This is a genomic window from Nocardiopsis sp. LOL_012 (assembly GCF_048060475.1).
In the GTDB taxonomy this organism is placed as follows: Bacteria; Actinomycetota; Actinomycetes; order Streptosporangiales; family Streptosporangiaceae; genus Nocardiopsis.
In genome coordinates this window covers 1-53,688 of sequence record NZ_JBHMIV010000037.1, presented here as the reverse complement: position 1 = coordinate 53,688, position 53,688 = coordinate 1, and the positions used below count along the sequence as shown (strand labels likewise).

Below are 53,688 nucleotides of genomic sequence, written 5' to 3'. Positions count from 1 at the left end.
GTTCCAGGGTGGTGCCGAGGTCGAGTCGGGCTTGACGTAGCGGGCTCGGGTGGGTGGTGGGTGGCCTCAACGCACCACGTCCTCGGAAAGGGGGGTTAGGGGGCGGGTGGGGGGTCGATGGTGGTCTCTCGGACGAGCGGGGTCGACACCAGCTTGTCGCACACCGCCCTCCAGCCGGGGTGGCGGTCCACGAGCGTGTACCCCTGGGGTGGGTGGAACCCATCCAGCATCCCGTCCAGGTCCTGGGCGGTGAACCCCGCGTACTCACGTACCCGTCGGATCGGCATCGCATACCCCACCTGTTTGCCGTCACGGGCCAGGTAGGGCTCCACGGTCGCGCCGTTGCCGGGCCGCATCCGCTCGGCGATCTGCGCAATCCGCTCGGGGGTGTCCTCGATGGCCGGGGCCAATTCGATGACGGCGCACAACCGGGAGACGGGGGCGGTGAGGTAGACGAACCACTGGGTGGGGGCTCCGGTGAGGAACCGCCGCCGGAACTCGTGGGTCTTCTCTCCTCGCCACATGAGTTCGTACCACTGGGCGTCCAGAGCCATCACCACCGGCACCGGGTCAGGTTCGGGTGCGGTGACGTCGAACAGCGGCTCGTCCACAGGGGGCTCCTCACTTCACGGGGGCGTGTGGGGCCACAGTAACCACCCCAGGAGTGGGGCGCAGGCACTTGCTGAACTCGCCGCCGAGTTGTTCACCTCGCCCCGACAAGGCGTGGACAGGTGATGAACAAGAAGGCGGACAACCGATGATCTGGCCCAAACCCGGCTCGGGAGTGACCCTGAAACCACCTGCCGTCACCGGTTGGAGGTCACCGTGCACCACCACCCTTCCACGATCGGATTCCCCCGAGAAACTGGCTCCCGTGAGCGTCGAACCCTGCTCACACCCCACCTGGCCCACGCCCTGACCGACGCCGGGTTCCGCCTCGTCGCCGAGCCCGGAATCGGCGACGGGATCGGTGTGAACGACGCCGACCTGCCCGGGGTGGAGTTCCGCCCGGCCGACCGGGTGTGGACTGCGCCGCTGGTGCTGCGCTACAAGCCCGGCCCGCCCACCGACCTTGCCCACCTCCACCGTGGGCAGGCCGTGGGGGCGATCTTCCACGCCGAAGGCGACCCGGACATGATCACCGCGTTGGCCCAAAGCGAAGTGAAGGCGTTCAGCTACGAATTCCTCCACGAACACGGACGCTTCCCGCTGGCAATGGCGGGCGGGCAGATCGCCGGGGTCCAAGCCGTGCACCTTGGAACCCACGCCCTCCAACACCCGCAAGGGCGCGGGGTTCTCCTGGGCGGTGTGGACGGCGCTGAACCGGCCCGCGTGGTGGTCATCGGGAACGGAAACGTCGGCACCGCCGCTGCCGCCACCGCCGCCCGACTGGGAGCCGATGTCACGATCCTGACCCGCACCAGCCGTACCGCCGCCACCTACGAACGCCAGGCCCCTCCCGGGGTGCACGTGGCGGTCAACACCCCCGACCGGCTTACCGAACTCCTGGCCAACGCAGATCTGGTCATCGGCGCCATCCTCATCTCCACCCACACCACCCCACCGATGATCACCCGCGCCCATCTGGCCACCATGCGGCCGGGCGCGGTGATCGTGGACGCCACCTGCGGGTACGGGGACGGCTACTTGCCCACCGCCGGCCCCGTCCAGAACTCGGGGGACCCGCCGCGTGTGGTGGACGGCATCGTGCACGTCAAGGTCGACGTGCTACCCCGCTTGGTGCCGATGACCGCTTCGCACGCTTACACCCGGGCCGCGGCCCCCTACCTGGTGCGCCTGGCCCGCCACGTTCTCCATGGCGTGAAGGACCCTGGGGCCGAGAGCGCGCTGATCGCCGACAAAGGGGCGTTGGTGCACCCGGTGGTGCGCGAGCACGCCGACCGGTACCAGGCGGGAGCGGCAGCATGAGCGCCCAGGCCGAGCGGGTGGTGGACTCCTACCGGCACCGGGCCGCCTGGATGCGTGCCGAAGCCCGCCCGACCAACCCGCACCTGCTGTCGAAGGCGTTGGACGGGGCCACGCACGTGACCGAGTTCCCGTGCGGGGCGGGCCACTTCCTGGACGCCTACGCAGCTGCGGGGGTGCGGGTGCGGTTGGTCGACGCCAGTTGGCCGATGCTCACCGTTGCCACACACCACGCCCGCGAGGCCGGTGTGGTCGAACTCGCCCTGGGGTGCCACTTCCTCCACCAACTCCCGAACGTGAGCGATGAGGACCTGGTGGTGGTGCCCAACGCGGCCCTGAACCAGCTCGTAGCCCAGACACCGTTGCCAAACGTGTTCACCTTCCTGCGCCAAGCGGTCCAGCCTGGTACTCGCCTGCTCCTGCAACACCTGGCTGTCGACACGCCGGGGTGCGGCTTCTACACCCCCACCCTGGTCGACGGCCACCAGGTCCGCGACCACCGTTTCCGTGCGCTCGACGGCCAGGAAGTGACCCGCTACCGGCGTCAACACCACACCCAAGACCGCAGCCGGGTACGGATCGAGTTCACCTACACCAGCCCCGGGCAGGTGGACCACACCACCCGCGTTGATCTCGCTCTCCCGTCCGCGGACAAGATCGAGGCCGTGCTCACAGACACCGGATGGGACACCACCCACGCCCACACCCGATCCGGGTTCTGTGAAGTCCTCGCCACCGCAGGAGGCAGCCGATGAACCGGCCGCGCACGGTACTGGACGCCAACGCCTACTGGAACACCTACTACGCCGACACCTTCCGCTTCGGACAGGGCACCGAACACATCCTCGACCTGCTCCTGAACGTTCCGCCCGTGCGCACCTGGACCGACCTGGGCGCCGGTTCCGAGAGCCTGCTGTGGGCCGCTGCCCTGGACGCCCACCACCTGACAGCGGTCGACGCCGACCTGGAGCGGTTGGCCACCCTGTCCGCGTTCGCTCGCACCGGCCGCCCCCGGGGCGTCCACGAGGTGGCGCTGGCCCTGTGCGACCGCGACGTCGACACCTTCGCTCACCGGTGCCGGTCCCTGACCAGCACCCTGGTCGCCGACTGCCTGACCGGTGACCGGCTTCCGCCCCGGGTACTCGGCGCGGACCTGCTCACCCAGTTCGGACTTTTGGGCCTGAGCCGCGACAGCCGTCACTTCACTGACGCCTTCAGGCGACTTCACCAGCATCTGCCCGGAGACGGCTGGGCGGCCGGAGCCAACTGGGTCCCCGCCCAGCCCAAAGACCGCGTGCATCTCACCCGCGACCTCTACCAGAACGCGGCCCACACCGCTGACCTTGACCTGCTGCACCTCGAACGCGTCCCCAGCACTGACTCCCAGTTCCCTTTCGTCTGGATCTACCTCGCCCGGAGGATGCCATGATGAACCGCCCCCCGACCCCCGGCCTGTACTTCGCACCGGTCGGGATCGCGCACCTGACCGACTCCAACACCGACCTGATCCGTGCCGCCGCACAAGGCCGCACTCAGCTGCGGGTCACCACCGCAGCCCAGCTCAACGGCCACCCGCACCTCGGTACGGTCACCACGATCATGGCCGTGTTCGCCCTGACCGCCCACATGGCCGACGAACTCGGCCTGCCCGCCACGATCATCTTCGACAGCCTGGAAAACGCCCCCGCCGAGCACGTCACCATCGACGGTCGCCACTACACCCGCAACGTGCAGGACCTCATCGACGGCGGTGTCCTCGACGGCGTTGAGCGCTCTTCCGGGTTCAGGCGTCTGCTGGCCTGGGCGTCGGCACGTAGCACCATCGGCTGGCAGGAACGCCCCTATGCCACCTACCAGGAACTCGCCCCTGTTCGGGCGTGCCTGCACACCATCGCCACCCGCCAGAACGAGTTCGCGCCCGTCCTGGCCCCCGCAGATGGGCGTATCCGTATCCGGCCTCGCTGCCCCCAGTGCCGCCTGATGGACAAGGACGCCCACCACCTAACCATCCGTGCGGGAGCCGGGATGGTGTTGCTGGACTCGGCCTGTCCTCACCACGGCCCCTACCAGGAAGTCATCCCGGTAGCGGGCCGCGGCGGCTGGTACGACGCCAACACCCCCGTCCGGTCGGTGCAGAAGGTCGCCCTACTGGCGGCCGAACGGGAACTGTACGACGCCTGCTCGGTGAGCATCGACGGCCCCGACTGGGGTGGGGCGTGGTTCGCGCACGTCATCGCCCCCGCGTTGGCCGTGTTGGGGGTGCCGGTGGCCGACTGGCCAGTGAGCGTGTTCACGCCGATGGTGCTCGACCGTACCGGCGGCAAGCTCTCCAAGTCGCTGTACGTCCGGTACGGGCGCGAGTACGCCGACCTGCCCCCGGCCTTCCTCGACCTGGACCTGCTGTTGGACACCTACGGCGAGGACGCTCTGGAAGCGCTGTGGCAGGAAGCGGTGCGGTGGGCGGCCGAACCGCGCCGATTGCACCGCTCCTACACCGTCGACCACCTGGCCGCTCTGATCCCCGGTGCTCGGATGGGAGAGGTCGCATGATCTGCGCCGCCTTCGATCTGCTCGACTGCGCCCACCCTGATCCCACACCCGACGACCTCGTGGCCGCCATGCGCGCGAGTGTCGACCTGCTGGGGGTGCACGCCTTGGCGGAGCTGTCGGTGCCGTTCGTCCCGCATGGGCACACGGTGGTGATGGTGTTGGCCGAGTCGCACCTGACGGTGTCCACGTGGCCGGAGTACCGAACGGTGCAGGTGGACCTGGTGACCTGCCGTGCCGACACCGACCCGCAGAAGGCGCTGCGGCCTGTGGTGGAGCTTCTGGGCGCCGGGGACGTTCGCGTGCAGCGAGTCCAGCGGGTGGACCCCCGACAGGGAAACAGGAACACGAGCGACCGGCTGACGACACCCCTGACCGTGCCTGGCTCCGGGTGTGCCCCGCCCTGGGTTTGAGAGACCGGAACTGGCCGAACGTGTGATCCACACCACCCGAATTGTTACCGTTAGCGTCCGCGCGAACACGATGACGAAGGAGTCGATGTGCCCCGTCCCGAACCCGCCGCCCTGCGTGAAGCCATGGTGGATGCGATCGCGGCCAAACGCGCCCTGATCGACATGCCGCCCCTGCCGCCCCAGGTGGAAAAGGCCCTGCGGACGGTGCCGCGCCACCCCTTCCTGCCCGGCCTGGACCTGGGCGAGGCATACGCCGACCAGGCGGTGGTGACCAGCCGCGACGACGACAAAGGGGTGGCGCTCAGCTCGGTGTCGGCACCCAGCATCGTCGCCACGATGCTGGACCGCGCCGACCTGGCCCCCGGTATGCGGGTGTTGGAGGTCGGCTCGGGTGGCTACAACGCCGCGCTGATCTCCCATCTCGTCGGCCCCGCCGGAGAGGTCACCTCGCTGGACATCGACCCCGAGGTGATCGACCGGGCCAGGGCCTGCCTGGAACAGAACGGCACGCCGGGGGTGCGCCTGGTCGTGGGCGACGGCGAGCACGCCTTCCCCGAACGTGCCCCCTACGACCGCATCATCGTGACCGCCGGGGCATGGGACGTGCCCCCCGCGTGGGGTTCACAGCTCGCTGACGGCGGCCGACTGGTCATCCCCGTGCGCATCCGGGGCCTGACCCGCCTGCTCACCCTCCAACCCGCACCCGGTGGCCGGTGGAAGTCGGTGGCGCTGGACATGTGCGGGTTCGTGCGGATGCAGGGCGCGGGCGAGCACTGGGAACCCATGGTCACCCTCCACGACGCCGACGGCGCCCAGGCCGGGTTGCGCCTGGAGGACGGGCCGCACGCGGACGCCGAGGCGTTGCGCGCCGCGTTGGCCGCCCCCGGCGTCGAAGCCTGGTCCGGGGTGCACGTGGGAGCCCAGGAACCCACCGACGCCAAGGACCTGTGGATCGCCTCAGCGGCCGACGGGTGGGCGCAGCTGACCGCCCAGCGCGGCGCCGTCAAGAACAAGGTGGTGCGCCCCATGGTGCTGATGGGCACCCCGGCCCTGGTCAGTGAGGAGGGGACCAGCTTCGCCTACCGGCTGCTGCGCCCCCACCCCGAACTCGAGAACCGGTGGGAGTTCGGCGCCCTCGGGCACGGCCCCCAGGGGGCGGCCACCGCCGAACGCCTGTGCGCGCTCATCGCCCAGTGGGACGCAGAGCACCGGGGCGGCCCCGGCCCGCGCATCACCCTGTACCCCGCATCCACACCGGCCCGCGACCTTCCCCCGGGACGTGTCGTGACCAAGCGGCACGTCCACATGGTCCTGGACTGGACCACCGCACCCCACAAGTAGAGGAGAGCCCCGTGGCCACACTCACCGTGGCCCCACCCCTGACGGGTTAGTGCCCGTCAGCCGCAACCACACGGCCACTCACGGCGACCCGTTCGACCTGGACCTGATCGTGAACGTGCCGGTGGTCGATGACCTAACACGGTCCGCCACTCACGACGACCCGGACTGCGGGTTGCTGGAAGGCGCGGCGGGAACCGTCTTGGCGCTGACCACGGCGGCCTTCGGCCCCGCCCTTTCGCGTTGGGACGGGTGCCTGGCGATCTGAGAGCAGTGGCTGAGAGGTGATGGCTGAGGCCGCAGATCGGTGGTGTGCTCCCGTGACGGGCCGCTGCCCCTGCCCGTGTTCGGTCACGGCTTCCGCGTCCGGGCGCGGTTACGCTGGAAGGCGTCGCAATGGAACCGGCCCCTGCCAGTACGGGTGGCAGGGGCCGGTTCGCTTCTTCAGCGGCTGGTGCGCACCGAGGTCAGGAGCGCGGTCCACTCAAGGGCGGGCACGTCGAGGTGCCCCAGCTCGCGGTTCTGGGTGTCGCGCACAGCGGTGGTGGCACCTTCAGCGACCTCCACACAGTGTCCTGTGTTGCCGCTGTAGCTGGACTTGTGCCAGTCCTTCACGTTCTTCTCCTCACAGCGATGCGATGAAGTCGAGGCTTTCAGCCGGTGAGAGGGCCAGGCTGCGCAACGCCCCGAACTGCTGGTGGCAGTCTGCCACGATCCGGGCGTCTGTGATCACCTGCCCCGATCCCGGGGTCTCCGCGTACACAAGAGACTCCGCGTGAGTCATGGTCAGTAGCACCAGCGATCCTTCCATCGCCGCGTGAGCACCACGGTCGAATGGCAGTACCTGGATCTGCACGAACGGCCATTCAGCCGCCTCGATGAGGGCCTTGTACTGCTCCCTCATCACGGACTTTCCGCCTGCGGTCCTTCGCAGAGCTCCTTCGTCCACCACGAAGAGCGCGAGCGGTGGCCGGTCACGTCTCAAGATCTTCTGCCGGTCCAGACGGGCCTTCAAAAGATCTTCGATGCTGCGGCGGGACGGAGGAGGGAAGGCTGCCCCCATGACAGCTTTCGCGTAGCCCTCAGTTTGGAGAAGCCCGGGGATCGCTTGGGCCTGAAACTCGTTGATGACCTGGGCTTTCGCTTCGAGTTCAACGAACTTCTCCAGCCACCACGGTTGGGCTTGTTTCGCTCCGGGCCACAGGTTCAGTAGCGCGTTGTGGGCTTCCAGGGCCTTATCGGCCAGCTCGGCGAACTGTTTGGAGGGTCTGCGATCGCCTCGCTCAATGGCGCCGACCTGCTGTTTTGATGTTCCTGTCGCTTGACCCAGGTCTTTTTGCGACATATCGGACAAATTTCTCAGGCGTCGGAGTTCATTCCCAAACTGAGCGATGGCCGCGCTCTCGGGTAGGGAAGTGCGACTTGGCATGACCCCAGGGAACCACAAAAAACCACAACTGGATACGTCTTGGCGAACCTGGGATTCAGAACCTGGCTACATCTAGAGAAGGTATTTCCTGTTCAGGCAGGGTGGACTTCAGGAACCAAGAGAGCAAGAACTCCGAACTTTCGAGTAGTGCGGATGCCCTGTTCCTTGGGGGCTGTCAGAGCAGCCGATCACCAAAGAAGAAGAGGGACGGGACAACCCCCGCCAAGAAGAACGCCCCGAACCCGAGGCACCGGGTTTCAGGGCGTGTATGTCCCACCCGTAACCAGGTTGAGGTGAGACCCCATGCAGTCTACGGCCCCACACACCGGGCTTCCACGCCGGTTGTGCGCAACCCCCACCACGTCGGGCCTCCTGCTCGGCCCCGACCCGCACCACATCGGGGCGGCCCGACGCTGGGCGGTGCAGGCCACCCGCACCCGGCCGGGCCTGGCCGAGGATGTACGGATCGTCGTGTCGGAGCTGGTCACCAATGCGTTGCGGCACAGCGCCTCGGGCCTGCCCGGCGGCCATGTGCTCGTCGAACTCGAACGCACCCACCACTTGGAGCTGCGGGTGACCGACGACGGCCCCCGCCCCGGCACGGCCGCCACAGTCCCGACCGTGCCCGACCAGGACCCGCTGCGGCCGGGAGGGCTCGGACTGCGCCTGGTCGAGGCCGTGTGCACCCGCTGGGACTGGACACAGACCCCCGACGGCCGCACCACTGTCCGAGCGGTCTTCCACCGATGACCACCCGACCGGGGCGGACCCGGTGACAGCAGCCGGATGTCCGCCCCCCTCACAGACACACCGCCGAACGAGAAGGGACACCGGCCGTGACGGTCCTGTTGTGCGGGCACTGTGGCAGCCCCCGCCACAGCGGAGCCCCCGCCTACCGCTGCACCTGCATCCCCGCCCACGTATGGCAGGCCCCGGAAGCGGCCCGCGCGGTGCGCGCCCTGAACCTGTCCCAGGTCATCCAGTACCTGCGCCGCCACCCCGACACCCGCCACCTCTCCCAATCAGCGCTGGCCCAGATGTGCGGCCTGTCGCGGGCCGCGGTCTCCCGGCTGGAGAACGGCGCCACCGCCACCCGCATCGACCGCGCCGTCACCGCCCTGGCCGGGCTCGGAGCACCCGGCGTCCCCGGCGAGATCCACCAGCCGCACCTGGACGAGGACCCGCCGCCCCCGGCCGGCCCCCGCGACGACCACGGTGTGCCGTGCGTGGTCCTCACCAGCCCCGCCCCCATCCGCGTCCACGTCCGCGACCCCGACCAGGACCCGCCCGGTCCGAACGACGGACCTGTCGGCAGCGTCGTCCTCGTCGCCCACCCCGACGACCCCTGCCTGGTCGTCGACCACGGCACCGCTTGGGGCGTCACCAACACCGGCCACGGGGCGACCGCCTGGTTCGCCCTGCCCACCCACTGGACCCAAACGCCACACCCCCCAGATGACGCCCCCGAGCAGCCCTCCGAGCCTCCCGATCCGTCCCGGAACCAGCACCGAACGCCTGCCCTGCCGCCCGGGGCCACCTGAACCGGTGCGGCGGGGACGCACCCGCCCGCCCGGGTTTCCCCCGCCGCACCACACCCCGGGCCTTGTCAGCTCAGCAAAGCCCGAGACCCCTGTCCGCGTGGAGGAGCACCGTGACCGCCACCCGCACCGCACTCCAGAGACGACACCGCACCCCCACCCGGTGCCCCCGCTCGTGCACCGAATACCTGAACGCCCGGTACGGCATCAGACCCCCACGGCCCGGCGCGCTGTTCCAGGATGGCCCGGTGAAGGCCGCGGAGACCACCCTGCAAGAACACGGCATCCCGTTACACGGCCCACCTGACCGCGAGTTCCGCGAACTCGCCTTCCTGGTCCGGGTCTACCTCACCCAACAGCCGAACTGATGGGCAAACCCGCACGCCCAGAGCACACCATGGCCGCAGCCGACAAGATTCGGAACCACAGGTCCACCAAACGATGAACCACGAGACCACAACCCCTTCCCCGGCCGCTCTCCACCGAGCGTTCACGGCCCGGCTCGCCGACAAGGGCGCCATCCGCAGCCCCCGGGTGCATGCCGCGTTCGAGCACGTGCCCCGCCACCTGTTCCTGCCCGACCATCCTGTGGAGGAGGCCTACACCAACCAGTACGTCGTCACCCACCACGACGAGGACGGGACAGCGATCAGCTCCGCCTCCCAGCCGTCCGTGGTCGCGATGATGCTCGAACAACTCGACGTCCAGCCCGGCATGCGGGTGCTGGAGATCGGCGCCGGAACGGGGTACAACGCAGCCCTGCTGGACGAACTCGTCGGCCCCACCGGAACCGTGGCGACCATCGACATCGAACCCGACGTCACCACGGCCGCCCGCGAGCACCTGGCCGCCACCGGCCACACCAGCGTGCACGTCCTCACCGGGGACGGCACCGCCGGCGCTCCCGGACAAGGGCCCTTCGACCGGATCATCGCCACCACCGGGGTGTGGGACATCCCCCCTGCCTGGTGGGAGCAGCTCACCGAGGGCGGGCGGATGGTGGTGCCGCTGCGGTGGCGGGGCCTGACCCGCTCCCTGGCGTTGGACGAGGTCGGCGGGTGTCTGGTGAGCCGCCAGGCGCGGTTGTGCGGGTTCATCCCCATGCAGGGTCAGACCGGGGAGCGCACGGTCGCCCTGGCCGAAGGGGTGAGCCTGCACTTCGACGAGGACACCCCGGCCGCTGAGGGGTTGAGGGGTGTGCTGGACCGGCCCCGGGCGGAGGCGTGGTCCGGTGTGGAGATCGATGGGCAGACCCCGCTGCAAGGGATGTGGATGCGTCTGGCCTGCACCGAACCGGGCACCGGCCGGATGGTCACCAAACCCCCGGCTCTGGGTAGCGGCCTGGTGTTCCCGGCGATCCCGCCGCTGGACCCGGTCCTGGTGCACGGGGAGTCCCTGGCCTACCTGAGTGTTCGCCCTCTGGGCGCGGACCGGCCCGGGTCGGAGCTGGGCGCGGTCGGCCACGGCCCCGAGGGCGAGGCGCTGGCCCGGCGGGTGTGTGTGCAGGCGCAGGCGTGGAACTTCAACCGGAACCCGGCCCCTCAGGTCACCATCTACCGTGCGGGAACCCCTGGTGTGGCCTCCAACGGAGGAGTGGTGATCGACAAGCCGCATACGAGGGTGCTGGTGACCGCGCAGTAGATGGGGCCGCCGTTTCGGATCTGGTATCGCAAGGGGTGGTTCGGGGTGTTCGTGGGATGTCGGGGAGGGGCCGCCCGAGGTGGCTGCGGCGGCCCCGGAACCGCGTTCTACCTGGGCGGCGGGACGGACACCAGAACCGCTGGGGTGTCGTTCCCGCCACCGCCCAGGCGGCGCCAGGCCGTCAGCCACCGCTGCCAGTCCTCTTCCGAGCCGCCGCAGGCGACCACGAAGGCGTTCAGCAGGGTGTAGCGGGGGCGCCGGTCGCTCTTGAGCGCGTCGCAGAACGTGGCCGCCGAGTACAGGCCGCCGCGTTCGGCCATCTGCCGGTACGAGGGGGAGCCCGCCCATTCGCGGTAGCGGCGCATCACCTCCACGAACTCGGCGGGGGTGGTGGCGGTCATCGGGTCGGGTTTCATGTCGTATCCCGGCAGGTCTGGGACCACGGTGTGCGGTGTGGTGGGCGCGGTAGGCGATGGGGGTGGAGGCTGGTCGTTGACCAGGACGATGGCCCGGTGGGGTGCGGTGCGGTTGTCCCGGGCGGGCACCGGCGTGACCGGCACCTCCCCCCACAGGACGCCGTCAGCGTCTTTGCGGACTCGGCGCGGCAGCGCGTCGGGGACCGGCCGGTATCCGGAGGCGGGCCGGTAGTGGATGAGTGACTGGTGGGGTCCGGAGTCGGCGCTCATCGGCTGCCCCCGGTGCGGAGGGTGCGGTGGGCGGTGTCGGCGGTGAGCCCTGTCGCGGCTGCGGCGATCAGGAGCGCGGTGGCCAGGTCGTGGCCGGTGGCCTGCACGAACACAGCGAAGACCAGGATGAGGATCATCACCAGGACTCGTCCTGCTTGCGGGGTGAAAGAGATGGACATGCTGTCCTTCCGGGAGGGTTCATATTCGTCGGCTGGACGGTTACGTGTCGACCTTTGTACGGGTGCGGCTGTGTTTGGAGACGCCGACCCGGTGAGACACGTAACGAGAAGGCCGTGCGGGGAAACTACCCGACCTTCGTGTCAATCCGCACAGGGTTGCGTCGTGTTATGTCCGGGTAGAGGAAGTTTCATCAGCAAAGTGGCATAAGAAGAGTTCTGGTGTGCGCTGAGCTGGGCGGGGTTCGGTTCTGTTCAGGATCGTTCAGGACCGTTCGAGATTGGGCTGTTAACATCTGGAAGGTTTTGGTGCGGGGGGTTTCAGGAAATGAGTGAACTGTCAGACGCTCATGCTCGAACCGAGTATCGTCTGACGTGAACTCCGGTTACGGTCATCCCGTAATCGGTGTGGGGCTGTCGACTGGACAACGGCCGGATGGGGATTGGAGACCTCTACCCGGTTGTGGGAAGGCTGCCCGTGGGGTGTTCCCGGCTGCTTCCGGGAGCACCCCCCACTCAACTGGGCACACAAAACCCTCCAGGCACGACGAAAAGGCCCCCGCAGCCCAGGGAAGGGCTGCGAGGGCCACAACAGTCACAGACGCATACCGAGCACGAGCCGACGACGATGCTCCTCCTGCACCAGCACGGGCTCCGCCGGGCCGATCCACTCCCCCGCCCCGGCCGCCAGGTGCGACAGCCACAGCGGCTCCACGGTTCGGCCCAACGCCAGATCTATCGCCGCGCGGGTCTCCGGACCGGCGATACCGTCCACAGGGGTGAGCCCCTGGTCCTGTTGGAACGCGACAACGGCGTCGTAGGTGAGGTCACCGTAGTCGCCGTCCGCGCCCCAGGTGCCGAGGTTGTAGCCCAGGTCGATCAGCTCGTCCTGGAGGGCTGCCACTGGGGAGCCCTGGTCTCCCCGGTACAGGGTGGTGCGGTGCCGGAACCGGAAGCCGGTGAACTGCACGACCCCGCCCGGCAGGGTGGTGTCCGGCCAGGTGTACATCCGCGGCCCGGTAGTGGAATGCCCGGGGTAGATGCGCATGAGGGTGTCGGCGCCGTCTGAGACGAGTTCGCACCGTACCCACTGGCCAGGCGATATCGGTTCACCCGCTGTCTCGGGCGCGGCCGACGCTGCGGCCAAATCCTGAGGCTGGATACGGACGGTGATGTCGTTGTTCGCTGTCTCGTGGAAGGTGAGACCCATATGGTCGAAGGCCACCGCCCACCGGCTTTCCTCCAACCCGAACCCGGCATCGCGTAGCGGCGGCAGCCACATGTACCAGCGCATCGACCACGGCACGTCCGGCAGGACGGTTTCCACCGCTGGAGTGTCTTGACGGTGGCTGCCGGTGTCGACCCGTAGCGTGGGCAGGCTATGCACCGTGCGGGTGTCGGAGTAGACCGCCCCACCGGTAGCGGCCGTGACCGTGCCCGACACAGCCGACACCGCCAGAGACGTATCCGACGCCTCCACCCCAGGGCTGCCGTTGAGCGGGTTGTCCACCACCGTCCGGTAGGACACCTCCACCCGGTGCCAGTCGATGTGCGGGCTGGTGTTGGTGTTGTTCGCGAACGCCGACACCATCACCCCCATATCCCCCGTGGGGACAGGGTCGGTGGTGACGGTCTCGTCCACATCCCACACGGCGGGTTCGCTGTCGCCTACCGGCCACACTCGGGCACGCGCCCGGTGGCCGTCCACCCGGGCGCGCACCCACAGCCGGAACCCCGGCGTGTAGGTGATCGCGGTGTCCGCCCGCGACCCCACCAGGGCGGTGCCTCGGGTGATGTCCACGGACACGGTGCTGTCGGTGCCGAACAGCAGCCGCGCCCGGTAGAAGATGCCGCTCGCCGCGCGACGGAACACGACCCCGGCGAGCAGCGCCTCCGTCTCCGACACCTGTCCGGCCGACACCTGCGCCAGCACCTCGCCGTCACCCCACGGCCGGTCCAGGTGGTGGATACGAAGCTCGCCCGGGTTCTCCGACAGGGTGACCCGGCCCGCGCCGCCTGCTACGACCCGTTCGCTGGCGGCGCCACCGGACAGGTGCCAGGAGTGCCCGGTGGGGGTGGTGCCCCACCCTCCGGTGGCTTGTCGGGCGAACCCGTCAACGATCGTGGTCATCGCACCATCACCTGCACGGTCATATCGAACACCTGGTCAGCGTCTGACCCCAGCTCGACGGCGACGGTCAGCCCGGTGCTCTCCGACAGGGCCGTGTCCGGGGCGGACACCGATATCTGTGTGGTGGTGTCCAGCAGGGCCGCGGCGACCACCGTGGTGGCCTGGGTGTCGGGGTCGATGGTGAGGACGTGCACGGCCACGCTCCCGGAGGTGACGGTGGCCTGCGCACGCATATGGGTGATGGTTTGGGTTTTTCCTTCGAGGTTCCAGTACGAGGTCGCTGACGTGTGGGTTTCTGCTTGCCCGTCCAGGGACCACACCAGAGGGTGTGCGGAGCCGACGACGGTGTCTTCCCCGGTGTCGCTGTTGGCGCCCTCCTCCAAAGCGGTGACCCTGTTGCCGATCCCGTCGACGACGGTGGGCCAGTCGGTGGAGGTGATGGTCCACATGGCGGGGGTTTGTTGAGTGCTGTCACCCTCCTCCTGGTCGGCGGGTTCAGGGCCGATCAGGAGACGACGGACCTGGTCGGGGCCTCGGAACCGGGGGATCGCCCCGTATTCGTCAGCGACCAGGCTGTCCACGAGCGTTCCGCCTGCGTCGAGCAGGTCAGTGGTGCGTTCCCCGGTGGTGTAGTCGTACAGCCATAGTCGGGCTCCGGGGACGAGCACTGTCTGGTAGCCGATCACTTCGTTGGTGATCTGAACCTGTTGGCCGGGGCTGATGACGTAGTCGGAGGGTGTGCCGCCGAACCAGTACCTCACAGGCCCCTCCTCGCTGTGTTGGGTTGTGTGGGGGGTGTGGGTGCCGGTCAGGCCCCAGCCTGCGGGTTGCGGGCGTTGTCGACAGCGGGGATGTAGACGGGGGTTTGTCCGGTGGTGCCCAGCGTCAGCAGGAACCGGCCGATCTTCGCGACGGTGCGTCCGGCGCTGGTTTCGAGGAAACGGCCGACCAGGTAGTAGCCGCCGCCCACAGCGAAGGCCACGAGCGGTTCGAGGACGGGTTCGATGATCGCGGCGAGCGCGGTTTCGGGAAGGGTGATGTTGTATTTCGCTGCGAGGGCGGCAAGCGCTCCGACAAGGTAGGGCAGGAGGGTGCGGACGATGCTTGCGGGCTGGATTCGGGACATGTGTTCTCTTTCTTTTTAATAGGGTGACGGGGAACCGGAATCAGATGTTTAGAGTTCCAGGACGCTACCCGCCATTTCTTCCGAGCACGGTTGTCGTACAGCCAGATCGGCCGTTAAACGAAGCTCTGCCCAGCGATGAACCCGGCCACTGCTGCTGAAAGCCGCGGCCGGGTCCCACAAACAGCAGGTCAGGTGACCGGCGCGGTCCACGACTTGGACCACGTGCGGGAGCCGACCACACCATCGACCGCCAGACGCTTCTCCTTCTGGAATCGGCGGCACACCCGCTCCGACCTGGGGCCGAACCTGCCGTCCACCCTGATCCGCCACCCCCGGTCCTTCATGCGCTGCTGCCAGACGCGCACCGAACCGTGGGCGGTGTAGTCCTTCAGGTAGACGCCCGGCCATGCGGGCACACCCGAGTCGGGTGCAGGCTCCACCTCGTCCAGGCCGAGACTGGTGAGGGTTTCCGGCCCGGCGATCCCGTCCACCTCCAGGCCGTGGCTGTCCTGGTAGCCGCGGACCGCAGCACGGGTGTCCGGCCCGAAGAAACCGTCCACGGTGACACCGAGAGCGCCCTGGAGGGGTTCGATGGCGTCCCCGTACTCGTACAGCATGTACAGGCCGTCGCCGTTCTCGGGCCGGTACTCGCCCGAACCGCCGCTGCTGGTGGGTGTGCCGTTGCCGGGCCGACCGAACACGCCTTCCTGCACCAGCGGGTACAGCACATCTCCGGGGCAGGACGTGGACACAAAGTCGCGGTGTCCGAACATTTTGTTGGAGTTGCCGCGAGCCGCCAGGTAGGCGCGCAGGTCACACACCGCCTGGATCTGTTCGGGGGTGGGCTCCTCACCGGCGCCGATCATCAGGCTGACCGAGTACCAGCCGGTATTGCCGCTGGTGGTGCCCTGCGCAGCCTGGTACCTGTTCAGGCCACGGCCGGTGAACACCTCACCGTGTCGGCACACCCCCCACGAATAGCCGAGGTCCGCCCACCTGTTGTTGTTCATGTGGTCGCGGCGGACGCTCTTCCAGTAGGTGATGCAGTCGTTGTGCGAACGGATGCGGGTAGGGCCGCCGTTGTAGTGGATGACGAGGCCCCGGGTGGGGTTGGCGTAGTCCGCGCCGGAAGGCCCCCACCCGAAGTAGGAACGGGACCGCAGAATCATGTTTTGCCTTTCTGTGGGCATAGGAAAAGCCCTGACCCGGGTCGGGTTCAGGGCTCAAAGGAGAAGAAAGAGCGGGGGGCTAGTTTTCGGTCCGGTGTGCGAGTTCGTCGACGCGGCGGGCGAGACGTTCCACGGCTTCCTCGGTGCGTTTCTGGCTGTCCTTCATGGAAGAGCCGTCATTGTGCTGCACCTCGTGTTCGACCTTGCCGAGGCGGGTTTCGATACCGGAAAGGCGAGAGATGACCCCCGGCCGTGATTCCACGCCGGGCCGTTCGGGTTCGCCTGCCCAGTCATCCAAAAAGTGGCCGACTCTGCGCAGCATCGCAAGAACCTTACGTACACCCACCGTGACGACGGTGATGGCGGTAACCACGGCAGCGAACCCGCCCACCCACACACCCGCCGTCGCCAACCAGTCAGGGAGCTGTTCAGACAACGAACGTCACCCCACTCAAATCAATCCAGGTCGGGTCATACGGCGTGTACACCACCAGACGGCCCGCACCGGCACGGTCACGGTCCAAGATCTCCAAACGCGACATGGCGCCCCGCTCATCCGGGGTGGAACCGCGTCGGCTGGTGGAGGCGACCGCGAACGCTTGCAGTTCTCGGGGACGGGCTTGGGAAGGGAGCCGGGCGACGTATTCACCGTTGCTGATAGATCCGCGGAGGTTGCCGACACGGCCTTGGAGCCGCACCAGGCCGGGGGCGTCCCACCTCCACTGGGGTGAGTGTCCATGTCCGGGGTACCCGTAGCCGACACGGTGAAGGATCGGCATCCAGATGGACGGGTACGCCGTTTCGGATACTCGCCGCCACGTTCCGCCCGACCAGGTGAGGACACGGTGTGTGTCGGTCTCGTAGATGAGCATCCCCTGCTGGGGGGTGGCGGGCCGGTGGGTGGAGCGGCACGAGACCGCTCCAGCCGAAGCGGTGTATTCGCGGGGGCGGGTGTCAACGCCTGCGGGGACGACCACAGCAGAGTTCCCCGCGACGGTGACGACGGCCAGAACCACATCCCACACTCCGGCGCCTTCACGGGCGGGTGATGGTGGGGTGCCCGCTCCGGGGGTTCCCGGGAGGATGAGGACGGATGCGGCTCCTGCCTGCGGGTCGGCGCGCACCACCACCAGGTCGTGGCGTTCCTGCCCGGAAGCGTTGGCGGCGACAGGCCGGGTGATGGGGGTGGTGGCTTGGTACCAGTAGCCGCCGACCAGCGCGTATCCGGTGCCGATGGTGATGATCCCGGTTCCGTCAGCGGTGACCTCCAGTTCGTCTCCGGGGTCGGTCGGGTCGGACACCCCGGCTCCGGCGGGGACAACGCCGGAGGGGGCGAACTGGCGGAACAGTCGGGCGAGGGTTTCGGCGGTGTCCAGTGGGGAGTCAGCGAACACGCCGGACAGTTCTGCCACCAGATACCTCCCTTTCACGGTCGGAGGGCCTGCACCAGGTGCGGTGGCAGGCCCGAAACGGGTGGAGGAAGTGGTCAGGTGGCGGCAAGCCGGTCCACGTCGCGGCGTAGCCGCCGTAGTGCCCGGTAGGTGCGGGGCATGTGCACGCTGTCGCCGACGATGGGGGTGATGGTCTGGCCGCCTGTGGGGGTGCGCTGGTAGACGACTTCGCGGATCAGGTCGGTGACCGCCCCTCGGGGGGTGGTGAAGTTGACCCGGTCGCCCAAATCGACGTCGGTCCCCCACACCAGCCCCTCGACGGGGAGGAGGTCGAACGCGACGGTCTGGGTGGCGGCGGCCTCGGCGAACCGTTCCTGCGCTTGTTGGGCTGCGGCGACGGCCGGGTCAACCCAGTCGTCGTCTTCTTCGCTGTCCGGGGTCTGCTTGAGGTTGCGGGAGTCCTTGAACTCCTCGATGTGCAGGCCGGGCCACAGCGGGGAGGGTTGGGCGAACTCGAACAGCAGCCGATCCGCGCCTTCCCCGCCGGCTCCGATGATGAGGTGGGTGACCTCGGGCGGGGTGAGTTGGTAGGTGTAGGAGGCGACGTTGCCCAGCTCCACGGAGAACCCCATCTGGTTGGTGAGGTCGCGGGGCTCGTAGACGCCGAACGACAGGTCCGCGCCGTGTTGGAGGACCCGCCATCCCAGCCCGGCTCCTGCTGCGAGGGAGAACGCGGTCTCGTGCAGGTCGGTGAACCGTTCGGCGCTGGTGATGGTCAGGCCGCGCCCTTGGCTGGTGGGGATGATCAGGCCGGGGTGTTGCCGTTCTGGGAGCGCGGCCGGTCCGGCGTGTTGGTCGATGAGGTGGCCGATGACGGTTTCGGCGGGGCCGGTGAGGGTCACCCGGTCGTTGGGGTGTTTGACCCCGGTGGTGGTGACCGCCGTGGTGGGGTCGGGGTAGATGATGCGGCGGAACGCCGAGGTGTCGGAGATGCCGGTGGCGGTGACGGTTTCCGCGCCTTCGGGCCGGTTTGTTCCGGCGTTGTCGGTGGTGGTTTCGGCAACGAAGCGGGTGGTGGGGCCGGAGAACACGGTCCGGCCGCCTGTCTCGAACACGATGCCGTGGCCTTCTTCGAGGAGGGCGGCGGATTCGGTGCCGGAGTCCATGACGAGTTTCCACGCCCCGTGGCCGAGGTGCCGATCACGGATCTCTAGTTCTTGTTCGTCGTCGATCTCGCCGATCATGTTCCGGTTGGCGTCTCGGACGCGGAGGACCCATTCGTCCACGGCCACCTCCTTGGAGTTCGTCGTGGCAGACGGTTTAGGCGGTGGGGGTGAGCGGTGTGTATCGCAAGACCAGTCGGGAGTCTTCCGCCAGCCCAGACGCGGACACGTCCACCGTGTTGTCCCCCGGCGGGAGCGGCCACAGGCTGGACCCCGGATGCTTCAAGTGCTGGTAAGCACGCTCCCCGTTCAACCAGACCGACTTGCGTCGGGGTCGGGCGTCGATGACCATCTCATCCCCCACCCCCAACCCGACCGTCACCTCCAACCAGCGGCCCGTACTCACGTTGGCCAACCGGGCGCCCGGAGCGATCGGGCCTTTCAGGGTCCACACCGGCCACGTCTGCACCGACCCGGCGACACGGACACCCATACCGGGACCGATCGGTGTGGAACGGCGCACCCGCAGCGGCGGCACCGGCAGCCACGTCCGGCCGTCGCTCGCGGGGCCACGGTAGACGACCTCCACCGGCTCCAGCTCCCAGAACGGCTGTTCAGCGCGGAACGTCAACCCGAACGCCACCCACAGCAGCCCTTCCGTGTCACGGCTCATCTCCCCCTCGGCGCCGGACTCGTAGTGGGCGGTGATCGACCTGTGGGTGCCATCGAACTCCTGCACCGTCAACCGGCCGCGCCCACCACCGTTGACTTCCATCGGGTCCAAATCGGCGGCCAGACGTCGGCGCCGGTTGAGGATGTCGGCCCGATCCTGGCCGTGGATCTTGATGGGCAGGAAGATCTCTCTGGGCGCCGCCCGTACCCCGGCGACCTGGTCGCCGTCCAACACCCCCGACACCTGCCGGTAGTAGTCGTATTCGGGCATCCCCAACCCTCGGGCACCGTCGAGGAGGGTCCACCCGTCCGCCCAGTCGGTCAGTACTGTCGTCCGGCCGTTGGCGGAGGTCCAGGTGATGCGGGTGGTGTGGTCGGGCTGTCGGGGAGGGAGCCCGATACCGGTTCTGCCGGGTGGTTCGGGTGGCAGGTAGACGATGGGCATCGGGCGCCCTCCCCTTCTCCTTTTTCGTGGTGGTGGGTTACGCCCAGGACGGGTGGAGCGCGTCGGCGTCCGCCTGGGCTTTCATGACCTCGCGGGCCGTCGACCGCGCCTTGTGGGTCTCCGTGATGTTGAACGTCTGGTGTGGGCGCTCTCTCCGCTGCTGGTCGCGTGCTGTGCGCAAGTCAGCCCACTGCCGGTCGGTGAGCACCGGTTCGGGCCGACCCGTCCGGTTGGCGACCAGCTGCACCCCGGGCATCAGCCACCCGCCGGAGTCGTACAGCAGTGGGCTGTCCAACGCTTGGAGGAGACGGGTGAGGGGCGGTGTCGTGGCGGGGGTGTTGAACGCCTGGTCCTGCCCCCAGATGCCGCCCGTGGCCATCGTGGTCGGTCGCATGAACTTCGCCGCCCTGGCCGAGTAGCCAGTGGAGAACTTCACGCTGTTGGACTCGTTGCCGCCCACGGTGGAGCCGTCGCTGTCCACGACGATGTTGATGTGCCCCCACCCGCTGGGGCCTTGCCCCCGATACACCGCCAGATCTCCGGGCCTGCTGTTAGCGGCCCCGTACACCGACGTCAGCGACGAGTTCGCGAACGAGGCGACCGCCGGTGAGCGGACCTGGTGGTAGGCGTCCTGCGCTCCAGCTTGGCGGATCATCTCCGAGGCGAACATGGCGCACCACGGCTGGCCGGGCATACCGAACGCTGCGGTGAACCGGTTGGGGTTGCCGCTGATACCGAGGTGGTTGCGGGCGGCTTCAGCGACGGCTTTGCCGCTGCCGCCCATGAGCGGGCCGACGATGCTGCGCAGCCAGCCGCTGAGGCGGGACATCATCGTCTCGGGGACGCCGACCATCGCATCGACCCACCGGCCGCCCGTGAATCGGCCGCGCATGGTGTCCAGGAGCGGATCGACGACGGCCCCGAACGCTGTTTGGAGCCCATCGCCGTCGAAGATGCCGCCGATCGTGCTGGTGAAGTCGGTGAGGCGTTGGAACAGGCCGCCTTCAGAGAACGCTTGGACCGGCCCGGGGTAGATACCGCCGTTGGCGAACCCGAGCGCGGACTGGACGCCTCCGATGCCGCCTGTACGGGCGGCGGTGTTGATGGCGTGCACCCACCCGGAGCCGACCACTCGGGTGAACTCGGGGCGCATGATCGCTTCCCCGCCGGACAGTTCGAGGCGCCCTCCGGTGGGTGAAACGAACTTGTGCGGGTCTCTCCCCGGCGTGTATCCGGGAAGGACACCGCCGGTAGCGAAACCGTAGATGCGGGGCAGGGTGTCCATGTTGACAAGCCCTGCCACCTTGTTCCAGGTCGCTCGAATACCGTCGTTGTAGACCGTGTTGACAATAAACTCGATGGGTTCCCGGGTGATCTGTTCGAGTTTCTGCCACGCTGTTTCGATTCCGGACTTAGCGGTTTTGAAAGCACCAACGGCTTTATCTTGGAAATCGTCCAGGACACCCACAGCCCGGTCACGCAGACCAGCGACCCGCTCCACCACCCAGTCACGGGCGTTACCGGCCAGTCCGGTCACACGGTCACGCAGGCCACGCACCGCGCTGACGCCACGGTCTCGGGCAGAGACCAGGAAGCCCACGGCCCGGTCACGCAACCCCAGGACCGCGCCGACAGCCCGATCCCGGGCGTTCACGAAGAACCCGACCACACGGTCACGCAGTTCAAGCGTTCGCGCAACCGCGAGGTCCCGGATTTCGCGGAATCTGCTACCGACCGCTGACACTTTTGCGGATACAGCTGAAGCAGCCGACTCCATCAGGCCGGTAAACTTTTCCCAAATCCATTTTCCGAGTTCAACGACGATCACGCCGAGAACAAACAGGATGGCAGCGCCGACAGCCAAGAAAAGCGCGGGAATGGCGAGCACCACCACCAGAATGGCGGCAGCCAAACCAGCGAGGATTTTCGGACCCCACTCGACAAACCAGTCTTTGACCTTCGCGGCGTTGTCGATCCAGCCGCGGATCTTGCCGGGCAGGGACTTCGCCCACTCCATCACCGAGTCGGCGGCCTCACCCAGCCGCTTGACGGCCCGGTCTTTCATGGTGGACAGCCACGCCACGGTGGCGTCGATGTCCACCCAGTCACGGATGCGTCCCGGGAGTTCACGCAGCCACCCGGCGATGTCCTCGCCCACGCCCTGGAGCCGCTCCACGATCTTCGGGCCGACCTGGGACGCCCAGCCGGACACCCGCCCGGCCAGATCGGACACTTTGGCCTCGACCCGGCCCGGGAGGTTGCGCGCCCAGTCGACGACCGCTGTCACAGCCGTCTCCAGGTGGGGGCGGAGTTTGCTCGGAAGTTCGCGGGCCTGGCCGAGCAGCCAGTCCAGGCCGCCGGTGATGTGCCCGGCGATGTCCTGGCCGATCCCGGTGAGGGTCGCAGGGTCAAGCAGTTGTTGGAGGAGCCCCAGGAAGGAGACGCCGAGCCCGGTGCCGCCCTCCCAGATCCGTTCCGGCAGGCCCTTCACCCAGTCGAGGACGTCCCGGCCGCGCTCTTGCAGCCAGCCCGTAACCACGGCCGTGTTACGCGACAGGGCGGCGGTGATGTCTGCGAAGTCGACGTCACCTGCAAACAGGCCGGTGAGCAGCCGCCACGCTGTTTGGGCTTTGCCCAGCGCCTCGTCGAACACCTCACCGATGCGCTGCACTTTGGGTTGCAGGGTGGAGGTCCAAAATCCGGACAGCCACTCGAACGCGGGCTGAAGCCATCTCCACGCTGCCCTCCCGGCGGCCCGCAGCCCCAGGAACGCGCCGATGAGGGGGGCTAGCGCGATACCGAGGGTGGTCTTGCCGATGTTGAGCAGGACCGGCACCAGCGGTTCGAGGTGGGCGAACAGCTCCTTGGCGCTGGACCACAAGCCGTCCACGAACCCGCGGAACGTCTCCGAGTGCTTGTAGGCGAGGATGAAGCCGCCCACGAGCGCGGCGACCGCGATCACGACAAGCCCGATGGGGTTGGCGTTCAGGGCGGCGTTGAGCAGCCACTGCGCTCCGGTCCACAACGCGGTCGCACCGCGCACGATCTTCGCCCACGTGTTGTGGAGGATCATCGCGGCCGTGGATCGGCCTGTCGCCGCAGCCTGCAACCGCACCGCGAGATAGCTGACACGGACCGCCCCAGCCAGTCGGGTGACCAGCGGGGTGCCGGCCGCCCACACGGTCCCGGCACGCTGCCAGCCGTCCACCGCCAGGCGAAGAAACCGGGCCGACCCCGACACGGCTGAGGTGAGTGTGCCGACCGTTGAGGCGACTCGGCCGCCAACCCACACGATGGGGCCGAGCGCAGCCACCAGCCCAGCCACGGTGGTGGCGGTGCGCAGCAGCTCGGGGTTGGTGTCGGACAGGTCCTTGACGGCTCCGGTCAGGGCTTCGACCCGGCCGGTGACCTCCTCCAGCAGACCCGAGTCGGCGACCGCGAGCAGCAGCTCCTCGAACGCCGACTTGAGTTCTCTCAGGGACCCGTTCAAGCCCTCCATCTGGATGTCGGCGATGGTTTGGGCGGTGCCGCCAGCGTTCTCAAGCTCGGCCGTGAAACCCTGCAACGTGTCGGCGCCCTGGTCGAGGAGCGCCATCATGCCCGGACCGGCTTCGACACCGAAGATCTTGATCATGTCCGAGGTGGTGGCCCCGGCCGCTTCGAGCTGGCTGAAGATGTCGGCGAGGCCGAGCATCTGCCCTGACGAGTCGTGGACGGACACCCCAAGGTCGTTGAGGGTTTCCGACACCGCCCCGGTGGGTTTGAGGAGGCGGCTGATCGCGCCGCGCAGCGCGGTTCCGGCCTGTTCGCCTTGGATACCGGCGTTGCCGAGCAGACCGATAGCGGCGGCCACTTCCTCGAACTGCAACCCGGCGCTGGAGGCGATCGGGGCGATGTACCGGAAGCTGTAGCCGAGCATCGTCATGTTGACGTTGCTGTTGGTGAAGGTTTCTGCGAGGACGTCGTTGACCCGCGCGAGTTCGGACGCGTCGAACCCGTAGCCGGTCAGGATGTTGGACGCGATGTCGGCGGCTTCGCCGAGTTCGATCGCTCCGGCGGCGGCCAGGTCCAGGGTGCCGGGTAGTGCCGCCATCATCTGGTCGGTGTCGAATCCGGCCATCGCCAGGAAGCCGAGCGCGTCAGCGGCTTCGGTCGCCGAGTACTGGGTGGTGGAGCCCAGTTCACGGGCGAGCCCGGCCAGGTTGTCGAACTCGTCTCCGGTCGCCCCGGACACGGCGCGGACCCGGTTCATGGCCTGCTCGTAGTCCCCGGCGGTGGACAGGGTGACCGCACCCAATGCGGCGACCGGCGCGGTCAACGCCATGGTGGTGTGCTGGCCTGCCGCGGCCATGCTGTCCCCGGCGCGCTGCCAGGCGGCTCCGGCTTGGGCGACGCCTTCGCGGGAGGCGACGGCGATCGCTCCGCCCACAGCCCCGGACAGGGTGGAGGTGAGGGCAGGCCCCGCCGCTGTGATGGTGGAGCCCAGCGCGGACATGGCCGACGAACCCGCCTGGCGGGCAGCCGTGGCCGCACCGGCCACCCACCCGCCGAACCCGTGGGAGGGTGGCTGGTAGGAGGCGGCCATCGCCCTGGACATGGCGGCCCCGGCGCGTTCCCCTGCACGCCCGGCTTGGGCGGACATCGCTGTGGGGAGGGTGCGGGCGGTGGTTTTGGTGACCGCGTCGACTGTGTCGTTGGTGGCTCGGGTCATCGAGTTGGTGAGCGCCCGACCTGCTGCGTCTCCGGCCTTGCCGAGTTCGCGGGGCAGTCGTTTGGTGGCGGCCCTCGATACCTCGTCGGCGACCTTCTCCCCAGTTTGGCGGGCCGTCTTCGCGGAGGTGTGTTTTATCTGGTTGGATGCTTCGTCGACCAGGTCCGCGCCGAGCCTGCGGCCTGAAGATTCTGCGGCTTTCGCGGCGGCGTCGGTGGCCTGTCCGGTGAGTTTGCGTGTGAAGTCGCGCATCGACGGGAGGACGTTGAGCCAGACAGCGCCAACGGTGGTGGCCACAGCAATCCCCTTCTTCGTTTAGAGCCCATCTCGTGGGGATTTTCGGTAGCCTGATCGGGTGTCGATGGTTGAATGTCCGGTGCCGAGCAGAATGAGGCGCTCGCTCGCCCCCAGGGCAAGTGATGCAGGAACGGCCGCGATCGGATGCGCTTGGACCCAAGTACCGTCTGGACCTGGGGGCGGCAGCCACGTGCAGGGGCACACCACGGCTACTGCCCTAACCTGGGCTGCGGTGCAATCGACACAAGATTCCGCCTGAATGGAATCTTTGATTGCCGATGACGAATGAGCAATTAGACATCCCCACCGGAGAGCCACATGGGCGCCTTCACAGTATGGCTTATCGCACTAGGTTTCACTTTCGCTGTTCTCGCGATCTCCTACTTTTTCATCAGGTCAAAAAAACCTGACTGGCTGCGAGAAATCCCCAAGCTGGCCATTGTTGTGACAGTTGCAATATTGTTTGCAACTCTCACGCTTGCGTTCCCCACCGAAGCCCTATACAGCTCAATCATTAACCAATCAGACCCGGTTAGTGGCCAAACGATCGAGTCAACAGAGAACCCAGTCGCGGAAACCTCCGATCCTCCTCCAAGTCCTGATGAGTCCGGATCTCCCAACCCAACCAAATCCCCCTCCCCCGAAACCGAAGGCATTGAATCACCGCCAGAAGAAAACACAGAGGGAAGCAGCCTCGAACCTGGTGAACAGGATTCCAGCACAGACCCACAGATAGGAACGTCAGGCGGGAGAAACGCCAACACCCCCATGACCGTTCAAATCGAAATTGACGATAATTCGCAGATTGGCCTGGACACCTGGCGTGCCGTACACACCCTACGGACCTGGGTGAACATCTTCGATCAGTACGGAGACATCGAAAACGACTGCTACGCCAGCATCAAGGTAACTAGAGCCGGAGAATCCCTACACTCAAGCCAGGCAAGTTGCGTAGCACGTTTTGGCCTCGACACCCGACAGTACGGCTCCGGAGATATCACCATCAGATTCGACATAGAAACCGAATGGGGAGCCACGGGAAGCGCCGAAAAGACCATCACCATCGTCACTGACTGACCAACAAGCCGACCCTCGTTTCACCCGACCCGGGTGTGGAACCCCACCCCCCGAGAAGAGGACGATCCCCTCGAAACACAAGTATCGGACGGCGAACCCAGCACAAAAGACCTAGAACAGGTGCTGGAAATCGGGAGTGAGACGGCCGACCATACCCCGGAACGCCGCACTGTTCGCCTCGGCCTGCCGGACTTTGCGGGCTTCCTCAGCATGGTCGGTGGGACGCGGCAACGGTTCGGGGCGCTTCACCGAACGCGGATTCTTGGAGTTGACCGCAACCGTGTAGGTGGCGTGCTCGCGCACCGCGTCACCGATCGCAGCAAGCAGGAACGTGTCGTCAGTCCAGGTGTGGCCGCGGGCCTGCCGGTGCACAGCAGAAGTGGACGGCAGATGTTCAACCAGCACCCGGAGCTGGCGGAGAGTGACCTTCCCTCCGGTCGGCAGGTTACTGCCGGTGAGGTCGCTGTGGAGAGTGGCCATGTAGTCGCCGAGCCAATCCCGGCCCCCGTACTCAGCGATCAGGGCGGCCTCGACCGCTTCGACCTGTTCGGGCTCATCCCCGAGCAGGTCTAGGACCGTGTAGGCCCCCCGTCCGTGAGCTGACCCTGGGTGGCCTGGTTGATCTCCAAGAACATCAGCATGATGTCGGCATCCCGGTGGTCGGGGTGGGCGCGGAACTTCTCGTACTGGTCGTCGCCGAGGATGGCGCGCGCCTTGCCGGCGGTGGTGTCGGCCGCGTCGACCTGTTCGGACCAGGCATCGTCCGCGAACAGCGGGTGCGGGATGGTGTACTCGTCTCCGTCTTCGCCGTCGAAGGTGACGACGGGGTTGTCCGCCGACTCCAGGTCCAGCTTCTCGGCGTACTTGCGGCGTACAGCGCCCAGGGTGCGGCGGGTCTTACGGTTCTTGTCGACCATGGTGGGTTGTTTCTCCTGGTAGAGGCGTCAGAGATGAGGGGGCGGAGAGCTTCGGGTGCGGTGGTGGGGGTTACATGCTGGTGACGGTCACCTCGCAGGTTCCGGACAAGCCTGTGTGGGTGGCAGTGACCGTGGCTGTCCCGGCCCCCACACCGGTCACCTCACCGGCCGACACCAACGCCACCGTTTCGTCAGAGGACGACCATGCGGCAGCGGACGTCACATCGGTGGTGGAGGTGTCGGTGTAGGTGAGCGTGGCCGACAGCTGGGTGGTGGCTGCCTCTGCCACAGAAACCGTGGCGGGGGCGACCGTGACCGAGGTGGCGGCCGGGGTGGCGAGTTCCCTCCATCCGGGGCCGTCCATCCAGTGCAGGACGTCGGTGCCAGCCTGCACGTCCTTGTACGCCTTGACGGTGCACTCGTAGCCTTTCGCGTCGGACCGGTTCTCGGTTTCGTCGCCGATCTCGGTGACCGCGCCGCTGGGGTAGAGGCGGGCGCGGATCTTCTCCGCTCCGGTCGTCTTCGAGTAGTCCACGGCCACGAACAGGAACCGGCGGTTGATGACCTTCGGCACGGCCGGTTTGGCCCACGACAGGGGGGTGCCGAGCTGCGTTCCGAGCTGGGTGAATAGCAGCCCCTCGTAGAGGGCGATCGCGACTGGGCTGGTTTCGAGCATGACGATCTGGGAGGTGGACGTGTCGGCCTGCACGTCGTCGCGGATGGACGCCGCTTCTTGGGCGGCCATCGTCTCGGCGATGTCGCGCTCGCGGGAGTGGGTCATGCCGTCCTCGGTCAGGTAGCCGACCGGGTACCAGCCAGGGGGCAGCGTGTTGAGGTTGCCGTCCGCGTCGAACAGTTCGGTGGGGAGGGCGGCGGTGGCGTCAGCGACGAACACCGCCACGAACAGGCCCTTGAACACCGCGCTTTTGGTGACGGTGTACTGGGATTCAACGGTGGCCAACGGTGGCCTCCAATCGGGCATGGTGAAGCACCCCTGCTCTTGTCGGCCGTAGGGCGCAGAACGAGAGGAGGGGTGGCTGGACAGAAGGTAGAGGGCAGCCGGAGGGGCGGGGGGTTAGGAGCGCGACGTCACCCGGAACGCCCCGTAGAACCGCAGGATGCGGGGGTCCTCATATTTGGCGGCGCCCGGCGCGAGGTGCACGGCACAGTCGTCGACCAGCACCCCGGCGTGGAAGCGGGCAGAAAGGTCTTCCAGCGCGGCCACGGACGTTCTCACCGCAGCCAGCAGCACATCCAGGTCGGTGTCGAACCAGTCGGCATCCAAGAGCATCGTGGTGTCCCCAGCCCAGGTGTGGGTGCCGCCGGGCTGCGGGCAGACCCTGACCAGCGGCACCGCCTCCACCACACCGGCCGCGGGAAGGGCGGTGACCGCCCGTATCTCCGGAACCTGCCGGGTGTGCCAGGAGATGATCGTGGCGAGCAGGTTCGGGGCGTCGGGGTCCAGGCTCACAGCACCCTCCCCGCAGCTTGAAGCAGCGACAGCAGATGGGCGCGCTCGCCCGGGTCGAAGGGTTCAGCGCGCACCTGCGCTTCGGGGCGGCCTTTGCCTTTGCGTCGGCGACGGGTGTTCTCCTGCACGGTGAAGGTGGCGTCGACACCAGCCCCTCGGGCGAGCGCGGTCGCGTTCGACGCGATGTCGCGGGCACGCCGGGCGGCGGCTTCCCGCACACCGTCCTCACGCATAGCCTCACCCACCCCCGTGTAGAAGACACGGACGACTTCGCCGCGACGTTGCGGACCCATCAAGCCTCACCTCACCCTTCGACACGTCGCAGGCGGACAGCGGTGTGGTCCAGCAGCCCGGACGCCGACCGGTGGTAGGAGGCGGGGCCGTGCACCTCGGCGCGCACCCCGCCGCACTCGAAAGCGTCAACGGCGTCCACATCCCTTTCCACGCCGGGCAGGTACAGGTCGTAGTGCATGACGGTCTGGTCGCGGGTCTGGTCGTGGCGTTCCGCGGAGTCGAGGGGCTGCCACGAACAACGACTGATCGTCTCGCGGGTTTCCTCGTGGACGTCGTTGCCGTACCGGTCGCGGCCTACCACTTGACGGCGGACCAGAACCACGCTGTCCGACCAGATCCCGCCGGTCATGGTTTCGGCCCCAGCCAGTAGCGGGACAGAGCTGAACGGTCGAACTCCGACAGCTCGACAGCGGCACGGAATCGGACCGTCCTGCGGTCCACCGTCTCCGACGACACCGCGACAGGAATGTTCGCGCCCCGAGCCGCCACCTCCACACACAACTGGACGAGGTTGGGCGGTATCGGGTCGAACCCGGCCGTGTAGTCCACCTCGACCCGCCCGAACCCGGCAGGCCACCGGTCTCCGACCCGTTCGAGTTGCCCGTAGCGGCGGGAAACCCGGTAGCCGCCGGGGGTGAGGGGTAGCCCGTCCACACGTACTGCGGCCACGTCGGCCAGGTGCATGGTGTGCAGGGTCAGTACGTCTCCGCCCGGCCCGTCGTACTCCTCCCCCATCACGGTGTGTCGGGCGATGTGCCATCCGCACCAGTCTTGGATGTTGGCGGAGGCGGCAGCGAGCAGGTGTTCGGCGTGGTCGGGCTGGATGGCTGCGGTGAAGCGCGGCCAGTCGTCGACGGTGGCGAGCACCGGCCAAGAAGGGTCCACTATGTGTCGCCTTCCTTCTTCTTCGTGGTTGTGCGGGTGCGGCGGCTGGTCGGCTTGTCGTTGTCGGTGGGGATGAGGCCGCGTCGGCGGGCTTCGGCTTCGGTGAGCTGGAGTTTCGTGTCGAAACCGTTCACCTTTACGGCGTAGGAATGGAGTTCTCCGTTGGGCATGTGGGTCACCTCCTCCCTGTTGTGGGTCACGGTGGGTGCCTGGCCCGGTGTACCGCAGGACGCCTGGTCTGCGCCGCACACCGGGCACAGGCCCCTCTTCCGGCGGGTGAACACTGGCTACTCCTGGGTGATGAGCCCGGCCGTGCGCAGCGACGCGAGGAGTTCGTTGATCTTGATGGCGGTGTCCTCGACGGTGGCGGTCGCGGGGTCGGGAAGGTCAGCGACCGCCGGTCCGGAGAGTAGGCCAGCGGCGTCGGTGGGGGTCTTCGCGGACCGGAAGGCGCCCTGGAACTCGGACTGGTACGGCATGGGGGCTCCTTATGCGGCGAGTTCGACGCGCACGAACGCGCTGGGCTGGAGAACAGCGAGAGCCACTCGGCATTCACCGAGAACGGCAACCATATTGCGTACAAAAAAGTCGCTGTGACTGTCCGTGACGGTGATGCTCGCCTCTTCGCGGTCGTAAAGGACGGCCTTCGACCAGTCACCCACGAACAGTTGCCCCTGCGGGACCGCTTCGTTCTCCACGACCGGCAGGTTCCACAAGGTGCCGCTACCCCCGGCCGCCACAGGGCCGCCGAGGATGTAGCGGCCCTCGTTGTCCTTGATCAGGTCCATGTTCTCCAGGTCGAGCGGGTTGACCGCAGCGCCGTTGGACATGGCTCGCGCACCGATGCGGGTCATGGTTTTTGCGCGGCGGACCGCTTCGATGTTCGCGCGGATCGGGTCGCCGCCGTTCGGGTCGACGGACAGGACCTGCACGCCGGGGGTGTTGGCGATACCGCGCAGCGAGTCGGAGGTGGAGCCGTCGCCGTTGATGATCTCCCGGTCGATCCGCTCCTCCAGGCCGTAGCGCAGAAGAGCGTCCACGAGGGAGCGGACCTGCGCCACGTCGGAGAGAGCGCGGCGAGTCATCGCGAACCAGTGCGCGATCTGCTTGACGCCGGTCTGCTCCTGGCGGGTGGTGAACCCGGACAGGGGCTTCACTCCGTTGGCGGGGGTCTGCCCGGCCGGGGTGTCGACGGTGGTGGACTCCGCAACGAACTCGGCGTTGTTCGTGACGGTGTCGATGTAGGTGTACTCGATGGTGTCGGAGGTGGTGGTCGCGCCGGTCACCAGGTCCCGCATGGTGAGCGGGCGCATGAACGGGTCCAGACCGACCTGGAGACCCCGGTAGTCGGGGCGGACCAGACCACCCGCTGAGGTGCGGTCGCCGCCGGTCAGCAGATCCTTGTAAGCGACCGGGCGGGAGTTGATGCGCTGGTTGGAGGAGAAGTGCTCTCCAGTGCGCTGGTCGAGCAGGCTTTTGAACTCGGCCGAGTCGGTGAAGTGCGCGCCGAGGGACTTGCCGTCCAGGCCGTTCGTGCCGTGGGGTTCCTGCCGGTTGCCGCCGGTCGGGTCATGGCCGATGCCCTCGATGTCAGCGAGAGCGTCACGGAGAGCGTTGTCGCCCTGCCGGGCCTTGATCTGTGTGACCAGGCTGGTGGCGGCTTCGACGTGCTTTTGGACGGCGTCCCGCTCGTCCTCGCTCATGTCGCGGGCGGCGTCTTCGGCCGTCTTCGCGATGGTGTTCGCGGCCTCAGCTTCGTGCTTGAGCTGCGCCTTGAGCTGGTCCAGGGTCTTCCGGGACATAGGGGTGTTTCCTCGTTCCAAGAATTGGAGCGAGGCGGCACCTATGGCCGGGCGCACCCAGAGGGGTGGCGGGGCTGGTGTGGCCTGCTGAAAGAGACGGGTTAGAGAGCGGCCAGGTGGGCGGTCAGCCCGGCGAGCTGGGCGCGCAGCGGGTCCGATGCTGGGGCTGGGGCCGACTTGCCTTCGAGGTCGTCGTCGACGGCAGCGGGGACCGGGGTGGGCTGTTGGGCGAGCTGGTCGGTGAGCTGCTTGACCTGGTCGGTGAGCGCCGTGATGGCGGTGTTGGTGGCCTCCCAGTCGGGGGCAGGCCGGAGGGTGTCGGCTGCGGCGGGCGCGGGCTGGGGTTCCGGGGTGCTGTCCTTTCCGGCCAGAGCCTCCCAGACGATCTCCCGAACCCGTGTCTCCGTCAGCCCGGGGCCGGTCTTCACCGTGCCGAGGCTGGTGTGCTGGTTCGCGCCGACCAGGCACGGGCCGACCTCGAACAGCTTGATCTCGTTGAGGGCGTAGTGGCCCGGCTCGTCGTCGGACTTGCCGTCGACCCATTCGCCGCCGCCCGGCGGGACTTCGTAGCCAAAGCTGAATTGGGTGACTCTGCGGCCCTTCAACAGCCGGTACACCTTCGCAGCGCGGGGTTCGTCCAGGTCCAGGCGGGCCTTCACCCACAGGCCGTCGTCGGTCTCCTCAATGTCCTCGACCACGCCGATGTGCGAATCGGGGTCCACCCAGTTGTGCGACCAGATGACCGGGATCGGGTCGCCTTTGACGGTCCACTCGGCGATGGTTTTGGTGAAAGCGCCGGGAGAGATCTTGTCCCCGACGCTGTCGACGTTGTAGGCGGCGACGATCGCCTCGAACACACCGTCCTCGGTGCCTTCGTGCTCGCCCGCGGCCTTGATTCTCACGGGCACGGACTTCGTGCGCATCATGTGCGGGTCACTCCTGGTCCGGCAGGCTGCCGGTGATTGAGAGGTGGCATTTGCATTTCGCGGATTCGCGGGCGGGCAGCAGAGAGTCGCCGGGCCACCGGCCACCGTTGCTGAACTTCGCGCCGATCGGCACGGTTTGGCCGTTCAGGCGGGCGTGGGAGGCGCGGGAGTTGCGTGCGGTGGCCCGCCACGTTTTGCGAGCGGTGTCGCCGAACACCCGGCGGGCTTCCTTCACAGACGTGTAACCGGCGACGTGCAACGTTTGGCGGGCCGCCAACTCTGCTGCTCGGGACGCCGCCCACGTTGAGAACAGCGTCTTCAACGCCTCCGGCGGGTCGTCATCGCTGAGGGCGTCGTCCACCTGCTCCCGGGATGTGGCGGTGGTGGCTTCGGCTTGGCCTTGGGCGTTGGCCATCAGCCACTCGGCGGTGGTCTCCGGGTCGTAGCTGTCGGGGTCGACGCCCATCTCCTCCAAGGCGGCGCGCGCCGACGCGGCAGCGGTCGCCATGTTGACCTGCGACAACACCAACGCCAGTTCGGTTTCCCACCGGTCCCAGTTCACGAGGTCGACGGTGCTCTTGGCGGGCACGGTGCGGGTTTTCGCCGCGCCCAGCAGGCTCGACAGGGAGCGGGCCTGCCGGTCGAAGAACCGGGACAGCTCCCGCTCCGCGGACTCCACAGACCGTGCAGGCGGGCTGGTCTTCACCTGGAGGGCCGCCTGTTTCGCTCCCGGCGGGCGGGTCTTGCCGCTGTCGGCGGGGGGCGGGGCGGAGTCGCGCGGTGAAGCTTGACCGCCCTTGACGACGTTGAGCGGGGTGATCAGCTCGTCCCCGCCGTCGATGAAAGGCAAATTGTCCAGAGCGCGCTGCTCGTTGACGGTCATCCACGGCCCACCCACCGCTGTAGACCCGGCTGCGGCGCGCTCCTCGAAGCTGCCCTGAAGCTTCTCACGGATGTCGAACTCCAGATACACCACATCGGGGTCCGCCAACTCGGGTACGAGCTGGTTCTCAAACGACTCGTCCAAGTCGACCAGCCACGGACCCAACGTGTCCTGGTAGAGCTGTTTGTGCTGCTCACGAATATTGGAGAACGTAGCGTGATCCAAGATTCCGACCAGCGGCGGCGGAATGTGGTAGGCGGCGGAAACCTCCTCACGGGTGAGTTTGCGGGCCTCGATGTACTGGGCCGCCCGAGGGTCCAACCCGGCCGGAACGTAGGTCATGCCGTCTTCCAGGACCGGCACACCGCCGGCGTCCGCCGCACCGTCCCCGGTGTACAGGTCCCGGAACTCGCGTTTGAAGCGTTCCCGAGCTTCCGGAGACCAGTCGGCGTTGGCTTTCATCATCGGCCGTTGGATGAACCCGCTGGTGCGGGCGCCGTTGCGCCACATCTGTTGGCGGTGCCGGTTCGCTTCGTGCTCCTCCATGAGGATGTTGCGTAGCGCCCCCATCGGGGAGGTGCCGTGCCACAAGCTGTCGACGGCGTATCCGTGCAGGTGGATCATGTCGACTGCCTCGACCCACACCGTCCCGGCCACCCAGTAGCCGCCGGGGCTGATCCATGACCCCTTGTCGGGAACCACCCAGGGGCGGGGTACCGGCAGTAGGCCGATCACCTGCCCGTCCGGGTCTCGGAGTTTGACCACGAAAGCGTCGTCGTAGATGGCCCGGTCGGCGACGATCCGGTACATGAGCTGGTATCGGGTGAGTTTCCGGCCTTGGAGGGGTGTGCGCAGCAGTCGCGGCAGGGGGTGGTTGGTGAGTCGCCGCCGGTCGGTGTCGGAGCGGCGTTCGTAGGCGTGCAAGGTGAGGGAGGCGATGTTGCGCGCCAGAAAGCTGACGACGGTCTGTACTTGGGGTTGGGAGTCGAAGATCTGCCCGTACTCCACCCACTGATTGCCGAGCTGGAGTGCTGGAGGCAGGGTGTAGCCGCCGTGGTCGCGGACCTGTTCGAGCTGGCCGCCGGACACGATGAGACTCACCGGATCACCTGCCAGAACTGGATCTCGCGGCGTTCGATGATGACTGCGCCGTCGCACACGACCGGGTTGGTGCCGGGTTCCAGACGTTCGGCGTTGCGGAGTTCCACAAGGTCACCGGCCTTGCGGTAGAGGACCCCTCGGAAGCCGGTGCCGTCGTGGAGGTTGATGACGACCTCACAGCGGAGAAGCAGGCGGAGCCAGGCAAACAACGTGGGCCACCTCCTTTCTTCGTTGAGGTGACCCGGATATACCGAACCGGTGGTGCGGCCGAATGAGGTTCGCTACTGTCCGAGAAGAACTCCCGAACCCCCTGAACCCTGAGTGGAGGACCTGTTGGCGGTCCACGTGATGCTCGTGAGCGAAGCCTCCGACGTGCCCCCGGTGACCGTGGCCCCCGCAGAACCCCTCATCGTGGTCGGGGCGCACGGGGCAGCCAACGAGAACACCGCCCTGAAAACGTTCGTGGGATACAAGGGCGAGGAACCCGAACAGGTGCTACGCGGTATCACCCCCGACACCCAACTCGGCCCGGTCCTCGGCCCGAGGCTGCTGGTGTTGCTTGATCTGGCCGAGTTCACCAACGAGCCGTGGCGGCAGATGGGCACGCTCCTGCGGTTGGTGCACCAGCACACGCCACGCCGACCGATCAGCATCGACGTGTCCAACCACGCGCTCGGCGGCGATCTGGTAGCGCACATGCTCCGCGCCGCTGGCGCCCTCAAAGAGCGGGGGGCGATCGTGAGCGTCTGTGGGTGGGAGGACAAACCGATGGTCATGCCCATCGACCAGATGCCGGTACTCCCCCACCGCGCCGAACTGGAGGCGTTCACCGGTGACACAGCGGCCCGGGTACCCGGTGACGCCTTGGACGGTCTCGCGTACAACCGGTCCGGAGACGGGTACGTGCTGGCCCCGGTCGGGGCGATGCTCCAGACCATCCTCGCGGCACCCGCAACGGCCGTTTAAGCAACCGTGAGGCCGCGGTTCTCGTAAGCAGACCGGTAGCCGCCATCGGTGTCAGCGTTGAGCACCATCGCGTTCGCGGCCATCGCCGCCGTGGGCACCCCGTCGATCCGATACCCCGCCTTGCCCCGGTCCGGTTTGTCGGGGCGGATCAGGTCAACGTTGTAGGCGGCCCGCCGCACCTCGACCGCGTCGAAACACCACGCGGCGACCGGGTTGCCGTGGGAGGCGAACCGGCCCGTTTTCACCAGCGCCATCACCTCGTTCAACCCGGGGGTCATCCGATCGTAGGTGTTCTTGTAGCCGACGATCTCACCCTCCTCCGGGTCCAACCCGGTGAGTTCACCAACCCGGTTCAGGACAGGCCACATGGAGAACTCGTCGGCGTGCACAGCCTGGAAGGCGAAGTCGTCGCCATCCTGGCCGATGTCCTCATAGATCAGGTCGTAGTCGAGCAGCCCCCCGTCGTGGACCGTCAACCACCCCTCGGCCGCCCACTGGGAGGGCATGTTGTCGTTGGTCTTGTCCAACTGGGTGAGGGATTCCTCGGTAACCCAGAACCGCCACATAGCGTCCACGGGCGCGCCGGGCTCTTGCGGGTCGAACAGCACACACCAGGCCGTGAAGTCGAACTTCGCGGACAGGTCCAACCCGCCGTAGCAGGTGCGGCCCAGCAGCGAAGGGCGGCCGTCGTCGGGGCCGGCCCACAGCTCCCCCGCCGACGCGGCGTACAGCGGCATGGGCATCCACCGGGTGGCGGCCCGCACCCACATGTTGAGCCGGAACTGTTTGAACGCCTGCTCGGCGGTCGGGTCGTTGCGGGCTTCCAACGCTTCTTCCCGCATCGACTTCAAGGACAGGAAGTCGCCCAGGGCGGGGTTGGCGTGGAACCAGTGCTTCTCTTCCCACGGGTCCGCGTCGGCCGGGGCGTTACGGATGAACGTGAAGATGTGCGGGGCGCGGCCGGGGTCGTCGGAGATGCGTTCCATCTCGTTGTGCATGTTCGCCGCGAACGAGTTGGGGTTGTCCCCGGCTGTGGTGGCGGCGACCATCAGCGGCTGTGTGCGGGCGCCCGACCCCATGCCGGTGCGTAGCGCGTCCCACATGGAGCGGTTGCGCCACGCCAAGATCTCGTCAGCGGCGACACCGTGCGGGTTCGATCCGAGCGCGCCTTGGGCGTCGGCGGCGATCACCTGGTAGTAGCTGTTCGTCTTCTTGTAGACGAGGCGTTTGTTGGCGTCCTTGACCTGTACTCGGCGCGACAGACGCGGGGAGAGGCGCACCATCTGCGCTGCGACATCGAACACCAGCGCCGCCTGGTCGCGGTCGCGGGCTGCGCCGTACAGCTCCGCGGACTCTTCCCCATCGGCGACGAGCAGGTACAGCATGATCCCCGCCAGGATCTCCGACTTGCCGTTCTTCCGCCCGAGTTCGATCCATGCGATCCGGTACCGGCGCACATACTCGTCGATCTCGGTGTTCCACACCACCCTGCCGAACAGCGGGCGGACGATGTCGTCGCGCTGCCACGGGGTGAGAACGAACGGGGTACGCGCGTACCGGCCTTTCGTGTGGACGAGGACGTTCGCGAAGAACCCTTCCGCATGGTCCGCCCGAGGGGCACAAAAGTGGTCGCCGACCTTCCCGCAGGTGACGTCACGGTGGGTCCACCCGCACACCCCCGGTCCGGGGCGCTCCTCACCTTGGAGGTCAGAAGTAGTCGTCACCGTCGTCAGCCCCCCGCTCCACCTTCAGACCGGCACGGTCCGAGGGAGAGAGGCCGAACCGGGCGCCGATCTTGACCATCAGGTCGGCGTAGTCGCGGACGATCTGCACCGCAGGGTTCTTGACGAGGTTGCCTTTCGCGCCGTACACGAGCAGCCCGTGCTTCTGTACCTCTTCCGACGCTCGGCGGTGGTTGATCACGGCGTCACAGAACACCGCGAGCCCGTCCACGTCCCACGGGGTGAGGACCCCCGTCTTCTCCAGGTCGGGGGCGAGCTGGTTCCACACGTCCAACGCGGTTTCGGTGCCGGGTTCGGGGTCGATGCCAAGCGCGACCAGCCAGGCGGGGGGTTCGACAGGTTGGGCGGAAGGGATCGGCTCGTCGTCGTTGAGGCCGCGGGTGTCGCCGTCGAGGGCTTTCTGCGCGGAGGGTTTGCGGGGGCGGCCGGTGGTTCCCATGGAGGAGAGCCACCTCCTTTGACCTGCGGCCCGTGGAACAGTTCGGGAGTTTTTGCGGCTTCTACGCCGAGTCACCCGCGCGCCGGGCGCCTCCCCGGCCCAGAGCGATTCTGACGCCCCTACCCCTGTTGGCGCGGGTCTGGGGGTGGGTGGCTCGGGCCGGGGCGGGAGAGGCGGTTTGAGAGCTTCGGGTTGGTGGGGGTGTCCGGTACGGGGTGTGTTGGCCGGTGTGCCTGGGCCGGTTGCTGGTTGCGCCGTTCGTTGGTGTGTTCGGTCCCGGACGGCGGGCTGTTGGGTGTTGGTCTGCTTGTTGAGTGTGTCGCGGTTGGTGTTGAGCTCGGCGGTTCGCGAAGCGTGTTGTCGCGGTCCGGTTCGGATCGTGTTGCTGGTTGGGGTGTTGTGCGGATGGGTTCATGTTCGGCGGAGGTGGTGGTGTCCGTGGAGAGGGTTGTTGGAGGTTGGTGTCGCGGGTGTGGAAGGCGAGGGGGCGGTGAGGGTTGGGGGTTGGTTGTGGTGTGCCCTGGGTGGGTGGGCATGGAGGGTGTGGTCGGGGTGTCCAGGTCCGCGATGAGGCCGCGGGGGTGGGCGTGGTTGTGGATGCGGGGGTTTGCTGACGCTGGATGATCCGCGCACGAGGGTGACGTGGTGGGGTCGGCTGGTGTGGTGGGTGCACTGGTCGGTGCTGGTGGGGGTTGTGGGGGCAGCCCGAGGTGGGGCGGGGGTGGCGTCTCCTCCCTCGGGTGGTGTACCGGGTGGGGTCCCCCTTCTGTCCGGGGGGTGGGGGGTTACCAGGGGGTGTGCCGGTACCAGCCCCCGGGGGAGGTGGCGGCGGTGTGCCGGGAGTGGCAGGGCTGGCAGAGGCCGCGCCCGTACTCGGGGTTGTCGGGGTCGAGGCCCATCGCCACGAGGGTCTTACGGTTCAGCGGGTAGTGGTCGGCTTCGGTGGCTTCGGCCTTCCTGCACATCTGGCAGATGCGGTCTCGTGTGAGGACGCCGGGGCGGAAGCGTTGCCGGTGGCCGGTGCTGTAGCCCTGTTGGTCTCGGTGGCCGCGCCGTTGGCGGAGGTGCCGGTTGGCTCGGGTGCGGCACTGGGTACAGGTGGGTTTCCCCGGTCGGGCTTTCTCACGGCAGCCGGGAGTCTTGCACGGCTGGAGAGGACGGGCAGGCACCGGGGGCCTCCCCTCATGACGCGAGGTAGTCCAGGGTGAAACCAATGAAGAACAGAGGAGCTGCGATGATTCTTAGCCACTTCTCAAAGTGTGGCCGAGTCAAGAGTTGACCAAACCCGATGACAAAATCGGGTGTTTTATCGGCCGCCAGAGGAGACAGGACAAATAATAAAAATAGAGCGACCGGAACGATGATGTCATCGACAGCCCATTGAATCGAATCATCTATTGTCGAAAAAACACCAAAAAACCCTGAAGGCGCAGCAAACTCCGGCACAGAAAATCTAGAAACATATATAGGGATCGCCACCGCAGCGCCGACTAATACGCCGCCCCACAGGAGACGTCTACCTTTATTCGTCTGAATCTGTTCACCCCATGCGATAAGGCGTTCAGATCCGATGATGTCGAGGACGATAGTGCATCCAGCGAGGAACGCGAGGAGTTTCCCGGATCGACTGAGCCACAGTACGGGGACTCCGTACAGGGTGTGGTTGGTGAGCTGCTGGCCAGACCACCAGAGAGTCCAGGCATCGGTGAGAGTGAGGTCCACGCGGAGGACGGTATCGGAGGCATGGACCAGTTGAGGCGAGTTGGCCGACAGCGGCCAGGGCCTTACCCCGACGTCTCGGTCAGCTCTTGGGGAGACGATGAGTGAACAGCCAGTCGATCTCACAGCGATGAGCCCTTATGGCGTCATCCGGCCTGTTCGGGGCGTTGAGGACGTTGAGTACTGGGACAGGCTTCGTGAGCTGGCTTCGCAGAGCACTCCGACAACCAGCAGCAGATCAGCCCCACCGCACGGCCGCGCAGGGTGTTCATGCTCGGCTACAAGCCGGTCTGCTTAGCAATGACCGCCGCAAGCAGGTTGATACTCAAGTCCCTCCCGGCACCTCCTACCGCGCCCGCCGTCTTCTTGAACCAGCCCCGCTTGGTCTCGTCCGGTTCGGTTTCAGCTTGCTCCTCGATCTCCGCGACGATGCTCTCCGCCATCGTCTGCGAGGTGGGCCACATCCCTACTGTGCGTCTGGCCACCCCGGTCACTCCGTAGATCGTGTCGATCATCCGGTCGAAGGTGCCATCCGCTCGGGTGAAGAACCCGCCGTCTTTGAGCGCCCGCAACGCCCGGTCGACCTGGTCCGGGTCCATCCCGGTTTCCTCATCGACCTGAGCGGCGTCGACGAACGGGGTGACGTCGGCGAGTTTCACGACTGCCTTGAGTACTGGCAGGTCCCTGCTGAACCACGTATCTTCCATGCTTCGGACCTTAGCTGTGGGGGCTGACACTCCGGGAGCAGGCTTCCATCAGGCCAGGCGCTGCGCGGCATCCCTTCGCCCACCCGCGCTGGAGCTCTGCCTGACTCACGAGTTTCTGTGCCCTATGGGATTTATAGGACAGCGAAACTTTCAAGTGGAAGCTGGCCGGAGCCATCATAGGGTTTCCATGCCCTACGGGCTTTATAGGTCTGCGAAACCTGGCCCTGAGCGTCGTTGCCGCCCTACTGACGTGGCGTTTCCATGCCCTACGGGCTTTATAGGTCTGCGAAACCTCAGGCAGTAATGACGTTCGCCGTGCTGGATAGCGTTTCCATGCCCTACGGGCTTTATAGGTCTGCGAAACATCTCTTCTTTCCCGGCGTCGTTCCCTTGATCGCTTGGTTTCCATGCCCTACGGGCTTTATAGGTCTGCGAAACCGAAGAAGCGTCGGAACTGCTCAAAAAGGCAAGTTTCCATGCCCTACGGGCTTTATAGGTCTGCGAAACCCTTGCCGTTTCTCGCTGGGTCTGACCTGCGGTGATGTACCCCTTCTGCACGCAACCGGCCTCCACACCCCCCAACAGCACGTGACGCACGCCACATTTCACTTTCGTGGGCTTGTGACCAGCACGAACTCCGTGCACGCAAACCCGAGTTCTCGCACCCGAACCAGATTCGGTGTACACGCCCTCACACCGACCCCCAAGACCGCCCTCAGTGTGCCACGACCATGCCGCCCCCGTCTCCCCGTCCTCCGCACCCACCTGGAACCGTTCCCCGTGCGCTCCGCCACTCCCACCCCCTCAACCGTGAACCCGAGCCCCCACCCACCGAACCCCGCCACCAGCAAACAGACCTCCCTCAAAGGCTGGCCGCCAGAGCAGCGGTAAGAGCATCCAGACGGCGGTACTTCTCTCCGGTGGTGTGCCCATCCCACTGCGCGGCCGGGTCGTCAGGGGCGACGACGGGAACGTGGCTGAACAGATCCAAGTCGTCCTGGGCGAGGTGCCAGGTGAGTTGGCCGGCAGGGGTGTTCACGTACAGGACCGGCCAGCCCGGTGACTGGGGGTCGTTGTAGGCGGTGCGGGAGGGGTGGCGGGCCGCGAGGTAGGCGGCCAGGTGTGCCCGTTCCCGGTAGAGGTCATCAACCATCGGTGTTCCGGTTTTTGGTGCGCAGGCGGGGGTTGCACCGGCACGGGCCGGGGCGGCGGGTTCCTCGGGCGATCGCGGCGTTCGCTCGGAACATGGCGTCGTCCACTGCGTCCAGGGCGCGGTCGCGGTCGGGGTTGTGCGGGACGAGTTCGGTGATGAGCTGGGCGAAGGCGCGGGCTCCGCCTCGGATGGTTTCGTAGGCGTTGATGGCTTCGGGGGTGCGGGGAGGGTGGTGCTGGTATCGGTGGTCGAGGTCGCTGCCGGGTCGGCACATGGAGGTGTCTCCAGGGGTTTCGTTGCTGTGCGTAACCAGGTTCGGGGTGTTGGTGGGGTTGGGTCTCAGGATTCTCGGGGTTAGACCCGGCATCGGAGGTTCCGGCGGGGAAGACGGCTACGTTCGGTTACATTTTGGTGTTCGTGGCGCGGGCGGTGGACGTTGTCCTCCAGCTCCGTGTGCTCCTTGACGCGCAGCAGGTCAGGGCCGAGCTGTGGGGGGTGTCCAACGGAGCGGCGTGCCCGACCAAGCCCAGGCCCTCCCCACGGGTGGACCCCCGCTCCCAGCCCATCCCAGGCCGAGAACCTGCACGGTGCTCACGTGCCCGCATCTCCCGGTGCTGGGTCTTTCACGAACTCCGAACCGGATACTTCCGCGACGAAGCTGGCGGCCACGACCGCGTGGGCCTGCGACCGGGTGAACCCGGACCGGCGGGTCTGCTCCACCAGGCCCCCAAGTGTGCTGAGGACTTGGCTCCAGTTCTCCTGGACCTCGAACATGGCGTTCGCCTGCGGGCTGCCGAGCAGCCGCCGGGGCGGGGTGGGTTTGGGCACGGGGGCTCCTCTGTCGGGGGGGGGTGTGCCCCGGCCGAGCGTCGGACGCGCCCACCCCTGACAGGTGCGCGGAGCTTCGAGGCCGGGGCACGTGTGGCGCCCAACAGGCAGCGCAGGCCGGTTCTGTGTGGTGTAGGTGTGCCTGGTGCTGTTGGGCAGTTCGTGGAGCCCTGTAGGGGCTGGAAGGAAGGCGGTGTGTATGGGTGCAAGCCCGTTCCGTTATCAGGATTTGTCTGTGGGGAAGCTGGCCCAGATCGCTTTGGATGTCCTCGAAGACGAGAGTGACGCTGCGTGGGCTCAGGTGTTCGCCACGTTGGCTCAGGTCAAGGCAACCGAGAGCATGAAGGAAAAGCTGTCGTCCCGCTTGGAGAACCTGGAGTGAGGTCAGCGTCGTGCACGTCCTCTGTGACGGTGGACGTGCACGGGGCGCGTCCGCGGGGTTCCGTGTGGCCTTTCCGGCCGGTTCAGGACGGGCTGGTCCCTCGCGCAGGGGTCGAACCTGCAACCCCCCGGTTAAAAGCCGGGTGCTCTGCCGGTTGAGCTAGCGAGGGCGGCATACGGGGTGAGAGGCCAGGGCTCTGCTGGTCCCGGAGTCACGCGACGACCTTGTCCGCGTTGGACCGGCCCCGGGCGCGGATCGCAGTGTGCACGGTGCGCAGGTCAGCGAGCGCGTACAGCTTCACACCCTGGTGATCCAACCCGACCGGGCGAAGGCGGAACCGCTCCCCGTCCGGGAGTTTGATCCCCCGGTGCCCGTATTGGCGGATGGTCGCAGGGGATTTGCCGAGCATCCGAGCGGCTTCGGGGGCGGTGACTTTGTCGCCGTGGATGAGGAGCACGCGCACCTCCCGGGAACGACGAATGCCCCCGGCCTGTGGCCTGAGGGCATGGTTTCTCCGCTGGCATCCACGTTACATGGTGAACCGGCCATTATCGAACGTGCGTTCGATCACACTTGTGAGTGAGAGTGTCTACCCGATGGCTATGCGTCCCTCACGTCTCCGCCCACTCCTCTGCTTCCTTCATAACACCTCGCGCAAGCACCGCCACCACAGGCGCATCGTCCGCAACCCGTAAGCAATCCCTACACACCGGGGAACCTGACGACCAGAGGAAACAACAAAAACCACCACATGAGCCGGTAGATTTGCCCCACCACCTCCTTCCCTGGAAAGCACACCCTGGTATGACCCAAGACCCTCGGTTCCTCGGAAGCTGTCAATCTCTGTGAGACGTTCTATGCGGCGGGTTTTCCCAGGTCCGGAGTGGTCTCCTCCTCGGCCGCGGGCAGGGGTGGGTTGATGTGGACCACCTCGGGCAGGCTCATGGTCACGGGTCGGGGTGTCCTTGTCTCGCCTTGTTTGTTCTAGTGAAGACTAGTTCATACCTTTTGTCTCACTTGAGTCTGACAGACAGGGGTGCGCGGGCGGTCTACGAACCGGACCCTGCTCCGGCTGATCCGCGGCGGTGGATCTGGCATGGCCGGGTGCCTTGAGCGAGGGGTCCTACAACGGCGGTCCACCTCCTGGCGGGGACCAGCAAGACCGGCACTGGGGGCACGGCCAGACGTTCCCGGCCGCTGAAGTCCTTGTGACTCTCCCCCAGCACCGAGGGGCCACTCAGTGGAGCCGAATGGGCTGTACCAGGTGCAGGTACGGCGCGGACATGATGCGGTGGCCGCCGCCCGTCAGCGTGACCGGGGTGGTCGGAGAGTCCACGTGCAGCGTCACCGTGTCCTCGCCGCGGAACGCCTCCACCGCTGCGGTGAGGAACTTCGGGTTGAAGTGGACCGCCACACCGTCTTCGTCCACGCCTTCCGTCTCAGCGGCGATCTGTGGGGCGACCACCCCTTCCAGGTTGGGTGCGACCGTCGCCGCCCCCGGGCAGACGGTGATGGCCACCGACAGGCCCCGCTCGTCCTTCGCGGACAGAATGTTGGCCGCCTTGGCGATGGCGGAGGCGACGGCCGCCCGGTCAACGGTCACCGACACGGGCACGCTGTCAGGGATGACCGTCTCCACGTTCGGGAAGTCGTCTTCGCTGGCGAGGGTGACCACCTGGACCGGGCCGCTGGCGAGCATCACCTTGTCGTCGTGCACGCCCACGGTGGTGGTGTCGCCCTTCAGGTGCTTGACGAGCTTGCGCAGCAGGGCGGCGTCGACGCGCGCCACCCGGCCGAGGTCGGCTTCGGGTGTGGGGGCGCCGGGGATGGTGGCTTGGGCGAGCCGGTACCGGTCGGTGGCGGTCATGCGCAGGGTGCTGTCGGTGTTGGTTCGCATCTGCACGTTGGCCAGGAAGGGAAGGTCGTCGGCTGCCCCTGCGGCGGGGGTTACGCGCGCCACCTCGGAGGCGAGTACGGCGGTGTCGACGGCGAGGGTGGGCGCTGGGGCGGTGTGGGGGGTCGGGTAGTCGTCGAGGTACATCTCGGTGATGGGGAGGGTGTAGCCGTCGACGGTGAGGGTGGGGTTGTTGCCGTTGTGGGCGAGAGTGACGGGCGCGGTCGCGGCGTTCTTCGGGGTGGTGCCTTTGGCGGTGGCAGTGAGCAGCTTCGACAGTTCGGTGTGGGCGAGGACGCACCGGCCGGGGTTGGTGACGACTTCGGGGAGGGTGACGGTGATGGCGGTGGTGTAGTCGAAGCCGGTGAGGGTGAGGGTTCCGTTGTCGTCTCCGGAGAGGTGGACTCCGGCGAGGACGGGTACCGGGGGGCGCTTGTGGATGGCGACGGCGACGGTGGCGAGCGCGGAGGTGAGGGTGGCGCGGGTGGTGGTGACTTCCAGGCCGGCGAGCAGGCGGGTGTCGGTGGGGGTGATGGTGGTGAGGGTCATGGTGGGTTCTTTCTGGTGGTGGTTGGGGGCCGGGGCTTCCCTCCCTGGCCCGGGGGGTGTCTAGAAGGGGGTGATGTCGGCCATCAGTTCTTCGGGGCTGGGGGTGGTGTCGTGGTCGAGGTCGTAGCCGTAGAAGTCGCCGTCGTCGTGGTCCATGGGGGTGTCTTTCTGGCGGTTGGGGGCCGGTTTGGTGTCCGGCCCCCTGGGGTGGGTTAGGCGAAGGTGTCGATGGCGTCGGCGGGGTTGATGCCGTGTTCGGCGCAGAGGCGGTGGAGCCGGTTGGTGTAGGCGTTCAGGTCGGTGTGGTCGCCGTAGCCGTGGCGGAGGTCTTCGGTGGTTTCGGCGATGAGGTCGACGGCTTCGCCGATGGCGAGGAGGGCGGGGCGGTCGAGCTGGGCGATGGCGTCCATGGGGTGGCCCTTTCTGGTGGGTGGTGTTGGGACGGCTTCCCTTCCGCCCCAACACCCTTATTATTACACAATAGCTAACCAGATGGCAAATCGGGTGGGTGTACGCCCACCCAACGCGGGGCTCACCCCCACCACACCCGACCGGCCCCACACGCCAAATCAACCAGCTCCGGCAGCCTCTCCTGCATGTAGGCGGCGCCGCGCCCCACCTGAATCCACCCGCCATCCCGGAAGGTCGGGGTGGCCTCCATCGGGTCGGTGGCCAGCGCCATCAGGGCACGATCATGGAACTCGCCGCCGGGCAGCTCGCCGCCGATCTCCCCGTACTCGTCGACAGGGTCCAGGCCGAGGGCGCGCAGGACGGCTGCGGCGTTGGCGTTGGAGAACTGGACGAAGTCGGTGCCGTTGTTGAACTCGACGGACATGGTGGTTCCCTTCGGTTGGTGGTGTTGGGGCAGCTTCCCCTCCGCCCCAACACCATTATTATTACACGAATACTATCCACTAAGCAAATTGGTTGGATGTCCGCGTCACACAGCCAAAGCCTCCGCCATCTCAGCAGCCGACATCCGGCCGGTGACCTGCGTGTAAGGGATCGTGTCCGTCCACCCGTAAGGGTTGTCGTCCAGCCGGTACACCCGCCTCCCATCAACCCGGGCGCGAGCAGCAGTGAACCCAACCACCGCCCCGACCGTCACCGACTTGGCGTTGACCCGCTTGATCTCCCACCACATACCGTCCCGCAACGCAAAGTCACCCTTGACGAAGTCGACCTTCCCCCACACCTTCACTCCCGACTCAGCCAGCTCCGCGCGGTTGACGGCGAGCTGTTCGGCGACCTCGGCCGCGCGGGTGTCGAGCTGGGCCACGTAGCGGGTGTCGCTCTCCTCCTCTACGTCGGCCCGGCGACGGCTGATGTCGCGCTGCTCAGCCTCCAGCCGGACGATACGGCGCTGGACCACGCCCGGGTCGCGGCGCTGCTTGTCCCGGCGCGCTGCGGCAGCGGCCTTCTGCTCCCAGTACTTCGCGGTCTTCTCGGCGTCGAGGGCGCGGCGCATCGCAGCATCGGAGCGGTCGCGGTCCCGGCGGGCGCCCTTCGCCGAGTGGTGGCCGGACAGGATGGGCTGTCCCCCGGCGAAGCGGGCGCTGTAGTCGTCAGCGGCCCCGTGTGCGGCGCGGGCGCGAGCGCGGGCCTTGCGGGCGTTGTCCTCGTATCGGTCGATGCGGTCGGCGGTGCGGTCGTCCATGATGGGGCTCTTCCTGTGTGGTGGTGGGGTCGGGCTTCCCTCCCGGCCCTCGGGTTCAGAACGTTTTGACGGTGTGGGCTTGCCGGGGGTCGACGCCGGAGCGGGCGCACGCCAGCTCGACGGCTTCCCAAACGTCCGCGACCCCGTACCGGCCGGTACGGATGCCCTCGGTGTCCTGGTCGGTCTGTGCGAGGTCCAGGAGTTCACTGGCGTTGAGGTACTCGAACCAGGCGTCTTCGATGTTGTGGCGTTCGTTGTAGCTGAGGTTGTGCACGGGGTTGGCCTTTCTGGTGGGTGGGGCGGCCGGTTCTGCTTTCCGGCCGCCCCGGGGGCGGGGGTGCTACCAGGTGAGCTGCCAGGAGGCGGGGCCGGTCTGGGTGATGTGGCCGGTGGCGAACACGTCGTCGAAGTCGCTGCTCGCGGCGTCGAGGGCGTCGCTGGCCGTGTAGCCCCAGATGTGGGCGTTGGGGCCACTCACGGTGGCGGTTACGGTGCGCGGTCCGGTTGCCCGGGCGGTGCCGGTGCGCAGGGTGGAGGTGAGGCGGCGGCGGGTGTCGCCGTCCATGTCGGTGGTGTGCTCCCAGGTGTGGGCCATGTCGGTGAACTCGGCGGTGGTGCGGGTGGCGATTTGGTGGGCGGTGGTGTTCATGGGGGCTTCTCCTGGTGGGTGGGGCGGGCGTCCCTCCCGCCGTTGAATCTATTATTACATGTAACCTAACCATATTTCAAGTCGGGTCGGAAGACCTCCCAACCTGAACACCACCCCCACCAGACCCCCGCGACAGGCAACCACCGAACCCACTTAAACCCCAGAAAATGGAGCCTTCACGAGAGAAACAGAAGAAGCCGCACCCAACCCGGCAGGCCACGGGGAACCGGACGGCGCAGACAACGACCGGGAGAACACTGAAGGGCTTCACCCTCCCCATCACACAAATACTAACCAAAATGCAAGCGTTGGCTACAGCACATGCCCCACCGGCACCCACACCCCCAACGAACCCCCACCAACCGGCACCACCCACACCCCACACATCTCCCACACCCCCGCAGACAGCCACCACGCCCCCACCACACCAGAACACCTCTCCCCCACCGGAGCCTCACCCACAACCACCTCACGGCCCGACACATGCACCACCCGCGCACCCACCGGAAACCGCCGCCGCAACACCGGCAGCCACACGAACACCGAGCCGGCCCGCGACACCAACACCGGCTCCTCACCGCGCAGCCACTCCACCGACACCCTCACCAGTGGCCCGTCTGGACTCTCGGCGGCCATCTCCCCCGCCTGGAGCGTCCACGTCCACCCTTGGCGGGTCGCCCACACGTCCCCCTCCCGGGGCGGCCAGAACTCGGGGACGACTCTCCGGGCCGGGGCGCAGACGACCGGCTCCCGGTCAGTGAACCGCGCGACCTCCTCGGCCAGGTCGAGCCCGGCGTCCGCGCACTCCTGCGCGAACAGGCCCGTCTGTCTGGCGGCTTCAACGACGGCGTTGCGGTGGGCGTCGCGGTCGGCGAACCAGGCGCGGATGTCGGCGGGGCGGTTGCTGTCCTGGAAAGGGTTCGGGGAGGCCAGGGTTTCGGTGGAGACGTCGAGGGCGGTCTCGGTGTAGTCGAGTTCGCGGTAGGCGGCGACGGTGTTGTCGCGGGTGATGGTGGTGTTCTCGGCGTGCACGGGGATGGGGTGTCCTTTCTGGTGTGGGCGGGGGCGGGCTTCCCTCCCGCCCCCCCGGGGGGTTATCTGGTGGCGCGCGCCTGGTCAGCGGCGTCCAGCTCGGCTTGTAGCTTCTCCTGCGCTTGCCGGGCGCGGCCCTTGGCGAGTTCGAGGGCGGCCCGCGTCTTGGCTAGCCGTTCGGCCTGTTCCTGTTCGCGGGCTTGCAGTGCGGTGATGCGGCGCGTGTAGTGGTCGACCCTGTCGGCGGCGATGGTTGCGGCGGGCCGGTGCGGGGCTTTGCTGCTGCCTTCCTTCGGCCCGGGGGTGCGGGTTCTGTCGGCGTGTTCTTCGAGGAACGCGGTGAACTCGGTTCGGGGGATGAATTTGCGGGGGGTGCCGGGGCCGGTGATGACCTTGGCGACGGCGGGGAAGGTGGGGTGTCGGGTGGCCCAGTTGGAGATGGCGGCGCGGGTGACTCCGGCGATGCGGGCGGCTTCGGCGAGGTGGATGAGTTCGGTGTCTCGGCCTGTGTATTCGGGGCGGGGCCATTCGATGTGTGGGGTGTGCACGGGGTGTCTCCTGTGGTGGGGGTGTTGGTGGCTTCCCTTCCACCAACACCCATATTTTTAGATGAAAGCTAACCTATTTTCAATGCGGGGGTGGGCACAGGACCCACCCCGGCGAGAGGGGGTTACACCTCCCACACTTCCCCCGGGGTGGTGACGTCGGCCGGGTCGTCGGGGGTGCCGTCGTTGCATTCCTCGCACACCTCCAGCTCTCCCCACAGGTCGTCCACCAGCACCGGGTTTTCGCAGCATTCCCCACACAGGGGCATGCCCTCCGCCTCGGCCCGCGCGGCATCCAGGGGCGCGAAGGCGAAGGCGAGGATGTCGGCGACGGTGAGTTCGGCGGGGGCGACGGTCATGGTGAGCCTTTCCTGCGGGGGTTGCGGGGTGTTGGCTGACTTCCCTTCCAACACCTCAAATAATACACGAAAACTAACCAGAAATCAAAGAGTGGGTTCGGCCATCCCCCGAAAAGCCGGAGACACCGTAGGTAGGTCAGCCGAGTTCGAGGGCGAGCAGCACGTTGGTGCAGTCACACCCGAACCCCTCAACCACCTCACTCCGACAGCGAAGGCAGTCGTCGCAGTCGGCAGGCAGGGCACCCAGGTCGACGCCGACCTCGGCCAGGTGGGAGAACACGGCGCCGTCCACCTGGTTGTGCTTGCGCAGTGCGGCCAGCTCCGCGGCCTCGGCCTTCTGGTAGCGGGCGTGGTTGCGGGGGGTGGGGTTGCGTCGCCAGATGGCGCGGTGCCACAGGAAGGTGGTGTGGGCGTTGAGGTGGGCGTGGCGGGCGCCTTCGCGATAGCGCCACAGGGTGGAGTTGAGGATGCTGTCGACGCTGGGGGTGTGGCGGGTGGCGGTCATGGTGGGCCTTTCAGCGTTGTGGTCTGCGGGGCCGCCCCGGGGGGCGGGGCGGCTGGAGCTGGTCAGGCCGCGTAGTACTCGGCGAGCGCGGCGCGGGCGGCAGCACGGCGTTCACGGCGCTCGCGGCGGTTGGCGGAGGTCTTGACCGGGCGGGCGCGGCCTCCGATGAGGCGGCGGGAGATCGTGGAGAAGTAGTCCTTCTCGTCGGCGGTCTTCGCGATGCGGGGCTCGATGCCGGTCATGGTGCTCTCCTGGTGGTTCGGCTGAGGGCTTCCCTCCCCCTTGCAACACCTCTATTTTTACACAAAACATAACCATTATGCAAGCGGGTGGGGGAGACACCACCCCGTCACAGCCGCACCAAACGCGACCACCGCGCCGCATCCACATAGGCCCGCCACACCCGCGCACGATCCACAGCAGCACCCGACGCCTTCGACCGCACCCCGTAGTCGCGCGCCACCTTCGCCGCCTGCATCGCATTCCACACGAAGTTGTCCACCTCGGAGCGCCTCGCACCACGACGGCGCAGGTAGCGTTCGGTGTCCTCCATGATGAACCGGCGCTGGCCGTAGGACACCTCGTCCACGCCGGGGAACCGGTGGGGAGTGCCGACCTTGTCGAGGATGACTTCGACAGCCAGTTCGGACATGGCTCGGGCGGCCATGACCAGGGTGGCGGTCGGCATGTCCGGGGTGATGGTGGTGCCCAGTTCGTTCACAGCGGCGTCCTTTCGACGGTGGTGTCTGCGGGGCTTCCCTTCCCGCCCTGACATGAATTATTATTTCACTAACTCTATCTTTTGTGCAAGTCGGATGGGGAAGGGCCAACCCAACAGCCGGCCCCCTCACCTCACTCCCCCTGAGAACCCTTACGCGACGACAACCGCGCGTGCACCTCCTCCACCTCCCCCCGCGACCACACCTGCACCTGCACACCCTCACGCTCCACCATCCGCCCCGCAGGCCAATTCCCCCGATACTCCCGCCACCACAACTGATCCTCCGACAACCCCAGATAGGCGAGCACCTGGCCGCGCGTCAACAGATCCTCCGAAGACCCCACAGGCTCCGGCAACCCCTGAGCCAAACGACGCATCCGCTCCAAATCCTCAAACCTGTACAAGTGCGCACGCCCCCGCTTGCCCGCAGGCTCAGGCCACTGCTCCTTGAACTTCACCCGCCACCGGTTCTTCACCGTGGCCGCACCAACACCAGCACGCTCGGCATACTCGTCCATCGTCACCTGATCGGGCGGCACCTCCACCGCGCCGGTCCGTACCGCTTCGGCTGCGGCCACCACATCCAGAGAACCGAGCAGGTACAGGCGGGGCGGGTTCCCGGCCTTCCCGGTGTGCACCTGACCCACCGGTTCCGGCCACAGGCTGGGCTGCCGCTGATCCCACCGCCGCACCTCGGCCACGTCCAGGCCCCGCCGTTCCGCGAACGCGGCGAGGGTGGTGACACCGCGCGTGTAATCCAAGGCGTCGGGATCGTAGGTGGGCTGACCGGCTTGGGTTCCGACAGGTTCGGGCAGGGTGTCGGGGTGGCTGGTGAAGTGGTCGAGTATGTCGCCGGGGTCGAGCCCGCGTGTGCGGGCGTAGTCGATGAGGGTGACGCCGTTCTGTACCATGGCTGCTGCCTCAGATTTCCATCGTGTCGTTTTCGGCCGGTGTCTTCTGGTGGGTGGGGCGGCCGAGCTTCCCACTTCCGGCCCGCGGGCTGGTCGTAGGCGTTCGCGCCTTCGAGGCCGCCCCTGTTCTACTTCAACGCCCGCCTCCGGGGTTCCCGGGGCGGGCGTTTTTGGCTGTTGGTGCTGGTCAGACGGTGATTTCCTCCCAGGTGTCGGCGGCTCCGGCCTCTTCGGGGCCGACTCCGATGTAGGCGACGACGGCGCGGGTTCGGGCTTGGGCTTCCTCGGTGAGGTGGCGGCGCTCGGTGCTGGTGGCGTTGAGCGCGAGGACCGCTCCGGTGAGGGCGCAGTCCGCGAGTGCGCGGATGTCGTTGGGGATGTTCTGGTTCCACAAGTCGTCGTCGCACACGGCGCGGAGCGTGTCGGCGGCGGTGTGTTTGGTGGCGGTGGTGAGGTGGGGGATGCGCACGGGGGTGGGCAGGCACACCAGCATGTCCCGGATGGTGTCGTAGAGGACGGTCCACAGCCAGTCGAGGCGGTCGGTCTCGGTGTCGGTGTGGCGGTCGCTGGCGGTCCAGGGGTTGGGGTGCATGGTGGTGCTCCTGTTCGTGCGGGGTGTTGGGCTTCCCTCCCAACACCACAAATAATATCACGAACTCTATCCAGAAAAGAATCTGGGGTGGCCCCCTCACTCCTCACATTCGCGCCGTCCAGCACCACCCCTCCCACAGCAGCCGCAACGCCGACTCACACGCCCCCATATGCTGACCGAACGCATCCTCACGCCACCCGGCGGCCATCTGCCGGTAAACCGTGTAGGCGTCAGCCGCGTACACCCGCCGGCGGGCGTCCTCCAACCCGATCCGTGGACGCCCAAACCTCCCCAGATTCCAGCCCGGCGAGGTCGTGGGCGCAGTTCCACACGCACCCCTGCCAGTGGTGCAGGCCCGCGTCCGGGTCGGCTGCGCGGGGGTCGCTGACGCGGATGCCCGCACGGGTAAGTCCGGCGACGATCAGGGCGAGGGTGGCGGTGAACCGTTCATGCACCTGGCAGCGGGTGGTTTCGCCCATAGGGGGTGCTCCCTTCCGGCGGGTGGCGTTGGGCTTCCCCCAACACCCCGGAATTAAAACACAAACACTACCCAGAAAACAACTCAAGTGGTCGACAACTCCACCGGCACCCACCCCTCCCCCGACAACGCCCACCCCACATCAACCACCCCATCCAACGGCACACCCGAACGACACAACCACTCCGCCGGCACCTCCAACGGCGTCTCCTGGGTGTACTCCACCCCCTCCACCGCGCCGTACAGCTTCGCGACCGCAGCCCCCTCGGGGCCTACCACCCGGGACACCCGGAACACGTCGATACCCATGAAGCCCATCGTAGAAGCTGCCCGACGCGTCACCGCTGCCGCTACAGGCCGCGCCGCGCCCGGTAAGCCTGCACATCCGCGAACAGCATCGGGTCCCAGCACCGTTCCTGCGTCCGCTCCAACGTCCGCTGTACCGTGGCTGACAGGCGCGGATACACCAGCCCCAGATGCGCCGCAGGCGGGTCGTCCAGGTACTCACCCCACCGGCACCCCACAGCGTGCGGGCACAGGTCGACGTTGTTGTTGCAGTGGGTGCACAGCATCCCCCGGATCAGTCCAGTGAACGGGTCGTGGTCCATCACCCCCAACCCCGCCCCTCCACACACCGCGCACCCGAACCCGGCCTGCTCTGCGACCTTCCACCGCTGGCGTGTCTTCGGGCTCATCAGGTCCACCCACTCCGGCCACACGAGATACCCGTCCAAGACCCGGCAACGTTCTTCTGGCGGCACAAGGACGGGGTGTCCCGGTTCTCCGACCTGGCGGATCGCCCACCTGATGGTGCGCTGTCTCGGTCGCCCGCCGCTCCTCCACGTGCACGTCTGTTTGTGCGTCCAAGGGCCGCTGGACGGGGACGCTGCGGCGTGCTCGTTGCACACCATGCCAGTGTCCGGATGCCAGAGGTGGTGGCGGCCGTCGTCTCCAGGGGCCGCAGCCGTGTACCTCAACGCCTGCCAGGGTGGGACAGGGCACGGTCGGGCCGTCCATTCGGGCATGTGCTCGACCGCTTGGGCGCGGGTGAAGTCTCGGGCGATCCGCCACAGCAAGGTTCGCTGCCGGTCCGGAGACAGAGCGTCGAGCCCGTGCGGGGTCAGGGCCGGGTCAGCGGGCTTACGAAGCCGCATCTCGAAATAGCGCACCCGCCCAGAGTCGCGACCGGCTGTGACAGTTCCAGACGCTGGGAGACTGCGTATCGCGTCCTCTGCGCCATCCGCACCCCCTTGGTCACCCCCCAGTCCCAGTCACGGTCCCACTGCTGCTGGGCCGCCACCGACCACCCGTTGGCCTCAGCCGCCTGCACAACCTCGGGCAGCCGACCCCCGATCGACGTCCACCGGATACGCGCCCCAGGAACCTTGGCGGGCACGGCCTCGGTGACGGCTGCGGCGATGTCGGTTCGCTGTTCTTCGGTGATTGGCTCCTCCTGGTCGGGAAGGTCGACGGTGAACACCACACGGACCTTCACCGCTCAACTCCCAGAGCCGCCACCATGTCCACGAGCGGAGCCGCCAACCCGCCCTCGCTGGGCTCCCCCTCCACCAACTCACGGAGTCCGCGCCGGCGGAAGAACGCCAACCGGGCAGCGTCATCCTCATACCCGGTCTTCGGCCGCAACGGAGTGTGTCAAGTCGAATCGGACAGGGGTAAGTGATCGTCAGGCCGCTTCGCACAGGTC

At 67.3% G+C, this 53,688-nt stretch carries 69 protein-coding genes, 1 tRNA gene and 1 CRISPR repeat array; of the genes, 15 read left to right on the top strand and 55 right to left on the bottom strand.

Translation table 11 applies throughout. From position 1 onward, the window contains the following. Positions 1-95 precede the first annotated feature (95 nt). The gene (locus ACFHWE_RS20070; protein ID WP_416603245.1) at positions 96-611 is read right to left on the bottom strand and encodes a hypothetical protein; all 516 of its coding nucleotides are present in this window, start codon (positions 609-611) and stop codon (positions 96-98) included. A gap of 214 nt (positions 612-825) precedes the next feature. Between ACFHWE_RS20070 and ACFHWE_RS20065 the strand changes: the two genes are divergently transcribed. The 7 genes from ACFHWE_RS20065 (at position 826) to ACFHWE_RS20035 (ending at position 6,492) form a co-directional block, all read left to right on the top strand. After that, entirely contained in the window at positions 826-1,929 is a 1,104-nt protein-coding gene (locus tag ACFHWE_RS20065) for an NAD(P)-dependent oxidoreductase (RefSeq protein WP_416603243.1), read from the top strand. Further along, complete coding sequence (locus ACFHWE_RS20060) at positions 1,926-2,681, top strand: methyltransferase domain-containing protein (protein WP_416603242.1); 756 nt, start codon at positions 1,926-1,928, stop codon at positions 2,679-2,681. Before ACFHWE_RS20065 ends, ACFHWE_RS20060 begins: the two co-directional genes overlap by 4 nt. Further along, positions 2,678-3,355, top strand: a complete 678-nt coding sequence (locus ACFHWE_RS20055) for a hypothetical protein (protein ID WP_416603241.1) — start codon at positions 2,678-2,680, stop codon at positions 3,353-3,355. Before ACFHWE_RS20060 ends, ACFHWE_RS20055 begins: the two co-directional genes overlap by 4 nt. After that, positions 3,355-4,476, top strand: a complete 1,122-nt coding sequence (locus ACFHWE_RS20050) for a hypothetical protein (RefSeq protein WP_416603240.1) — start codon at positions 3,355-3,357, stop codon at positions 4,474-4,476. Before ACFHWE_RS20055 ends, ACFHWE_RS20050 begins: the two co-directional genes overlap by 1 nt. Further along, positions 4,473-4,886 (top strand): S-adenosylmethionine decarboxylase family protein, encoded by a 414-nt coding sequence (locus tag ACFHWE_RS20045; protein WP_416603239.1) that lies wholly within the window; start codon positions 4,473-4,475, stop codon positions 4,884-4,886. The genes ACFHWE_RS20050 and ACFHWE_RS20045 overlap by 4 nt, the downstream gene beginning before the upstream one ends. Positions 4,887-4,973: 87 nt before the next feature. After that, positions 4,974-6,227 carry a methyltransferase, FxLD system gene (gene fxlM, locus ACFHWE_RS20040; protein WP_416603237.1) on the top strand — a complete coding sequence of 418 codons (1,254 nt, stop codon included), beginning with the start codon at positions 4,974-4,976 and terminating at the stop codon, positions 6,225-6,227. Between the two features lie 49 nt (positions 6,228-6,276). Continuing rightward, complete coding sequence (locus ACFHWE_RS20035; RefSeq protein ID WP_416603236.1) at positions 6,277-6,492, top strand: hypothetical protein; 216 nt, start codon at positions 6,277-6,279, stop codon at positions 6,490-6,492. A 176-nt stretch (positions 6,493-6,668) separates the two neighbouring features. On the opposite strand, the gene ACFHWE_RS20030 is transcribed toward ACFHWE_RS20035, so the two are convergent. Beyond that, positions 6,669-6,839 (bottom strand): DUF397 domain-containing protein, encoded by a 171-nt coding sequence (locus ACFHWE_RS20030; RefSeq protein ID WP_416603235.1) that lies wholly within the window; start codon positions 6,837-6,839, stop codon positions 6,669-6,671. A 10-nt stretch (positions 6,840-6,849) separates the two neighbouring features. Continuing rightward, on the bottom strand, positions 6,850-7,653 hold the full coding sequence (locus ACFHWE_RS20025) for a helix-turn-helix domain-containing protein (protein ID WP_416603234.1): 804 nt from the start codon (positions 7,651-7,653) through the stop codon (positions 6,850-6,852). A 303-nt stretch (positions 7,654-7,956) separates the two neighbouring features. Here ACFHWE_RS20025 and ACFHWE_RS20020 point away from each other — a divergent pair, with 303 nt between their 5' ends. The 4 genes from ACFHWE_RS20020 to fxlM (ACFHWE_RS20005) all read left to right on the top strand — a co-directional run bounded on the left by ACFHWE_RS20020 (position 7,957) and on the right by fxlM (ACFHWE_RS20005) (position 10,832). Next, positions 7,957-8,403, top strand: a complete 447-nt coding sequence (locus ACFHWE_RS20020; protein ID WP_416603233.1) for an ATP-binding protein — start codon at positions 7,957-7,959, stop codon at positions 8,401-8,403. 86 nt (positions 8,404-8,489) lie between these two features. Further along, positions 8,490-9,194 carry a helix-turn-helix domain-containing protein gene (locus tag ACFHWE_RS20015; protein ID WP_416603232.1) on the top strand — a complete coding sequence of 235 codons (705 nt, stop codon included), beginning with the start codon at positions 8,490-8,492 and terminating at the stop codon, positions 9,192-9,194. A 110-nt stretch (positions 9,195-9,304) separates the two neighbouring features. Next, complete coding sequence (locus ACFHWE_RS20010) at positions 9,305-9,559, top strand: hypothetical protein (RefSeq protein ID WP_416603231.1); 255 nt, start codon at positions 9,305-9,307, stop codon at positions 9,557-9,559. Between the two features lie 73 nt (positions 9,560-9,632). Then, the gene (gene fxlM, locus ACFHWE_RS20005; protein ID WP_416603230.1) at positions 9,633-10,832 is read left to right on the top strand and encodes a methyltransferase, FxLD system; all 1,200 of its coding nucleotides are present in this window, start codon (positions 9,633-9,635) and stop codon (positions 10,830-10,832) included. Between the two features lie 107 nt (positions 10,833-10,939). Here fxlM (ACFHWE_RS20005) and ACFHWE_RS20000 read toward each other — a convergent pair whose 3' ends face one another. From ACFHWE_RS20000 to ACFHWE_RS19950, 11 genes are all read right to left on the bottom strand, one after another. After that, positions 10,940-11,518 carry a hypothetical protein gene (locus ACFHWE_RS20000; protein WP_416603229.1) on the bottom strand — a complete coding sequence of 193 codons (579 nt, stop codon included), beginning with the start codon at positions 11,516-11,518 and terminating at the stop codon, positions 10,940-10,942. Then, positions 11,515-11,697 carry a hypothetical protein gene (locus ACFHWE_RS19995; protein ID WP_416603228.1) on the bottom strand — a complete coding sequence of 61 codons (183 nt, stop codon included), beginning with the start codon at positions 11,695-11,697 and terminating at the stop codon, positions 11,515-11,517. The genes ACFHWE_RS20000 and ACFHWE_RS19995 overlap by 4 nt, the downstream gene beginning before the upstream one ends. A 592-nt stretch (positions 11,698-12,289) precedes the next feature. Next, positions 12,290-13,825, bottom strand: a complete 1,536-nt coding sequence (locus tag ACFHWE_RS19990) for a peptidoglycan-binding domain-containing protein (protein WP_416603227.1) — start codon at positions 13,823-13,825, stop codon at positions 12,290-12,292. Beyond that, positions 13,822-14,586, bottom strand: a complete 765-nt coding sequence (locus ACFHWE_RS19985; RefSeq protein WP_416603226.1) for a hypothetical protein — start codon at positions 14,584-14,586, stop codon at positions 13,822-13,824. Before ACFHWE_RS19985 ends, ACFHWE_RS19990 begins: the two co-directional genes overlap by 4 nt. Positions 14,587-14,633: 47 nt before the next feature. Next, positions 14,634-14,951, bottom strand: a complete 318-nt coding sequence (locus tag ACFHWE_RS19980) for a hypothetical protein (RefSeq protein WP_416603225.1) — start codon at positions 14,949-14,951, stop codon at positions 14,634-14,636. Between the two features lie 188 nt (positions 14,952-15,139). Beyond that, positions 15,140-16,120: an N-acetylmuramoyl-L-alanine amidase gene (locus ACFHWE_RS19975; protein WP_416603224.1), complete on the bottom strand. Its 981-nt coding sequence runs from the start codon at positions 16,118-16,120 to the stop codon at positions 15,140-15,142. Positions 16,121-16,199: 79 nt separating this feature from the next. Further along, entirely contained in the window at positions 16,200-16,556 is a 357-nt protein-coding gene (locus ACFHWE_RS19970; RefSeq protein ID WP_416603223.1) for a hypothetical protein, read from the bottom strand. Beyond that, positions 16,549-17,532 carry a hypothetical protein gene (locus ACFHWE_RS19965; RefSeq protein WP_416603222.1) on the bottom strand — a complete coding sequence of 328 codons (984 nt, stop codon included), beginning with the start codon at positions 17,530-17,532 and terminating at the stop codon, positions 16,549-16,551. The genes ACFHWE_RS19970 and ACFHWE_RS19965 overlap by 8 nt, the downstream gene beginning before the upstream one ends. A gap of 74 nt (positions 17,533-17,606) precedes the next feature. Beyond that, positions 17,607-18,797 (bottom strand): siphovirus ReqiPepy6 Gp37-like family protein, encoded by a 1,191-nt coding sequence (locus ACFHWE_RS19960; protein ID WP_416603221.1) that lies wholly within the window; start codon positions 18,795-18,797, stop codon positions 17,607-17,609. Positions 18,798-18,831: 34 nt separating this feature from the next. Beyond that, complete coding sequence (locus tag ACFHWE_RS19955) at positions 18,832-19,791, bottom strand: phage distal tail protein (protein WP_416603219.1); 960 nt, start codon at positions 19,789-19,791, stop codon at positions 18,832-18,834. 37 nt (positions 19,792-19,828) lie between these two features. Then, positions 19,829-24,799: a phage tail tape measure protein gene (locus ACFHWE_RS19950; protein ID WP_416603218.1), complete on the bottom strand. Its 4,971-nt coding sequence runs from the start codon at positions 24,797-24,799 to the stop codon at positions 19,829-19,831. Between the two features lie 318 nt (positions 24,800-25,117). Here ACFHWE_RS19950 and ACFHWE_RS19945 point away from each other — a divergent pair, with 318 nt between their 5' ends. After that, positions 25,118-25,876: a hypothetical protein gene (locus ACFHWE_RS19945; RefSeq protein WP_416603217.1), complete on the top strand. Its 759-nt coding sequence runs from the start codon at positions 25,118-25,120 to the stop codon at positions 25,874-25,876. A gap of 111 nt (positions 25,877-25,987) precedes the next feature. Here the strand turns inward: ACFHWE_RS19945 and ACFHWE_RS19940 are convergent, their stop codons facing one another. Then, positions 25,988-26,281, bottom strand: coding sequence for a hypothetical protein (locus tag ACFHWE_RS19940; RefSeq protein ID WP_416603216.1), 294 nt, complete (start codon positions 26,279-26,281; stop codon positions 25,988-25,990). Between ACFHWE_RS19940 and ACFHWE_RS19935 the strand changes: the two genes are divergently transcribed. Further along, positions 26,267-26,449, top strand: coding sequence for a hypothetical protein (locus ACFHWE_RS19935; protein ID WP_416603215.1), 183 nt, complete (start codon positions 26,267-26,269; stop codon positions 26,447-26,449). The two genes, ACFHWE_RS19940 and ACFHWE_RS19935, sit on opposite strands and share 15 nt — an antisense overlap. Here ACFHWE_RS19935 and ACFHWE_RS19930 read toward each other — a convergent pair. The 12 genes from ACFHWE_RS19930 to ACFHWE_RS19875 all read right to left on the bottom strand — a co-directional run bounded on the left by ACFHWE_RS19930 (position 26,446) and on the right by ACFHWE_RS19875 (position 34,364). Further along, positions 26,446-26,793 (bottom strand): hypothetical protein, encoded by a 348-nt coding sequence (locus ACFHWE_RS19930; protein WP_416603214.1) that lies wholly within the window; start codon positions 26,791-26,793, stop codon positions 26,446-26,448. The two genes, ACFHWE_RS19935 and ACFHWE_RS19930, sit on opposite strands and share 4 nt — an antisense overlap. A gap of 70 nt (positions 26,794-26,863) precedes the next feature. Beyond that, positions 26,864-27,754, bottom strand: coding sequence for an Ig-like domain-containing protein (locus ACFHWE_RS19925; protein WP_416603213.1), 891 nt, complete (start codon positions 27,752-27,754; stop codon positions 26,864-26,866). A 114-nt stretch (positions 27,755-27,868) separates the two neighbouring features. Then, complete coding sequence (locus tag ACFHWE_RS19920; protein WP_416603212.1) at positions 27,869-28,264, bottom strand: hypothetical protein; 396 nt, start codon at positions 28,262-28,264, stop codon at positions 27,869-27,871. Continuing rightward, positions 28,261-28,497: a hypothetical protein gene (locus ACFHWE_RS19915; protein ID WP_416603211.1), complete on the bottom strand. Its 237-nt coding sequence runs from the start codon at positions 28,495-28,497 to the stop codon at positions 28,261-28,263. The genes ACFHWE_RS19920 and ACFHWE_RS19915 overlap by 4 nt, the downstream gene beginning before the upstream one ends. A 71-nt stretch (positions 28,498-28,568) precedes the next feature. Beyond that, a complete protein-coding gene (locus ACFHWE_RS19910; RefSeq protein WP_416603210.1) occupies positions 28,569-28,907 on the bottom strand; it encodes a hypothetical protein in 339 nt (112 codons plus the stop codon). Continuing rightward, the gene (locus ACFHWE_RS19905; protein ID WP_416603209.1) at positions 28,904-29,443 is read right to left on the bottom strand and encodes a hypothetical protein; all 540 of its coding nucleotides are present in this window, start codon (positions 29,441-29,443) and stop codon (positions 28,904-28,906) included. Before ACFHWE_RS19905 ends, ACFHWE_RS19910 begins: the two co-directional genes overlap by 4 nt. Then, positions 29,443-29,643, bottom strand: a complete 201-nt coding sequence (locus ACFHWE_RS19900) for a hypothetical protein (protein WP_416603207.1) — start codon at positions 29,641-29,643, stop codon at positions 29,443-29,445. Before ACFHWE_RS19900 ends, ACFHWE_RS19905 begins: the two co-directional genes overlap by 1 nt. Before the next feature lie 87 nt (positions 29,644-29,730). Then, on the bottom strand, positions 29,731-29,922 hold the full coding sequence (locus ACFHWE_RS19895; RefSeq protein WP_416603206.1) for a hypothetical protein: 192 nt from the start codon (positions 29,920-29,922) through the stop codon (positions 29,731-29,733). 9 nt (positions 29,923-29,931) lie between these two features. Beyond that, the gene (locus ACFHWE_RS19890; RefSeq protein WP_416603205.1) at positions 29,932-31,245 is read right to left on the bottom strand and encodes a phage major capsid protein; all 1,314 of its coding nucleotides are present in this window, start codon (positions 31,243-31,245) and stop codon (positions 29,932-29,934) included. A 101-nt stretch (positions 31,246-31,346) separates the two neighbouring features. Next, entirely contained in the window at positions 31,347-32,171 is an 825-nt protein-coding gene (locus ACFHWE_RS19885) for an HK97 family phage prohead protease (protein WP_416603203.1), read from the bottom strand. Between the two features lie 7 nt (positions 32,172-32,178). Next, positions 32,179-34,155, bottom strand: coding sequence for a phage portal protein (locus ACFHWE_RS19880; protein WP_416603202.1), 1,977 nt, complete (start codon positions 34,153-34,155; stop codon positions 32,179-32,181). Further along, positions 34,152-34,364 (bottom strand): hypothetical protein, encoded by a 213-nt coding sequence (locus tag ACFHWE_RS19875; protein ID WP_416603201.1) that lies wholly within the window; start codon positions 34,362-34,364, stop codon positions 34,152-34,154. Before ACFHWE_RS19875 ends, ACFHWE_RS19880 begins: the two co-directional genes overlap by 4 nt. A 112-nt stretch (positions 34,365-34,476) precedes the next feature. Between ACFHWE_RS19875 and ACFHWE_RS19870 the strand changes: the two genes are divergently transcribed. Next, positions 34,477-35,121 carry a hypothetical protein gene (locus tag ACFHWE_RS19870; protein ID WP_416603200.1) on the top strand — a complete coding sequence of 215 codons (645 nt, stop codon included), beginning with the start codon at positions 34,477-34,479 and terminating at the stop codon, positions 35,119-35,121. Here ACFHWE_RS19870 and ACFHWE_RS19865 read toward each other — a convergent pair. The 8 genes from ACFHWE_RS19865 to ACFHWE_RS19830 all read right to left on the bottom strand — a co-directional run bounded on the left by ACFHWE_RS19865 (position 35,118) and on the right by ACFHWE_RS19830 (position 41,709). Continuing rightward, positions 35,118-36,845, bottom strand: coding sequence for a terminase large subunit (locus ACFHWE_RS19865; protein WP_416603198.1), 1,728 nt, complete (start codon positions 36,843-36,845; stop codon positions 35,118-35,120). The two genes, ACFHWE_RS19870 and ACFHWE_RS19865, sit on opposite strands and share 4 nt — an antisense overlap. Continuing rightward, positions 36,829-37,302, bottom strand: a complete 474-nt coding sequence (locus ACFHWE_RS19860) for a phage terminase small subunit P27 family (RefSeq protein ID WP_416603196.1) — start codon at positions 37,300-37,302, stop codon at positions 36,829-36,831. Before ACFHWE_RS19860 ends, ACFHWE_RS19865 begins: the two co-directional genes overlap by 17 nt. Before the next feature lie 785 nt (positions 37,303-38,087). Continuing rightward, positions 38,088-38,267: a hypothetical protein gene (locus tag ACFHWE_RS19855; protein WP_416603195.1), complete on the bottom strand. Its 180-nt coding sequence runs from the start codon at positions 38,265-38,267 to the stop codon at positions 38,088-38,090. Positions 38,268-38,484: 217 nt separating this feature from the next. After that, positions 38,485-39,024 carry a hypothetical protein gene (locus ACFHWE_RS19850; RefSeq protein ID WP_416603193.1) on the bottom strand — a complete coding sequence of 180 codons (540 nt, stop codon included), beginning with the start codon at positions 39,022-39,024 and terminating at the stop codon, positions 38,485-38,487. Positions 39,025-39,299: 275 nt separating this feature from the next. Further along, positions 39,300-39,728 carry a hypothetical protein gene (locus tag ACFHWE_RS19845; RefSeq protein WP_416603192.1) on the bottom strand — a complete coding sequence of 143 codons (429 nt, stop codon included), beginning with the start codon at positions 39,726-39,728 and terminating at the stop codon, positions 39,300-39,302. A gap of 111 nt (positions 39,729-39,839) precedes the next feature. Then, positions 39,840-40,235: a CRISPR direct-repeat array (repeat unit 37 nt; unit sequence GTTTCCATGCCCTACGGGCTTTATAGGTCTGCGAAAC). Positions 40,236-40,590: 355 nt separating this feature from the next. Next, positions 40,591-40,881 carry a hypothetical protein gene (locus tag ACFHWE_RS19840; protein WP_416603191.1) on the bottom strand — a complete coding sequence of 97 codons (291 nt, stop codon included), beginning with the start codon at positions 40,879-40,881 and terminating at the stop codon, positions 40,591-40,593. After that, the gene (locus ACFHWE_RS19835) at positions 40,874-41,155 is read right to left on the bottom strand and encodes a hypothetical protein (protein WP_416603190.1); all 282 of its coding nucleotides are present in this window, start codon (positions 41,153-41,155) and stop codon (positions 40,874-40,876) included. The genes ACFHWE_RS19840 and ACFHWE_RS19835 overlap by 8 nt, the downstream gene beginning before the upstream one ends. 317 nt (positions 41,156-41,472) lie before the next feature. Continuing rightward, positions 41,473-41,709: a hypothetical protein gene (locus ACFHWE_RS19830; RefSeq protein ID WP_416603189.1), complete on the bottom strand. Its 237-nt coding sequence runs from the start codon at positions 41,707-41,709 to the stop codon at positions 41,473-41,475. A 199-nt stretch (positions 41,710-41,908) separates the two neighbouring features. Here ACFHWE_RS19830 and ACFHWE_RS19825 point away from each other — a divergent pair, with 199 nt between their 5' ends. Then, positions 41,909-42,091, top strand: coding sequence for a hypothetical protein (locus ACFHWE_RS19825; protein WP_416603188.1), 183 nt, complete (start codon positions 41,909-41,911; stop codon positions 42,089-42,091). A 93-nt stretch (positions 42,092-42,184) separates the two neighbouring features. On the opposite strand, the gene ACFHWE_RS19820 is transcribed toward ACFHWE_RS19825, so the two are convergent. The 20 genes from ACFHWE_RS19820 to ACFHWE_RS19725 all read right to left on the bottom strand — a co-directional run bounded on the left by ACFHWE_RS19820 (position 42,185) and on the right by ACFHWE_RS19725 (position 53,478). Beyond that, positions 42,185-42,260: transfer RNA gene (locus ACFHWE_RS19820), tRNA-Lys, on the bottom strand. Between the two features lie 42 nt (positions 42,261-42,302). Beyond that, entirely contained in the window at positions 42,303-42,548 is a 246-nt protein-coding gene (locus tag ACFHWE_RS19815; RefSeq protein WP_416603186.1) for a hypothetical protein, read from the bottom strand. A 780-nt stretch (positions 42,549-43,328) separates the two neighbouring features. After that, positions 43,329-44,534 carry a hypothetical protein gene (locus tag ACFHWE_RS19810; protein WP_416603185.1) on the bottom strand — a complete coding sequence of 402 codons (1,206 nt, stop codon included), beginning with the start codon at positions 44,532-44,534 and terminating at the stop codon, positions 43,329-43,331. 212 nt (positions 44,535-44,746) lie between these two features. Then, positions 44,747-44,944 (bottom strand): hypothetical protein, encoded by a 198-nt coding sequence (locus tag ACFHWE_RS19805; protein ID WP_416603183.1) that lies wholly within the window; start codon positions 44,942-44,944, stop codon positions 44,747-44,749. A 122-nt stretch (positions 44,945-45,066) separates the two neighbouring features. Further along, the gene (locus ACFHWE_RS19800) at positions 45,067-45,369 is read right to left on the bottom strand and encodes a hypothetical protein (RefSeq protein WP_416603182.1); all 303 of its coding nucleotides are present in this window, start codon (positions 45,367-45,369) and stop codon (positions 45,067-45,069) included. Between the two features lie 105 nt (positions 45,370-45,474). Further along, the gene (locus ACFHWE_RS19795; protein WP_416603180.1) at positions 45,475-46,191 is read right to left on the bottom strand and encodes a DUF3560 domain-containing protein; all 717 of its coding nucleotides are present in this window, start codon (positions 46,189-46,191) and stop codon (positions 45,475-45,477) included. 55 nt (positions 46,192-46,246) lie between these two features. After that, positions 46,247-46,465 carry a hypothetical protein gene (locus tag ACFHWE_RS19790; protein ID WP_416603179.1) on the bottom strand — a complete coding sequence of 73 codons (219 nt, stop codon included), beginning with the start codon at positions 46,463-46,465 and terminating at the stop codon, positions 46,247-46,249. 66 nt (positions 46,466-46,531) lie between these two features. Further along, complete coding sequence (locus ACFHWE_RS19785; protein WP_416603178.1) at positions 46,532-46,840, bottom strand: hypothetical protein; 309 nt, start codon at positions 46,838-46,840, stop codon at positions 46,532-46,534. A gap of 312 nt (positions 46,841-47,152) precedes the next feature. Then, positions 47,153-47,872 (bottom strand): hypothetical protein, encoded by a 720-nt coding sequence (locus ACFHWE_RS19780; protein WP_416603177.1) that lies wholly within the window; start codon positions 47,870-47,872, stop codon positions 47,153-47,155. 62 nt (positions 47,873-47,934) lie between these two features. Further along, positions 47,935-48,420, bottom strand: a complete 486-nt coding sequence (locus ACFHWE_RS19775; RefSeq protein WP_416603175.1) for a hypothetical protein — start codon at positions 48,418-48,420, stop codon at positions 47,935-47,937. A 122-nt stretch (positions 48,421-48,542) separates the two neighbouring features. After that, entirely contained in the window at positions 48,543-48,776 is a 234-nt protein-coding gene (locus ACFHWE_RS19770) for a hypothetical protein (RefSeq protein WP_416603174.1), read from the bottom strand. 136 nt (positions 48,777-48,912) lie between these two features. Then, complete coding sequence (locus tag ACFHWE_RS19765) at positions 48,913-49,281, bottom strand: hypothetical protein (RefSeq protein ID WP_416603173.1); 369 nt, start codon at positions 49,279-49,281, stop codon at positions 48,913-48,915. A gap of 62 nt (positions 49,282-49,343) precedes the next feature. Next, the gene (locus tag ACFHWE_RS19760; RefSeq protein WP_416603172.1) at positions 49,344-49,523 is read right to left on the bottom strand and encodes a hypothetical protein; all 180 of its coding nucleotides are present in this window, start codon (positions 49,521-49,523) and stop codon (positions 49,344-49,346) included. Between the two features lie 107 nt (positions 49,524-49,630). Continuing rightward, positions 49,631-50,002, bottom strand: coding sequence for a hypothetical protein (locus tag ACFHWE_RS19755; RefSeq protein ID WP_416603171.1), 372 nt, complete (start codon positions 50,000-50,002; stop codon positions 49,631-49,633). Between the two features lie 131 nt (positions 50,003-50,133). Further along, positions 50,134-50,913, bottom strand: coding sequence for a hypothetical protein (locus tag ACFHWE_RS19750; protein ID WP_416603170.1), 780 nt, complete (start codon positions 50,911-50,913; stop codon positions 50,134-50,136). A 187-nt stretch (positions 50,914-51,100) separates the two neighbouring features. Further along, complete coding sequence (locus ACFHWE_RS19745; RefSeq protein ID WP_416603168.1) at positions 51,101-51,505, bottom strand: hypothetical protein; 405 nt, start codon at positions 51,503-51,505, stop codon at positions 51,101-51,103. Positions 51,506-51,735: 230 nt separating this feature from the next. Further along, entirely contained in the window at positions 51,736-51,984 is a 249-nt protein-coding gene (locus tag ACFHWE_RS19740; RefSeq protein ID WP_416603167.1) for a hypothetical protein, read from the bottom strand. An 83-nt stretch (positions 51,985-52,067) separates the two neighbouring features. Next, entirely contained in the window at positions 52,068-52,292 is a 225-nt protein-coding gene (locus ACFHWE_RS19735; protein ID WP_416603166.1) for a hypothetical protein, read from the bottom strand. 41 nt (positions 52,293-52,333) lie between these two features. Next, complete coding sequence (locus tag ACFHWE_RS19730; RefSeq protein WP_416603164.1) at positions 52,334-52,678, bottom strand: endonuclease domain-containing protein; 345 nt, start codon at positions 52,676-52,678, stop codon at positions 52,334-52,336. A 425-nt stretch (positions 52,679-53,103) separates the two neighbouring features. Further along, a complete protein-coding gene (locus ACFHWE_RS19725; RefSeq protein WP_416603163.1) occupies positions 53,104-53,478 on the bottom strand; it encodes a hypothetical protein in 375 nt (124 codons plus the stop codon). Between the last annotated feature and the right edge of the window lie 210 nt (positions 53,479-53,688).

Excerpts from the sequence above, each read along its gene's own strand:
- ACFHWE_RS20060 (WP_416603242.1), top strand. The coding sequence starts at position 1,926 with ATGAGCGCCCAGGCCGAGCGGGTGGTGGACTCCTACCGGCACCGGGCC.
- ACFHWE_RS20055 (WP_416603241.1), top strand. The coding sequence starts at position 2,678 with ATGAACCGGCCGCGCACGGTACTGGACGCCAACGCCTACTGGAACACC.
- ACFHWE_RS20050 (WP_416603240.1), top strand. The coding sequence starts at position 3,355 with ATGAACCGCCCCCCGACCCCCGGCCTGTACTTCGCACCGGTCGGGATC.
- ACFHWE_RS20045 (WP_416603239.1), top strand. The coding sequence starts at position 4,473 with ATGATCTGCGCCGCCTTCGATCTGCTCGACTGCGCCCACCCTGATCCC.
- ACFHWE_RS20025 (WP_416603234.1), bottom strand. The coding sequence starts at position 7,653 with ATGCCAAGTCGCACTTCCCTACCCGAGAGCGCGGCCATCGCTCAGTTT.
- ACFHWE_RS20020 (WP_416603233.1), top strand. The coding sequence starts at position 7,957 with ATGCAGTCTACGGCCCCACACACCGGGCTTCCACGCCGGTTGTGCGCA.
- fxlM (WP_416603230.1), top strand. The coding sequence starts at position 9,633 with ATGAACCACGAGACCACAACCCCTTCCCCGGCCGCTCTCCACCGAGCG.
- ACFHWE_RS20000 (WP_416603229.1), bottom strand. The coding sequence starts at position 11,518 with ATGAGCGCCGACTCCGGACCCCACCAGTCACTCATCCACTACCGGCCC.
- ACFHWE_RS19995 (WP_416603228.1), bottom strand. The coding sequence starts at position 11,697 with ATGTCCATCTCTTTCACCCCGCAAGCAGGACGAGTCCTGGTGATGATC.
- ACFHWE_RS19990 (WP_416603227.1), bottom strand. The coding sequence starts at position 13,825 with ATGACCACGATCGTTGACGGGTTCGCCCGACAAGCCACCGGAGGGTGG.
- ACFHWE_RS19980 (WP_416603225.1), bottom strand. The coding sequence starts at position 14,951 with ATGTCCCGAATCCAGCCCGCAAGCATCGTCCGCACCCTCCTGCCCTAC.
- ACFHWE_RS19975 (WP_416603224.1), bottom strand. The coding sequence starts at position 16,120 with ATGATTCTGCGGTCCCGTTCCTACTTCGGGTGGGGGCCTTCCGGCGCG.
- ACFHWE_RS19955 (WP_416603219.1), bottom strand. The coding sequence starts at position 19,791 with ATGCCCATCGTCTACCTGCCACCCGAACCACCCGGCAGAACCGGTATC.
- ACFHWE_RS19945 (WP_416603217.1), top strand. The coding sequence starts at position 25,118 with ATGGGCGCCTTCACAGTATGGCTTATCGCACTAGGTTTCACTTTCGCT.
- ACFHWE_RS19935 (WP_416603215.1), top strand. The coding sequence starts at position 26,267 with ATGTTCAACCAGCACCCGGAGCTGGCGGAGAGTGACCTTCCCTCCGGT.
- ACFHWE_RS19930 (WP_416603214.1), bottom strand. The coding sequence starts at position 26,793 with ATGGTCGACAAGAACCGTAAGACCCGCCGCACCCTGGGCGCTGTACGC.
- ACFHWE_RS19915 (WP_416603211.1), bottom strand. The coding sequence starts at position 28,497 with ATGCGTGAGGACGGTGTGCGGGAAGCCGCCGCCCGGCGTGCCCGCGAC.
- ACFHWE_RS19910 (WP_416603210.1), bottom strand. The coding sequence starts at position 28,907 with ATGACCGGCGGGATCTGGTCGGACAGCGTGGTTCTGGTCCGCCGTCAA.
- ACFHWE_RS19895 (WP_416603206.1), bottom strand. The coding sequence starts at position 29,922 with ATGCCGTACCAGTCCGAGTTCCAGGGCGCCTTCCGGTCCGCGAAGACC.
- ACFHWE_RS19890 (WP_416603205.1), bottom strand. The coding sequence starts at position 31,245 with ATGTCCCGGAAGACCCTGGACCAGCTCAAGGCGCAGCTCAAGCACGAA.
- ACFHWE_RS19885 (WP_416603203.1), bottom strand. The coding sequence starts at position 32,171 with ATGATGCGCACGAAGTCCGTGCCCGTGAGAATCAAGGCCGCGGGCGAG.
- ACFHWE_RS19860 (WP_416603196.1), bottom strand. The coding sequence starts at position 37,302 with ATGGGAACCACCGGCCGCCCCCGCAAACCCTCCGCGCAGAAAGCCCTC.
- ACFHWE_RS19855 (WP_416603195.1), bottom strand. The coding sequence starts at position 38,267 with ATGTGCAGGAAGGCCGAAGCCACCGAAGCCGACCACTACCCGCTGAAC.
- ACFHWE_RS19845 (WP_416603192.1), bottom strand. The coding sequence starts at position 39,728 with ATGGAAGATACGTGGTTCAGCAGGGACCTGCCAGTACTCAAGGCAGTC.
- ACFHWE_RS19840 (WP_416603191.1), bottom strand. The coding sequence starts at position 40,881 with ATGGTTGATGACCTCTACCGGGAACGGGCACACCTGGCCGCCTACCTC.
- ACFHWE_RS19835 (WP_416603190.1), bottom strand. The coding sequence starts at position 41,155 with ATGTGCCGACCCGGCAGCGACCTCGACCACCGATACCAGCACCACCCT.
- ACFHWE_RS19825 (WP_416603188.1), top strand. The coding sequence starts at position 41,909 with ATGGGTGCAAGCCCGTTCCGTTATCAGGATTTGTCTGTGGGGAAGCTG.
- ACFHWE_RS19810 (WP_416603185.1), bottom strand. The coding sequence starts at position 44,534 with ATGACCCTCACCACCATCACCCCCACCGACACCCGCCTGCTCGCCGGC.
- ACFHWE_RS19805 (WP_416603183.1), bottom strand. The coding sequence starts at position 44,944 with ATGGACGCCATCGCCCAGCTCGACCGCCCCGCCCTCCTCGCCATCGGC.
- ACFHWE_RS19800 (WP_416603182.1), bottom strand. The coding sequence starts at position 45,369 with ATGTCCGTCGAGTTCAACAACGGCACCGACTTCGTCCAGTTCTCCAAC.
- ACFHWE_RS19795 (WP_416603180.1), bottom strand. The coding sequence starts at position 46,191 with ATGGACGACCGCACCGCCGACCGCATCGACCGATACGAGGACAACGCC.
- ACFHWE_RS19785 (WP_416603178.1), bottom strand. The coding sequence starts at position 46,840 with ATGAACACCACCGCCCACCAAATCGCCACCCGCACCACCGCCGAGTTC.
- ACFHWE_RS19770 (WP_416603174.1), bottom strand. The coding sequence starts at position 48,776 with ATGACCGTCGCCCCCGCCGAACTCACCGTCGCCGACATCCTCGCCTTC.
- ACFHWE_RS19765 (WP_416603173.1), bottom strand. The coding sequence starts at position 49,281 with ATGACCGCCACCCGCCACACCCCCAGCGTCGACAGCATCCTCAACTCC.
- ACFHWE_RS19760 (WP_416603172.1), bottom strand. The coding sequence starts at position 49,523 with ATGACCGGCATCGAGCCCCGCATCGCGAAGACCGCCGACGAGAAGGAC.
- ACFHWE_RS19750 (WP_416603170.1), bottom strand. The coding sequence starts at position 50,913 with ATGGTACAGAACGGCGTCACCCTCATCGACTACGCCCGCACACGCGGG.
- ACFHWE_RS19745 (WP_416603168.1), bottom strand. The coding sequence starts at position 51,505 with ATGCACCCCAACCCCTGGACCGCCAGCGACCGCCACACCGACACCGAG.
- ACFHWE_RS19740 (WP_416603167.1), bottom strand. The coding sequence starts at position 51,984 with ATGGGCGAAACCACCCGCTGCCAGGTGCATGAACGGTTCACCGCCACC.
- ACFHWE_RS19735 (WP_416603166.1), bottom strand. The coding sequence starts at position 52,292 with ATGGGTATCGACGTGTTCCGGGTGTCCCGGGTGGTAGGCCCCGAGGGG.
- ACFHWE_RS19730 (WP_416603164.1), bottom strand. The coding sequence starts at position 52,678 with ATGAGCCCGAAGACACGCCAGCGGTGGAAGGTCGCAGAGCAGGCCGGG.